Below are 57,043 nucleotides of genomic sequence, written 5' to 3' on the forward strand. Positions count from 1 at the left end.
ACGTTACGTCTATTAATTGCATTGCAAGATAAAGTACGCCCACAATCTAAAAGGGTGATTGCACAATTAGCGAAACTCGGTGTAACATCACGGGTAATGTTGACGGGGGATAATACTTATACAGCGAATACAATAGGCAAAGAAGTGGGCATTACAGATGTTTATGCGAACTTAATGCCTCAAGATAAACTGACACATATCGAACAACTTTCATCAATACAGCCCGTTGCAATGGTTGGCGATGGTATCAATGATGCGCCTGCATTGGCTCGTGCAGATGTCGGAATTGCGATGGGCGGCGCGAGCACAGATACAGCGCTTGAAACAGCAGATGTGGCATTGTTGAGCGATGACATGTCAAAATTACCATATGCGATGCGTTTGAGTCGTCTTACAATGCGTACAATTAAATGGAACATTGCGATTGCACTTGGATTGAAAATTATCGCATTATTATTAGTTATTCCAGGTTGGCTTACATTGTGGATTGCCATTATGTCTGATATGGGTGCAACCATTTTAGTGACTTTGAATGCGATGCGTTTATTATACGTTAAAGATGCAATGTAGCATTGACAACAATTATCAGCACGTTAAAATAAACAAGTGAGTAGAAGTAGTTGATGATTAAGGCATGAACAATGTCACGATTGAAGGGGCTGAGCCCTTAATAGAAAAGAGAAAAATGTTGTGCAGGGCAGTTGACTAGAGGTGGGGACATCATCATTTTGTGTAAGAGGTAAGCAATAAACGCTGTGCGACCTCTAGCGCTCTTCAATTAAAAAAGAAAAGTTGCTGAGCCTTGCACTTAAAACACAATATTCAAATGCTGAGTGCTTAATGGAATTAGTGATGACTGTGGCTTATCTTGCCTGTGTCGATAATAGAGAGGACGTATAATATGAGGATTTTATTTATAGGAGATATTGTGGGGAAGATAGGGCGACAGGCGATTGCTGAACACTTATTGAACCTCAAACAACACTATCGCCCTACAGTAACTATTGTGAATGCAGAAAATGCAGCACATGGTAAGGGGATAACAGAAAAAATCTATAAGGAACTTTTACGTGAAGGTGTTGACTTTATGACGATGGGCAACCATACGTATGGTCAACGTCAAATATATGATTTTATAGATGATGCGACGCGTATGATCAGACCTGCGAACTTTCCTGATGAAGCACCAGGTATAGGTATGCGCATTATTCAGCTAAATGATAAAAAGCTAGCAGTCATTAATTTACAAGGTCGAGCGTTTATGCAAGATATTGATGATCCTTTCAAAAAGGCAGATCAGCTTATCGCAGAAGCTCGAACAGAAACAGACTATATATTCGTTGATTTTCATGCTGAAACAACGTCAGAAAAAAATGCGATGGGCTGGTATTTAGATGGTCGTGTAGGTGCAGTTGTCGGCACACACACACACATTCAAACGTCAGATGAGCGCATTTTATCCAAAGGAACAGCCTATATTACAGATGTTGGTATGACTGGCTATTACGATGGTATACTTGGTATTAATCGTGATGAAGTGATTGAACGTTTTATTACGAGTTTGCCACAAAGACATGTTGTACCTGATGAAGGACGTAGTGTTTTATCAGGAGTGTTTGTAGAGTTGCGACCAGACGGTACTGCAAAGCATATTGAACGTATTTTAATTAATGAGGATCATCCAGCAAAATTTTATTAACTGTGCGTATCGTCCATTAGTATGATTTTTTATAAAACCCACTATTTAGTTGCGCATATAGTGGGTTATTTTGATATGATAAATAATGAAGTTAAACGTGTAGGAGGCTAATTGAATGAAATCTCAAATATCGTGGAAAGTGGGCGGACAGCAAGGTGAAGGGATTGAATCTACCGGCGAAATCTTTGCGACAGCTATGAATCGTAAAGGCTATTATTTGTACGGCTATCGTCACTTTTCTAGCCGCATTAAAGGCGGACATACGAACAACAAAATTCGGGTGTCAACAACACCTGTACATGCGATTAGTGATGATTTAGATATATTAGTAGCATTTGATCAAGAAACGATTGAATTAAATCACCAAGAAATGCGAGAAGATAGCGTGATTTTAGCTGATAGCAAAGCAAAGCCTGAAAAGCCAGAAGATTGTAAGGCACAGTTAATTGTAATGCCGTTTACAGCGGTGGCCAAGGAATTGGGCACAACGTTGATGAAAAACATGGTAGCAATTGGTGCGACTGCGGCATTGATGTCATTAGATAAGACACCATTTGAAGATTTGATTACCAATATGTTTGAGAAAAAAGGTGACAAAGTTGTTGACTTAAACATTCAAGCATTACACGAAGGTTACCGCTTAATGCAGGATGAACTTTCAAATATTAAGGGTGACTTTGATTTGGTGGAAAGTGATAGTGTGCCGCATCTATATATGATTGGGAATGATGCGATTGGTCTGGGCGCGATTGCAGGTGGCTCACGTTTTATGGCTGCTTATCCAATTACACCAGCATCTGAAATTATGGAATATATGATTGAACATTTACCAGAAGTTGGTGGTGCTGTGATTCAAACTGAAGATGAAATCGCTGCAGCCACAATGGCTATCGGTGCAAATTATGGTGGTGTTAGAGCATTCACAGCCTCTGCAGGTCCAGGATTATCGTTAATGATGGAAGCAATTGGTTTGTCGGGTATGACTGAAACGCCACTAGTGATTATGAATACACAACGTGGGGGGCCATCGACGGGATTACCAACGAAGCAAGAACAATCGGACTTAATGCAAATGATTTATGGTACACATGGCGATATTCCTAAGATTGTTTTAGCACCAACAGATGCAGAAGATGCCTTTTACCTTGCAGTAGAAGCTTTCAACTTAGCTGAAATATATCAATGCCCTGTTATTTTATTGAGTGACTTACAATTGTCACTTGGAAAACAAACGGTGAAACAATTAGATTATAGTAAGATTGAGATCAATCGTGGCGCAACCATTTTAGAAGAGATTGTGCGTGATCCTGAAGACAAAGATTATTACAGACGTTATGCCGTAACTGAATCAGGTATATCGCCTAGACCGATTCCAGGCGTCAAAGGTGGTATTCATCATGTGACGGGTGTAGAACATAATGAACAAGGGAAACCGAGTGAAGCTGCACAAAATCGTCAAGATCAAATGGATAAACGCATGCGCAAAATAGAGAATTTACACATTGAGAAACCTGTTGAAGGTACGTTGAAGCATGAGCAGGCAGATATTTTATACCTTGGCTTTATTTCGACAAAAGGTGCTATTCAAGAAGGTACTGACCGTTTGGAAGCAGAGGGGCACAAAGTCGAACATTTACAAATTCGTCAATTGCATCCATTTCCAACTGATATCATCCAAGAAGCAGTGGATCGTGCACATAAAGTAGTTGTCGTTGAACATAACTATCAAGGGCAACTAGCAAATATCATTAAAATGAATGTGAATTTAGGCGATAAATTAGTGAATCAAACAAAATATGACGGTACACCATTTTTACCGTATGAGATTGAGAAGAAAGGTATCGACCTTTTAAATTCACAAAAGGAGAGACTCTAAGTGGCAACTTTTAAAGATTTTAGAAATAATGTCAAACCTAACTGGTGTCCAGGATGCGGTGACTTTTCAGTTCAAGCAGCGATTCAAAAAGCAGCAGCTAATGTTGGTTTAGAACCGGATGAAGTGGCATTGATTACCGGAATCGGTTGTTCTGGACGTCTTTCAGGATATGTCAATTCATATGGCGTTCACTCTATTCATGGACGTGCATTACCATTGGCACAAGGGGTTAAAATGGCGAATCGTGATTTGACTGTGATTGCTTCTGGTGGTGACGGTGATGGTTATGCGATAGGTATGGGTCATACAATCCATGCATTACGCCGAAACATGAACATTACGTATATTGTTATGGATAACCAAATTTACGGTCTGACGAAAGGACAAACATCACCTTCATCGGCACCTGGATTCGTGACGAAAACAACACCAAAAGGGAACATCGAACAAAACGTTGCACCGCTTGAATTGGCGTTGTCTTCAGGCGCAACGTTTGTCGCACAAGGTTTTTCAAGCGATATTAAAGCATTGACAAAAATGATAGAAGATGCGATTAACCACGACGGCTTCTCATTTGTGAATGTGTTCTCACCTTGTGTCACATACAATAAAATTAATACGTATGATTGGTTTAAAGAACACCTTACTGATTTGAGCGACATTGAAGATTACGATACTTCTGATAAACAACGTGCTATTCAAACAGTTGTTGAACATAATTCTTTGGTTAAAGGTATCGTTTACCAAGATACAGAAACACCATCATATGAATCACAAATCGAATCGTTTGGTGAAACACCATTAGCCTATCAAGATATTAAGTTAACACCGTCGCAATTTGAATCATTAACAAAACAATTTGTATAGAACAGACAAACAGAGCTGGAGTCCCTTTGGAGTAGGAGGGCTTCAGCTTTATTTATAGAAAAATTTGGTGTTTATAATAACTGTGGAAATAGGTCATAAAACATGTGTTGGACAGTGTTGAGATTTATGCCAAGCGTGTGAAGTATAAAGTGAAAAAGGCATGAATGGGGAAGACATTTCGCTATCTTTTGTTAAATGATTTTGGTTGTGTATGTGATAAAAATGATATTGAAATGCAAAGGTATGACAAATTGCACTTTGTGTTTTTTTCTAATATAATGAAGAGATGATATAAGGCAGAAAGGGTTTTGCATGTGAATGAAGAACAAAGAAAAGCTGGAACGTTAGATGTGCTGGCGAATCGTAAAGATAAAGCGGAAGAAAAAGATTATAGTAAATACTTCGACCACGTTTATCAACCGCCGAGTCTGAAGGAAGCGAAAAAGCGTGGTAAGGAAGAAACAGTGTATAATCGTGACTTCCAAATCGATGAAAAATATCGCGGTATGGGTAAAGGGCGTACGTTCCTAATCAAAACGTATGGTTGTCAGATGAATGCGCATGATACAGAAGTCATGGCAGGGATTTTGACAGCGCTGGGCTACACTCCGACGGAAGATGTTAATGTTGCAGATGTTATTTTATTGAATACGTGTGCGATTCGTGAAAACGCGGAAAACAAAGTATTCGGTGAAATTGGTAACTTGAAGCATATCAAACAAGAGCGTCCAGATTGTTTAATCGGCGTGTGTGGTTGTATGTCACAAGAAGAATCAGTTGTAAATAAAATTTTGAAATCGTACCAAAATGTCGATATGATTTTTGGAACGCATAACATTCACCGTTTACCACAAATTTTGGAGGAAGCATACCTTTCTAAAGCAATGGTCGTTGAAGTATGGTCTAAAGAAGGCGATGTGATTGAGAACTTGCCGAAAGTCCGTGAAGGTCGCATCAAAGCATGGGTGAACATTATGTATGGCTGTGACAAGTTCTGCACATACTGTATCGTACCATTTACGCGTGGGAAAGAACGTAGTCGTCGTCCGCAAGATATTATCGATGAAGTGCGCGACTTAGCACGTCAAGGCTATCAAGAGATTACGTTGCTCGGTCAGAATGTTAACTCATACGGGAAAGATTTAGACGATATCGAATACGGTCTTGGCGATTTATTAGAAGATATTGCGAAGATTGACATTCCACGTGTGCGTTTTACTACGAGCCATCCATGGGACTTCACAGACCGCATGATTGAAGTGATTGCACAAGGTGGTAATATCATGCCACATATTCATTTACCGGTTCAATCAGGTAATGATCAAGTTCTTAAAATTATGGGACGTAAATATACGCGCGCAAGTTATTTAGATCTTGTGGATCGTATTAAAAAAGCGATACCTAATGTTGCACTGACAACGGATATTATCGTTGGTTATCCAAATGAAACGGAAGCACAATTTGAAGAGACGTTGTCATTATATGAAGAAGTTGGTTTTGAACATGCATATACGTATCTATACTCTCAACGTGATGGCACGCCAGCTGCGAAGATGAAAGACAATGTACCGATAGAAGTGAAAAAAGCACGTCTACAACGATTAAACCAATTGGTAGGTACATTCTCGGCAGCTGCGTTGAAAGCATATGATGGCAAGACAGTTAAAGTATTATGCGAAGGTGCGAGTAAGAAAGATGAGGAAGTGTTAGCGGGATACACAGAACGCAACAAGCTCGTTAACTTCCGTGCACCTAAATCTATGATTGGGAAAATTGTCGATGTTAAAATTGTTGAAGCGAAACAATATTCGTTAAACGGTGAATTTGTAGGCGTGAGTGATGCAACGTTGGTGAGTCAATAATGACAACCAAAGATGATGTATTGCAAAAGGCGCGCGAATTGCAACAAGCGATTCAAGGCTTAGAAGTAATCCGCTACTATCAACGCGTTGAACAACAAATTCATCAAAATGAGCATATTGCACAACATATGGCTAATTTGAAGCAACAACAAAAGCAATCCGTGAACTTTCAAAACTATCAAAAGCTTGTTGCTTATCAGCATTCTGAGGAGACTATACAAGCGATTCAAGACGAAATAGATGATTTTCCAATTGTTGCTGAGTTTCGTCAAGCACAGCATGAGGCAAATGATACGATTCAATACATTATTGAAACTTTATCAGAGGGTATTGCTATACCGCAGATAGAGATACCAAATAACGGAAATGCACTGCGCAACGATTTTTAGAAGTGCTCGGATTGATGACTCACAGGGTTACAACAGTGTGTTATGTAACATCAGAAACTGCTTAAAAGAAAAGGGGTTGGACAATGAATAATAAGAAGTTGACATTAACAGCGCTTTTCATTGCATTGAATGTCGTATTAAGTACGGTAGTTGTTATACCAATTGGTCCTATTAAGGTTGCACCTATACAACATTTTATGAATGTTTTGAGTGCTGTTTTACTCGGACCATGGTATGGACTCGCGCAAGCATTCTTGTCGTCTTCTATTCGTCTTTTATTAGGTACTGGCACGCCTTTTGCATTTCCAGGCAGTATGATTGGTGTCTTATTAGCAAGTTTCTTCTATTACGTTAATCGTCATTTATTTGTTACGGCGATTGGTGAAGTGATTGGAACAGGCATTATAGGTAGTTTAGTATGTATCCCACTAGCTTGGCTCTTACATATGGATGATTTTTTGATTAAACCATTGATGCTTGCATTTATTGTTTCAAGTATGGTAGGTGCCGGTGTGAGTTACGCATTGCTCATCGTGTTAAAAAAGCGTGGGCTGCTGACGAAGTTACAAAATTATACTAAGCATAAGTCAAAATGACAGATAGGCTAGGCGAATCGAAAGTTGCGTATCGTCTAGCCTTTATACATATATTTGAAGATAAAAATAGAGATTTAAAGGATTGTGATAATAAATGTCAAAAGTTACTCCGATGATGAAACAGTATCTCTCAATAAAGTCTCAACATCAAGATGCATTACTGTTTTTTAGATTAGGTGATTTTTATGAATTATTTTATGATGATGCTGTAACCGCTGCACGTGTGCTTGAGATTACTTTGACTAAGCGTGATGCTAAAAAAGCAATTCCGATGGCGGGAGTACCGTTTCATTCTGCTGACGGCTATATCGAAACATTAATACAGAATGGTTATAAAGTGGCAATTTGTGAACAAATGGAAGATCCTCGACAAGTCAAAGGAATGGTTAAACGTGAAGTCGTTCGTGTCGTTACGCCGGGTACAATGATGGATCAAGGCGGTATGGACGATTCGCAAAACAATTATATTTTAAGCTTTGTACATAATGACGACTATGCATTAAGTTATTGTGATATTTCTACGGGCGAATTAAAAGTCACACATTTTGAAGACGAAAGCACGTTGATCAATGAAGTGACGACGATAAAACCGAATGAAATCGTAGTTAGGGAGCCTTTATCAGATCAATTAAAACGTCAATTTAGTGTGATTACCGAGACGATTACGGTGCGTGAAGCAATATCTGATACGCAATATGACGTCAATTCATTGGAACATCCTTTGATGGCACAAGCCGTTCAAATATTGCTGGATTATATTTATGATACGCAAAAACGAGATATGTCACATATTGAATCAGCCGTGACGTATCGAGCACTTGATTATATGAAAATGGACTATTATGCAAAACGCAATCTCGAATTAACAGAGAGTATTCGTTTAAAATCCAAAAAAGGAACCTTATTATGGTTGATGGATAAGACAAAAACACCTATGGGCGCAAGACGTCTTAAGCAGTGGATTGATCGCCCGCTTATTCAAAAATCAGAAATTGTAAAACGCCACGAAGCAGTTACGCAATTTTTGAATTATTTTATAGAGAGAGACACGTTGAGAGAATACTTAACAGAAGTATATGATATTGAGCGTCTTGTTGGGCGTGTGAGTTTTGGTAATGTCAATGCCAAAGACCTTGTGCAGCTCAAACATTCCATTGCACAAATTCCAGCAATAAAAGCATTGCTTCAATCCATTGATCATGAAGCCATTACGCATTTTAATGCTTTAGAACCCTTAGAAGATTTGCTCTCTATTCTTGAACAAAGCTTAGTCAATGAACCGCCTTTATCAGTTAAAGAAGGAGGCTTGTTTAAAACAGGCTATAATGAAACGCTAGATCAATATTTAGATGCATCTCGAAATGGAAAACAATGGTTGGCAGAATTACAAGCTAGAGAACGTGAACGAACAGGCATCAAATCACTCAAAATTAGTTTTAACAAAGTATTTGGTTATTATATCGAGATTACACGTGCGAACTTAACTGATTTTGATCCTGTGGCATATGGTTATGAACGCAAACAAACGTTATCGAATGCTGAGCGATTTATTACAGATGAGTTGAAAGAAAAAGAAAGCATTATATTAGGGGCGCAAGATAAAGCCATCGAACTAGAGTACCAATTGTTCACAGAGTTGCGTCAATATGTCAAACAATTTACTGAACGCTTGCAACAACAAGCCAAAATTATTTCAGAACTCGATTGTTTACAAAGTTTTGCTGAAATTGCGCAACAATACAATTATGTACGCCCAGTCTTTAGTGAAGATAAAACGCTATCGTTAGTCGATGCGCGTCATCCGGTTGTTGAACGTGTGATAGATTATAATGATTACGTACCGAATGATTGTCAACTAGATGATGAGACTTATATTTATTTAATCACTGGGCCTAATATGTCAGGGAAATCAACGTATATGCGGCAAGTGGCTATTATAAGCATTATGGCGCAAATGGGGGCTTTTGTACCTTGTAAGTCTGCGCAGTTGCCAATTTTTGATCAGATTTTCACACGTATCGGTGCGGCGGATGATCTTGTATCTGGTAAAAGTACATTTATGGTTGAAATGTTAGAAGCACAAAAAGCACTGCGCTATGCGACTGCAGATAGTTTGATTATATTTGATGAGATTGGTCGTGGCACATCGACATATGATGGGTTGGCTTTAGCGCAAGCGATGATAGAGTATGTTGCGGAAACATCTCAAGCTAAGACGTTGTTCTCAACGCATTATCATGAGTTAACAGAATTAGATCAATCATTGCCGTGTTTGAAGAATGTTCACGTAGCAGCTAATGAATACAAAGGTGAACTTATATTTTTATACAAAGTTAAAGAGGGCGCCGTAGCAAATAGTTATGGGATTCAAGTTGCACAATTAGCAAACTTGCCAGAAGCTGTCATCGCACGTGCTAAAGTTATTCTTAAAGCGTTCGAATCACATGACAAGCCAACAGCAATAACAGCAACAAACTTAGAACAAGTGGATACTGAGCCAAAACAAGAAACTGAAATAGTGACATCAAAAGCGGAACATGCAACTAAGCCTGAACAGACGATGTTTGAGCAGTCAACTTTTGATTTATTTGGCTCAGTAGAACAAAGTGAGATTGAACAAGAGATTAAGCACTTAAATATCTCTCAAATGACGCCGTTAGATGCCCTTGTGAAATTAAGTGAACTGCAAAAACGATTGAATTAGAAGGTGATATGATGGGCAAGATTAAAGCATTGCAAACATCACTTGCCAATAAAATTGCGGCGGGTGAAGTAGTTGAACGACCTAGTTCAGTGGTTAAAGAGTTGCTAGAGAATAGTATTGATGCTGGTGCAACTGAAATTAATGTAGAAGTTCAAGAAGCAGGTGTCGCATCTATACGTGTAGTGGACAATGGTTCGGGGATTGAAGCGGATGACTTATCTCTGGTCTTTCATCGACATGCAACCAGCAAACTATACGATGATGATGACTTGTTCCATATTCGTACGCTTGGCTTCCGTGGAGAGGCATTGGCGAGTATTGCATCTGTTGCCAAAGTAACGCTACAAACGTCAACGGATGGTATTGATGGTTATGAAGTGTATGCAGAAGAAGGCGCTATTTTGTCACAGAAACCGGCAAAAGCACGTCAAGGAACGGATATTTCAGTTACAAATCTATTTTATAATACACCAGCACGTCTGAAATATATTAAGAGTTTATACACTGAACTAGGCAAAGTAACAGATATTATGAACCGAATGGCGATGAGTCATCCAGAGATTCGTATGTCGCTTATTAGTGATGGTAAAAAGATTTTACAAACGAATGGCTCAGGGCGTACGAATGAAGTGATGGCAGAAATATACGGTATGAAAGTGGCGCGTGATTTGTTACATATCACGGGCGAAACGAGTGATTATGAAATCGATGGCTATATTGCCAAACCAGAACATTCTCGCAGTAACCGTCATTATATTTCACTCTTTATTAATGGGCGTTATATCAAAAATTTTGTTCTGAATAAAGCTGTTGTAGAAGGCTATCATACTTTGCTGACAATTGGTCGTTACCCAATCGTCTATCTCAATATTAAGATGGATCCGATTTTAGTGGATGTAAATGTTCATCCAACAAAATTAGAAGTGCGTTTGTCAAAAGAAGATCAACTTTATACATTAATTGTTGAAAAAATACGAGAAGCTTTTCAAGATAAGGTGCTTATTCCGAAAAATGATTTGGATAAACATCAACCTAAAAAAGTATTGAAACAATTTGAGCAACAAAAGATGGCTTTTGAAGAACGTCAACAAGCATCGTCTACAACAGATGACAGAGAATATAAATCTGATGACAAAGCGCAACAAACGCCAATTGTCAATGAAACATCAAACACATATACACCAGTGTCTCAAACAGAACCGACACCCGTTGATGATGTACAACATACAGTATCATCACAGAATGCAGAAGCTTCAGATGACTATGAGCAGTATGCACAAGCACAACGCGAAGTTTTAATTGATATGACAACATCGGAAGCGCTAGAAGATGAAACGCCACAATCAGTTAATGAGTCTACTGTTCAAGATGCACCACGGGTACCTTATATGGAAATTGTTGGGCAATTTCATGGCACCTATATCGTTGCACAAAACGACACAGGAATGTTTTTAATTGATCAACATGCTGCCCAAGAACGCATTAAATATGAATATTTTCGTGATAAAATTGGTGAAGTGACGAATGAAAATCAAAACTTATTAATTCCATTGACTTTTAACTTCTCAAAAGATGAACAATTGATTATTGAACAATCACGTCATGAATTAGAGAAAGTCGGTATCTTTTTAGAACCTTTTGGCGGCTATGATTACATTGTCAATAGTTATCCAATATGGTTTCCGCAAGAAGAAGTGGAAGAGATTATTAAGGATCTCATCGAATATGTTTTGGAACACAAAACGGCGAATATCGCTAAGTTTCGTGAAGAGGCAGCGATAATGATGAGTTGTAAAAAGTCGATTAAGGCGAATCATTATTTGACAAAAAACGATATGGCTCAGCTGATAGATCAATTAAGAGAAATGCAAGATCCATTTACTTGTCCACATGGGCGACCTATTATTATAAACTTTACAAATTATGAATTAGAACGATTATTTAAACGTATCCAATAATTGTTAATGAAAGGAATAGCATAAGTGAAACCGCATATTTTACCAGCTATAAGATCTATGAAAGACCTAGAAAAATTGGCTCAAACGGATTATCAAACGTGCGTTTTATTAGATACACATATCGGTCATTTAAAAGGTATCATGCAGTTTATGCAACAACACCAATTACAGCCATATGTGCATATTGATCTAATAAAAGGGATGAGTCATGATGAGTTTGCTTGTGAATATATCATTCAAACGTATCGACCAAGAGGGATTGTCTCAACTAAGATGAAAGTTATTAAGAAAGCGAAAGCATTAGGTGTCGCAACAATATTTCGTGTGTTTATTATCGACAGTCATGCGCTGGAGCGAAGCATTGACCTTATTCAGCGACTTGAACCCGACTATGTCGAAGTTTTGCCTGGTATCGCTGATAAAGTAATTCGACAAATTCAACAACAGACTGGCGCACGCGTTATTGCAGGTGGTCTGATCAGTACTGAAGAAGAAGTACAACGTGCAGTTCAAAGTGGCGCAACGCAGATTACGACGAGCAATCGTAATTTGTGGTAATGCACAATAGGAGAGATGGCTTTACTATTAGTATTGTAGCTATTAGTAAAGCCATTTTTTTGGCTGTTCATCATAAGAAAAATCAACCTAAAAAATAAATTTCAAAAAAATATCAAATATAGTTTGACAGCGCTTTCACATCCCTGTATTATAAATATCAAGTTAATATTAGAAAAGAGACTAAGAGATTTCTGCGTTCGTATTATGTCGATTGGTGTAGTGCGTGTTGTAGTTGTCTCTTTTTTGCTAGGGAGGATCAAGCATGAATATTTATTTAGCAGAATTTTTTGGGACAGCCCTTTTACTTTTGATGGGTGGCGGAGTTGTCGCTAATGTTGTATTGAAAAAGTCAAAAGGTGAAGCAGCTGACTGGATTGTTATTGCTATCGGTTGGGGACTTGCAGTTACACTTGGTGTATATGCAGTTGGACAATTCTCAGGTGCACATTTGAATCCAGCAGTTACAATTGCTTTTGCGATGACAGGTGATTTTCCATGGTCACAAGTGCCAGGTTATATTATCGCACAAATGTTAGGTGCATTTGCAGGTGCAGTATTGACATGGTTGACATACTTGCCACATTGGCGTGCTACAGATGATCAAGGTGCGAAGTTAGGTGTGTTCTCAACAGCACCTGGTATTCGTAACTATATGGCAAACTTCTTAACGGAGATTATTGGAACAGCTGTTTTGATAGCAAGTTTACTATTTATCGGTGCAAACAAGTTTACGGATGGCTTAAACCCATTGATTGTGGGTGCATTGATTGTTGCAATTGGTGTAAGTCTAGGTGGTTCTACAGGCTATGCGATTAATCCAGCCCGTGACTTAGGCCCACGTATTGCACATGCATTATTGCCAATTCATAAAAAAGGAAATAGTGACTGGTCATATGCAATCGTACCAGTGCTTGGTCCAATTGTAGGTGGTATGCTTGGTGCAGTCATCTATCGTCTCGTATTTAAAGGCGTTGTGGATGTATGGACAGTTGTCACAGTCGTACTTGTAGCATGTACATTAGTGCTCGGTCAAATCATGAACAAAAAATCTTCAAGAGATGACATTGCAAAAATTTAACATTAGAATAAAAAATAAATACGAATGCGTTTGGGAGGCATTATATTATGGGAAAATATATTTTAGCAATTGACCAAGGAACAACAAGCTCAAGAGCCATTTTATTTGATAATCAAGGAGAAATTCGTGGTATCTCACAACGAGAATTCAAACAATACTTTCCGAAGTCTGGTTGGGTAGAACACGATGCAAATGAAATATGGACATCTGTCATTTCTGTAATGGCAGCCGTATTGAATGAAAATAATATCTCTCCAACTGAAGTAGCAGGTATCGGTATTACCAATCAACGTGAAACGACAGTTGTATGGGATAAACACACAGGACGCCCAATCTATCATGCGATTGTATGGCAATCACGTCAAACACAACATATTTGTGACCAATTGAAAAAAGATGGCCATGAGGCAACATTCCGTCAAAAAACTGGTTTGTTGTTAGATCCATACTTTTCAGGTACTAAGGTTAAATGGCTTCTTGATGAAGTTGATGGCGCACGTGAAAAAGCAGAGAATGGCGATTTATTATTTGGTACAATCGACTCATGGCTTGTTTGGAAATTATCAGGTGGTCAAGCACATGTTACAGATTACACAAATGCGAGTCGTACGTTAATGTACAATATTCATGAACTCAAATGGGATGATGAATTACTTGAACTACTGGATGTCCCTAAAAATATGTTGCCGGAAGTACGTCCATCAAGTGAAATCTACTGTGAAACGAAAGATTATCACTTCTTCGGTCAAAATGTGCCGATTGCAGGTATTGCCGGTGACCAACAAGCTGCATTGTTTGGCCAAGCATGTTTTGAACGTGGTGACGTTAAAAACACTTATGGTACAGGTGGTTTTATGTTGATGAACACAGGTGAAAAAGCTGTTATTTCGGATCACGGTTTATTAACAACTATCGCATATGGTATTGATGGAAAGGTTCATTATGCCCTAGAAGGTTCGATTTTTGTTGCAGGTTCTGCAATTCAATGGTTGCGTGACGGTCTGCGCATGATACAATCTGCACCGCAATCAGAAGATTATGCCACACGTGTTGATGGTAGTGGCGGTGTGTACGTCGTTCCTGCGTTCGTAGGTCTTGGAACACCTTATTGGGATTCGGAAGCACGTGGTGCAATCTTTGGACTTACACGTGGTACAAAGAAAGAGCACTTTATCCGTGCAACATTAGAATCACTTTGTTATCAAACACGAGATGTTATCGAAGCAATGGCACAAGATTCTGGCATGGATGTTAATAGTTTGCGCGTTGATGGTGGTGCAGTAAAGAATAACTTCTTAATGCAATTCCAAGCAGATCTATTAAATATTGAAGTTGAGCGTCCAGAAGTAAATGAAACAACAGCATTAGGTGCGGCGTATCTCGCAGGTATTGCGACAGGATTCTGGGAAGACCAATCGCATGTAAGCAATCACTGGAAGCTGGAAAAATCATTCGAACCAGAAATGTCTGAAGAGAAGCGTAATCATTTGTATAAAGGCTGGAAAAAAGCTGTAGAAGCTACACAAGTTTTTAAGTTAGACGAAGTAGAGTAACTATGCTATACTAAAATCAAGTTAATAGAAGCACGCGAGAGCAGGAGAGATTTTCGTACAACTTTGATAGTTTGTAGGAGGAGTCTCTCCTTTTTTAGTACAAATAGGAGGTAATTAGTATGGGTTTATCAACATTAAAGCGTCATTCGGTTAAAGAAAATATGAAACAGGGTACTTATGACTTAGTCGTTATAGGTGGAGGTATTACAGGGGCAGGTATCGCACTAGATGCATCAGCACGTGGCATGAAAGTGGCTCTTGTTGAAATGCAAGACTTTGCGCAAGGCACAAGCTCTCGTTCAACAAAATTAGTCCATGGTGGTTTACGCTACTTGAAACAATTCCAAATAGGTGTAGTTGCTGAAACAGGTAAGGAACGCGCCATTGTATATGAAAATGGACCACACGTTACAACACCAGAACGCATGTTATTACCAATGCATAAAGGCGGTACATTTGGTAAATTCTCAACATCTATCGGTTTGGCTGTATATGACTTTTTAGCAGGTGTTAAAAAGTCAGAACGCAAAACAATGTTGAACAAACAACAAACAATGGATAAAGAGCCATTAGTCAAACAACAAGGTCTTAAAGGTGGCGGATCATATGTTGAATATCGTACGGACGATGCACGTTTAACAATTGAAGTAATGAAAAAAGCTGCAGAACAAGGTGCGGACATTATCAACTATGCTAAAGTGACGAACTTCTTGTATGACGATAAACAACAAGTTAAAGGTGTAAGTGTCATTGACCGTTTAGAAAATGATACGTTCGATATCCATGCGAAAAAAGTCGTCAATGCAACAGGACCATGGGTGGATGAAGTACGTCGAGCTGATTACTCTAAAAACAATAAACAATTGCGCCTAACAAAAGGGGTTCATGTGGTTATCGATCAATCTAAGTTCCCATTACAACAAGCAGTGTATTTTGATACAGAAAATGATGGTCGTATGATTTTTGCGATTCCACGTGACGGCAAAGCATATGTTGGTACAACTGATACATTTTATGATAATGACAAGGCGACGCCACTCGTGAACCAAGAAGATCGTGACTATTTAATTGATGCGATTAATTACATGTTCCCAACAGTGAATGTGTCAGATAGTGACATCGAATCTACATGGGCAGGTATCCGTCCGCTTATTTTAGAAGAAGGTAAGGATCCATCAGAAATTTCACGTAAAGATGAAGTTTGGGAAGGAAAATCTGGTTTATTAACAATCGCAGGCGGTAAATTAACAGGCTATCGTCATATGGCAGAAGATATTATGAACTTAGTTGAAAAACGCTTGAAACAAGAGTATGGTGATAAATTTAAAGCGGTTAATACAAAACAAATCACAATCTCTGGTGGAGACGTGGGTGGCAGTGCTAACTTTGAAAACTTTGTTGCTCAAAAAGTAGAAGAAGCACGTAAATTCAATTTAGATTCACAACTTGCTGAATTCTTTGCACGTCGATATGGTTCTAATGTTGATAAGATCTTTGAAATTGCACAAGCAGCCAAACATCAAAACACTGGTTTACCATTGCAAGTTTATGTTGAACTTGTTTACGGTGTGCAACATGAGCTTGTCGTAAAACCAACAGATTTCTTTGTGCGCCGTACGGGTGATATTTACTTCAATATCGATGCGGTAATGCGTCATAAAGATGCTGTGATTGAAGTGCTAGCAGACTTGGTTGGCTACGATGCACATACAAAAGCACAATACAAAGCTGAACTTGAACAGGCGATTGACGAAGCACGTTTTGGTCAACATCAACCTGCAGAAGCATAGAGCATTTATTAAATGATTGTCATATATAAACCATTGATCTGGCTGATTGTCAGGTTGATGGTTTTTATATATTGTAGCGACATATCAAATGCACAAGATGTTGAATGATTGAAACAATAAAGGTAGAAAGCACCTAAACATTACTAAATTGCTGTTTCAGCTCATCACCTTTATATAGTGTATATGGTAAAGTAAAGATAAGAGATACAGATGAAAGGTGGAAGGTTATGATGGTTAAGTACGAAGCAATGAAAATGACAATGACAGATGGTACGAGACTCGAAACAAAAGTAAATCATGCGAATAGAGAAGCGATCGGTATTGTTCATATTTTTCATGGTATGGCGGAACATATGGATCGTTATGAGCCACTAGTTGATAAACTTAACGATTATGGTTACCATGTAATTCGACACAACCATCGTGGTCATGGCAAAGATATTAATAGTATGCGAGGTCATTTTGATGCTATTGACCAAGTTGTGACAGATGCCTATGAAATATTATCGACATTGCGCAAAGATTTTAGCCATGACCTGCCATGTATCATTATCGGTCACTCAATGGGATCTATCATTGCACGTCAATTTGCACAAACTTATCCAAAAGCATTGCAAGGTCTTATATTAAGTGGCACGGGCTATTTTCCAAAATGGCAAGGTTATCCGTCAGTGGCTGCCTTGAAAGTAATTACCCTTTTATTCGGACGGAAAAAGTGTCTAGATTGGGTGAATCATTTGGTAACTGGACGCTTCAACAAGCAGTTCAAGCCACAGCGGACACCGAGCGATTGGATTAGTTCAAATCGTATAGAAGTCGATAAGTACATCAAAGATACATATTCAGGCTTTAACGTATCGAATCAACTTGTTTATAGTGTGACACATAGCATGATGAAAACAGGAGAACTTAAAAATATTCGACGCATGAATCCACATGTTCCAGTGTTATTACTGTCTGGCAAGGATGACCCATTTGGCGAGAATGGAAAAGGTATCCATCGCCTTGCCCGTCAAATGAAAAAAGCAGGCATTAAGCATGTGACTGTTCAAACGTATCCTCATAAACGGCATGAAGTGTTGTTTGATAAAGACTATGAGCGTGTATGGAAAGACATGTTAGGCTGGATGCGTCGTCAAATGATATAAAAAACAAAAGTGAGGGGAACGTATGAGTAACAAAAAGCCCTTTTTAGTTGTGATTGTTGGACCAACTGCAAGTGGTAAGACCGCATTGAGTATAGAGTTAGCCAAAGCCATTGATGGAGAAGTAATTAGTGGTGATTCAATGCAAGTCTATAGAGGGATGAATATCGGTACAGCAAAAATAACAGAGACAGAGATGGAAGGCATCCCACATCATCTTATAGACATATTAGATCCAGACGAGTCATTTTCATCGTATGATTTTCAACAACGTGTCAAACCATTAATAGAAGACATTACAGCGCGTGGAAAAGTACCGATTATCGCTGGTGGCACAGGCTTATATATTCAATCAGTAATATATGATTACCGTTTTGATGATGAAGCGATATCTCCAGAACGTGCGCAACAAGTTCAGGAACAAATGAACATGCTTAAAACATATACAAATGAAGAATTACATGATTATCTTGGTACATTTGATCCAGAATCACAACAAGCCATTCATCCGAATAATCGTCAAAGAGTTGAACGTGCCATTGTCTACTACTTAAAAACAAAAAAAGTTATGAGTAAACGTAAGAAAAGTACCCAGTTGACAGAAAATTATGATACATTAATAGCAGGGATAGAAATGTCGCGCGAAATATTATATCAAAGGATAAATAATCGCGTTGATATCATGTTGTCTCAAGGTTTATTGGATGAAGTGCAAGAACTTATTGAACAGGGGTATGTATCGTGTCAAAGCATGCAAGCTATCGGGTATAAGGAAATGATCCCTGTTATTACAGATGGTATGGATGTAGATGTTGCAACAGAATTATTGAAGCAGCACTCACGTAATTATGCTAAAAGACAGATGACCTGGTTCAAAAATAAATTAAATGTTCATTGGTTAGATAGAGAGAAGATGTCACTTACTTCAATGTTATCTGAGCTCACAACCCAAATAAATAAAAGGAGAAACGAAAATGGTTGAGAAAAGAAACATTCAAGATGAGTACCTTGAAACTTTAAAAAATGAGAAGAAAGAGTTTACGGTCTTTTTGACAAATGGATTTCAATTACGCGGTACATTATATGATTATGATAAATATATGATTGATTTCTTCTCGCAAGAACGACACCATCTAATCTATAAACATGCTATTAGTACGTTTGTAGAGGGAACACAATAGGTTTGAGATGTCCGTAGTGTAAAAAAGAATTTGACAAGTAGAAATCACTATTATAGATGTGTAAGGTTAAGCACACTTGAAGGTGATAAGATATGCTTGTTGGGGGATGTGCACAGTTTACTATTTGGATACACTGTCACAGACACTACTGATTTATTAAGCGAAAATGTATGATTAAACCATATTCGAAAAGCGCCATACTGATATTTAATCGGTATGGTGCTTTTTTGAAGTGACTAATAATGAAAGCAGTATTTTTTATCTGAAACGATGTATCGCTTCAGACGAAAAATAATATTGCTTGATAACATATTTTACAATAATTGTTCAATGGCATCTTTTATTTTTTCAGGTGGTTTTTGTGGAGAATAACGATGAACAATATTGCCATTACGATCCACTAAAAATTTAGTGAAGTTCCATTTAATATTCTCACTAAATAAACCAGATTGATGTGATTTCAAATATTTGAATAGTGGATGGGCATCTTCGCCGTTTACATCAATTTTTTCATGCATTGGGAAAGTCACACCATAGTTCAATTTACAATTCGTTTCAGCTTCTTGACCTGAACCTGGTTCTTGCTTGCCAAATTGATTGCAAGGGAAACCTAGTACCGTAAAACCTTGATTATGGTATGCTTCATAAAGTGCTTGTAAACCACCGAATTGTGATGTAAAACCACATTCACTCGCAGTATTTACAATGAGCAATACGTCGCCTTTATATTGTGCAAGTGGATATGTTAGGCCATCTGTCTTTGTAACTTCGATATCATATAAATGCATATGAACCACTCCTTTACTAATAATATAGCACATTCATGTGTAATAGTCTTAGCGCTTACACTATGTTACAATAAAGCATACGACGCAAAAAGAACGAATGGTGATAGAATGCAAAAGCAACAACCTTATTTAACACAAAAAGAATGTGAAAAGGCAGTATTAGTCGGTGTAGATCTTTATCGTTCTGACTATGACTTTGAACATACGATGTCTGAACTTGAGGCACTTGCTCATACATGTGAATTGATAGTCAAAGGAACGTTTTCACAACGAAAAAATGAGTTGGATCAACGCTTTTACGTGGGGAAAGGTAAACTGCAAGAGATAGAAGATTTTGTTACGTTTCACGAGATTGATGTGTTAGTAACAAATGATGAGTTAACGACAGCTCAATCCAAAAACTTGAATGATAAGTTAGGAATTAAGATTATTGACCGTACGCAATTAATCTTAGAAATCTTTGCGTTGAGGGCGAAAAGTAGAGAAGGTCAATTGCAGGTTGAATATGCACAACTGGATTATTTACTACCGCGTCTGATGGGGCATGGTAAAAGTCTCTCTCGCCTAGGTGGAGGGATTGGAACACGTGGACCAGGGGAGACGAAACTGGAAACCGATCGCCGACATATTCGTACGCGTATGACAGAAATTAAACGTAAATTAATGGAAGTTTCTGCACATCGAGAAAGATATCGTCAAAAGAGGATGCGCTATGATGTGTTTCAGATAGCTTTGGTTGGTTATACAAATGCAGGTAAATCATCATGGTTCAATACCTTAACTGATGCAGGAACTTATGAAAAAGATCAACTCTTTGCAACGTTAGATCCTAAAACACGTCAACTCATATTGAATGAAGGATTTGAAGTTGTGATTTCAGATACAGTTGGGTTTATTCAAAAATTGCCTACTACGTTGATTGAAGCATTTAAATCAACGCTAGAAGAAGCAAAGCAGGCAGACTTATTGTTACATGTTGTTGATACGAGTCATAAAGATTATCGGACACAGTATGATACTGTCAATACATTGATTAAAACCTTAGAAATGGACAATATTCCACAAATTGTAGTGTTTAACAAGCGAGACTTGCATAGCGGCGAAATGCCCGTGACACCTAAGCCAATGGTCTTTGTGTCAGCCAAAGAGAAAGGTGATATCGAAAAGGTTAAAAAGCTGCTTATCGCACAAATGAAGCAACAGATGATTTATTACAGAACAGAAGTGCCGAGTGTCGAAGCAGATAGATTGTATGAATTGAAACAGCATACTTTGGTGACACGCCTAGATTTTGACGAGGCGACTGAACAATATATTGTTGAAGGATACAAAAAACATAGAAAGTAGCGGAAACATGAACGATTTAACAGAAATAATTGAACAAGTAGAACAAACAATCGCACCTTTTTTTAAAGAAATAGAAAAACGTGCTTATGAAAATCAAGCGAAAGTATTGGATGCATTCCATAAAGTAAAGGTTTCTGAATCTGACTTACAAGGGACAACAGGTTATGGTTATGACGACTTTGGAAGAGATCATTTGGAAGCGGTTTATGCTGAGACATTCAAAGCAGAAGATGCACTGGTTAGACCTCAGATTATTTCAGGAACGCATGCCATAACTATCGCGTTACAAAGCTTATTGAAGCCGGGCGATGAGCTTATGTATATCACTGGTAGTCCATATGACACATTATTAGAAGTAATCGGTGTGAATGGCACAGGTATTGAAAGTTTGAAAGAATATGGTGTTAACTATCGAGAAGTATCGTTAAAAGCTGGAGCCATCGATATTGACAACGTTATAGCAGCAATAAATAATAAGACGAAAGTGATTGCGATTCAACGTTCAAAAGGATACGATCAACGTCCATCTATAACAATTGATGAGATCGAACAAGCCATACAGCGCATCAAAGCAGTACATCCGGAAATCATTGTCTTTGTCGATAATTGTTATGGGGAATTTGTTGAAACACGAGAGCCTATAGAAGTAGGTGCGGATGTTATCGCAGGTTCATTAATTAAAAATCCGGGTGGTGGTCTGGCAAAGATTGGTGGCTACATTGCTGGACGTAAAGACTTGATTGAACGTTGTGGTTATCGTCTAACCGCACCTGGTATCGGGAAGGAAGCGGGCGCCTCTTTAAGTGCTTTGCATGAGATGTATCAAGGCTTCTTCCTGAGTCCACATGTAGTGAGTCAGAGTTTGAAAGGGGCATTATTTACGAGTTTGTTACTGGAAAAATGTCATATGCAAACGACACCGAGCTATGATGCAATGCGCACAGACTTGATTCAAACGGTATCATTTGATAATGCTGAACAAATGGTCAAATTTTGCCAAAGCATTCAACACGCATCACCAATTAATGCGCATTTTAGTCCTGAACCGAGCTATATGCCTGGATATGAAGACGATGTAATTATGGCAGCAGGTACATTTGTACAAGGCGCGTCAATTGAGCTTTCAGCAGATGGCCCAATTCGTGCCCCATATGAAGTCTATGTACAAGGTGGCTTGACGTATGAACATGTTAAAATAGCTGTAACACGTGCAGTAGAGGATATGATTAATGAAGGATTGATTAAGCTATAAGGACATAAAAACACCCCCATCTTTTTACGGAGAGGGGGTGTTTATGTTGGAGAATTACAGAGTACTAAAACACAAATATGCAGTAAATGGCAATCAAAACGTATCACTTATACCAAAAATTACAGAGTACTAAAACCACTGATAGCCATAATATCCATCCACATCGGTATCACTTATACCAAAAATTACAGAGTACTAAAACCTCTAGCAACATTATATAACAAGATTTTTGATTTTGCACCAAACAATAAATGCTAAATCACAGTTTTAATCAGTTATCATTTTTCTTTGTAGCCATAAAAACAATGAGAGGCTATTGCAAATAGAAAGTGGTTTGAAAGCATCAGCAGCTCAGTATTTTGATAACTATTTGTTTTGTCTCTGTTGCTAATTGAAACCGAGTAGGTAGAAAAAGGGATGATACTACCTTAATATCAGCATTATTTCAAAATACTCAATATCTTTTTATTCGACACGAGTGTAATTGCATAAAAAAGAATTATCATAGTCGTTTTATATTGGGAATTAAGTACTGATATGCTAATTTCATAATGCTTGTATAATGATTATCAAGTATTAGCTTTTTTAAAGTTATATGTCAGGTTTTCTGACATATTTTTGAAATGAATAAAATTATGTGCTAATGTAAGGACAAGTTCAATTATTCAAGGAGATGCGTAGATGAGCAATGATACAATTCGGCGTAATATGCCAGTATTTCCGATGAGTGTTGTTAGTAAGTTAACGGAATTATCACCTAGACAGATTCGTTACTATGAGACACATGAACTAATTAAACCCTTTCGTACTGAAGGCAAGAAACGCTTATTTTCTTTAAATGATTTAGAGACACTACTTTCTATCAAGCATTTATTAGAAAAGGGCTTCAATATGAAAGGTATTAAACAAATTATGTTAGTAGAAGAAAGCAGTACATTAAATGATGAAGAAGAGCGTTTAAGAAAACAAATGATTGTGGATACAATGCAGAAACCACAACGAGAATCTATCCCACTCAATCGTGGAGACTTATCGCGCTTTTTTAAATAATTCATACTGGGGGATTTAATGCAATGTTAGAGCAAAAGTTTACTAAGGATGATATTAGAAAGTTTGCTGAGGATCAAGATGTTCGTTATTTACGTTTGCAATTTACGGACATTTTAGGAACAATTAAGAACGTTGAAGTACCTATAAGTCAACTTGAAAAAGTTTTAGACAATGAAATGATGTTTGATGGTTCATCAATTGAAGGATTTGTTCGTATTGAAGAGTCAGATATGTACTTACATCCAGATTTAGACACATGGGTAATTTTTCCTTGGACAGCAGGTAAAGGCAAAGTTGCACGCTTAATTTGTGACGTATATACAACTGATGGCGAGCCATTTTCTGGTGACCCACGAAGCAACTTAAAACGTGTCTTAAAGGAAATGGAGGCATTAGGTTTTACAAGCTTTAACTTAGGACCTGAACCAGAATTCTTCTTGTTTAAATTAGATGAAAAAGGCGAACCAACGATGGAATTGAATGACCATGGTGGCTACTTCGATTTAGCACCAACAGACTTAGGTGAAAATTGTCGTCGTGATATTGTACTTGAACTTGAGGATATGGGCTTTGACATTGAAGCATCTCACCATGAAGTTGCACCAGGTCAACATGAAATCGACTTTAAATATGCAGATGCCATCACAGCATGTGATAACATCCAAACTTTCAAACTCGTAGTTAAAACGATTGCGCGTAAGCATAATCTCCATGCGACGTTTATGCCAAAACCTTTATTCGGTGTGAACGGTAGTGGTATGCACTTTAACGTCTCATTATTCAAAGGTAAAGAAAATGCCTTTTATGATGAAAATAGCGATATGCAGTTAACGAAAGATGCGTATCACTTTATTGCTGGTTGTATGAAAAATGCACGTGGGTACACAGCAGTTTGTAATCCATTAGTTAACTCATACAAACGTTTAGTGCCTGGTTATGAAGCACCAAGTTATATTGCATGGAGTGGCAAAAACCGTTCTCCGCTTGTTCGTGTTCCTACTTCACGTGGCTTGTCAACACGTATTGAGATTCGATCAGTAGACCCAGCTGCGAATCCTTACATGGCACTTGCGGTTATTTTACAAGCTGGTTTAGATGGTATTAAGAATAAATTAGAAGTACCAAAGCCAGTGAACCAAAATATTTATGAAATGACACGTGAAGAACGTGAGGCTGTAGGCATTCAAGACTTACCATCAACACTTTACACGGCATTAAAAGCAATGCGTGAAAATGAAGTTGTAAAAGATGCACTTGGCGAACACATTTATAATCAATTTATTAATTCAAAATCAATTGAGTGGGATTATTACCGTACGCAGGTTTCTAAATGGGAAATCGAGCAATACATGAAACAATATTAATCATTAGAACCCTTGAGGCTATTGGTCTTGAGGGTTTTTGTAGTTTAACATTTTTGCACCCACCATATCTAAAAATATTTTTTGGGTGCGAAATGGGTGCAAAGGTATTAAAAAATTTTTCTTTCATTAATAAATTTCTCAAAATCATCTTTGGCTTTTTGATTCATTTGTTCGGTAACGTGACTGTATACTTGCTCTGTCACAGCCATTGTTTTATGTCCTAGACGCTCTTGAATAACTTTCATTGGGACGTCACTTTCTAGCAACAGCGTTGCATGTGTATGTCTTAATTTGTGAATGCTCAATGCGTTTTCTTTACCAAGTAGCTTGCCGGTTATTTGTTTCATAGTATTATGAGTAGTGCTTCTTGGAATAGGGTTACCGACTTCATTACAAAACATAAAGTCATATTCAGAATTATATATATCTTCATTTACTATGCGATTAGCATTCTGCAGATATTTAAGTTTTGTAAGTTCTTTAGCTAAATCATCAGTTATATAGATGATTCTATTTTCTTTGTTTTTGGTTGGGTTCCATTTTTTATTCTTTTGATCGTATGATTTTGTGATAGATAAGGTTTTATCTTTGCTATTGTAATCTGACCACAAAAGGGCGTTGGCTTCACCAACACGAATACCAGTCTCTATCATGGTTCTGAACATATAGTATTGATGAATGTCTCGTTTTTTAACCATTTCTAAAAAAGGCTTGATTTTATCTTTAGGTAAATATTGTGCTTTTTGTGGCTCCTTTAAATCTTTATGTTTTAACTCCACACCATCGCATGGATTGAAATGAATGAGCCTATCGTATACAGCACGTTGCAAGGCACGTTTTAAAAATGAATGTGACTTTTTTATAGTTGATTTACTATATCCCTTATCAATTAAGTCGTTAATAAATTGTTGGTGTTTTGATGGTGTGATCGATTTGATTGAAATGTTCCCATAAAATTTTAGTAAACGCTTTTTTGAAAACTTTTCAATCTCAATTGTGCTGTCACTCAACTTGTCATTTCGCCATGTTTCTACATAATAATTCAACCAGTCATTCAGCAAGTAATCTTTAGTTTCTCGCATGCCTTTGTTCATTGAATTTTCAACTTCGATTGCAGCACGTTTTGCTTCTGCTTTTGTATTAAAACCAGACTTAGATATAGAACGTCTAATACCTTTATCGTCTTTATAAAATATGCGGTATCGCCATTTTTTACCTCTTTTTTCAAGTTGCATGATATTCCACTTCCTTTTAAGAACGTATGTTCTGTTTGTTTGTAAAAAATATATAGGGTAGGCGGGCTACCCAGTATATTTAGTTGAATTAAACTAAAATATGATTTACAATGACATTAAGATAACTTGAGAAGGATTAGCTCTGGGTCCCCGAATGGGGGTAGGCGTAAGCTGAGAATTCCTATGACCCTGGGGTTATCTTTTTTTGTTGCTAAAATTTAGATAGTTCTGTTTGCATTTCTTCTTCGGTCATTAATCCAGCATCAACCCATGATTGATATCTTTGAGCCATTTGTTCTTTTTCAGAAATACCATTTTGTATCGCTAAAGAACTTTCGTAAGCTGCTTGAGCAGACCCTTCAGTAACAACACCTTGAGGAATTACCCCATTAGCAACAGCGCTGTTGTATGCTTGAATTTTTTGTTCTTCAGTATAATTGCCGTTAAGAATTTGGTTTAGAGTTTGATTGTCAGTAACGTTAGATACATTCGGCTCATTAGACTGAGCATTGGATAACGTTTGTTCGTTAGTAATTTCTGAAGTAGCTTGATTTTCAGTAGCATTTTGATTATCATTTATTTTTTGAACAGTTTGTTTTTCTGTGTTTACTTTTTTCTTTTCAGTTTTGTCTTTTGTCTTTGACTCTTTTTTAGGTTCTTCTTTCTTCTCTTTTTCATCATTACCACACGCACTTAATACTAAAGCGCTAGCTAATGCAAAGCCTAATAGTTTTTTCATATCCCACACACTCCTATACATTTTTATATATTGTTAACGGCTCGAATCTTATTAGATAATCACCGTGTTTAACCTCTAAACCATGTTTTCTTTTATAATGTTCTAAGCTGTCTTTCACAAAAATTATTGTAACTTCAAAAAAGTCTGCTAGTTCATGAATATTTGAAACTCCGAATTCAAAAGCCTCGATTAAACCCTGTAATGTTACGATATTTTCAAAGGCATAACGTCTGGCTTTTAATTCATATTTAACATTAGAAATATCAGACTGATCAACAATGTTCCCATATGTATATTTGTGATGACCGACTTCTTCTATAAGTGTTTCATATTTTAGTGAAGTTGGTAAATCTCTATCTATTAAAATCACACCATTGTCATAGAAACCTTTGAATTTTCCAGGAAGATTAAAGGTATCATTGATGTCTAATTGGTCATAATGTATTAAAGCCTCTTCGTATTTCCCCATAGAATCATTCCTTTATCTGTCTCTTGATTTTCTAACCATGTCGGCATATTCTCTAATTTTTGCTAATTCTTCTTCTGTATAATCACCGTCTAGGTGAGCAGCAAGTGTATCTTGTTGTGGCTCTTCTTTATCACTTAAGTCTGATATTCCGCTTAATTCATCTAAAGTCACGTTAAAATAATGTGCTAATGCAGAAGCATGAGTAACAGAAGGAGAAGTTAAGCCTTTTTCCCATCTATCGATTGAGGCTTTTGAAAACTTAACTTCGTATTTACTATTAAGTTGGTTTGTTAATTCAACTAAAGATAAGTTTTTATTTTTACGTAAAGTTATAAGGTTTTGGCTGAAATTAGACATTTATCACAGCTCCTTGTTTGTAATTTACAAACTTATTATATAAGTTTGTTCTCATTTATGCAACGTTTAACACAAACTTTTTCTCAAAAATAAGAAAATATTTGTTGACATCTCAAAAATGAGAATGTAGAATAAGTTCTGTAATCTCATAAATGAGACGCAAGGAGGTGCTCAAATGAGTAAAGAACGACATGTAAAATTGAGATTGCTACTTGAAGAGAGAGGTTTGAAACATCAAGAAGTGGCTCAGATGGTGGGCATGAAACCTTCTAAGTTTAGTCAAAAAATTAACAGAAATAAAAGTGACTTTACTTTAAAGGAAGCAAGTTTGATTTGTAACGTTTTAGACATTTCAATGGACGAATATTTTTTTGTACAAGATGTCTCAAAAATGAGAAACGAAGTGCAAGTTTAAAGGAGGAAAATTAATGAACGGAATGCAATCATTGCAAGTTATTGAGCAAAACAATGAGTTCTATGTAGACAGTCGCGAAGTAGCAGAGATGGTAGGTAAGCGACATGCTGATTTAGTAAGAAGTATTGAAAGTTATTTAGAGATTTTAGGTCAAAACGCAAAATTGCGTTCTGATGATTTCTTCATAGAAAGCTCTTACCAAGCAGGAACAGGAAAGCAATATAAACACTATTTACTCACAAGAAAAGGCTGTGACATTGTAGCAAACAAAATGACTGGTTCGAAAGGTGTTTTATTTACAGCAACTTATGTAGACGCATTTCACGAAATGCAGGAACACATAAAAAAACAAGCGCAAATTAACACACCTACAACGCAATTAGAAGCGATTAAAATGTTCGTTCAAATTCAAGAAGAACAACAAGCTTTCAATAAGCGTATCGAAAATGAAGTGACTGGTATCCGTCATATCGTAGGAATCGAAACCAAGAACTGGCGAAACGATACAAACAATATCTTATCTGCAATTGCTAAACATCTAGGTGGTAGAGATATGCATCAAAAAGTAAGAGCAGAAGCATACAAAGGGCTCGAAGAAAAAGGGCGTTGCAATTTAAAAATTCGAATGCAGAACAGAAAAGGCAAAATGTTAGCAAATGGCGCTACTAAAACACAGATTAATAAGCTTTCGAAATTAGATGTTATTAACGATGACCCGAGATTAATCGAAATTTACATTTCGGTAATCAAAAATATGGCAATCAAATACGGGGTAGATATTACTCAATTTGAACTTTAGGAGGAACAAAATGAACTCTAGCGAGAAATTAGCAATTATTCAACAAATTTTAGGTGAAGTGTCTTATGAGATAAGCACGGCTCTAGAAACAGATGAATCTTCCAAATTTGAAAAGGAGATTGAATATAACGGTAAAGATTACACGATAGAACTAACAAGAGAAAGTTACCTAGAAGACACTTTGATTAGCATCAGTAAGCGTCTTGAAAATATAAATTTCGGACACTTTTAAGGAGGTTCAGAGAATGAACATTCAAGAAGCCACAAAGTTGGCAACAAGTAATCTTGTAACTATGACGCGTAAAAAATGGAAAGAAAGTCATCAAGCTGAAGTATTTCCAACAAACGATAGTTTTTTACAATGTGTGCTTTCGGGGAAAAATGGAAAGACTCTCTCCAGGTATTGGCAACCTTCAGCTGACGACTTAATGGCTAATGATTGGGAAGTTATAGTTCCAATTAAAGACTAGGAATAAATGAAGAAATTTTAGAAATGCTATCAATTATACTCTTTAAATCGTTTTTAAATTTATTTTCAAAATAAACGATTGTCATATCGGAGATGCTTACCTGATAAAGAGTGTTGTCGGCAAAAAAGCCATTAAGGAAACCAGCTTTTTTAAGACTCTTTAAGTCATTTTCAACATCTTCGAAATGTAAGTATTGAAAGTATTTCAAATGTATATCTTCAGCATCATCAAAGTTATTACAATGTAATTTGACACTTCCTGATTTAACACACTCTAAGTAGTCTTTATAGAGTACAGATAAAATATATTGTTGATCTTTAGTGAGCATTTCAAAGTTATTTGAAATAAGGTTCATACTCAATCACCTCCTTAAAGGTGATTATATCAGAAAGGAGTGAGTCATATGTTGAACGTACAAATTGATGACAAATTTATCAACGACTTAGTTGACAAAAAAGTTGATGAGATTTTAAAGGTTTACAAGCGCACGTTGGTTGCGGTTGATATGAAGGATTTAGTAGAAATGACAAGACTTAGCGAATCAACATTAACTCAGAAAAAAATAATTTATGAACCTGAAATGGTCGCTGTGACACGGCGCATTGGTACAAGAGTACTCTATAAATATCCAGAAGTACGAGAAGCATTGTCGATTGTTATGGATCGATTAGGAGGTGGTTAAAGTGAAAGTACTAATACCCTGCCTACTCACATTCTCAGTAGCACTCATACTGACAACCGTACTAGCTTTTAGCGGAGTGTACTTCACGACGTTATTGTGGTGGGTGTTGGTTGCGGAGTTAGTGACGTATTTTGGAACTTGCTACGTGTTAAAAGAACTTAAAAAATTGGAGGAATAAAAAATGAACAGAGAAGAATTTCAAGAAAAGGTATTCAAAATAAACAAAGAATTAGAGACGTTACTCACTGAATTTAACGAAGAAAATGGAGAAGCGCCTATGATTATCTTTGCTGCTGGTATTGAAGATGACTACGAAGCCTTTCATTGTGCGTCTGTGGTTTATGGATCGCCTGTAGGTCTTAGCTTACTGTTATCAGATGTAAATGGAGAATTAACAGAAGCTGTAGCGAAAAATATTGACTGACCACTAGCTGCAACTAGCAATCAGTCAAACAATTAAAAAATTAACTAAGGTAAGTATAACACAAAAATTAGGAGTGATTACATGGCAATTTTAGAAGAATTATTGGAAGAGGTTAAGCGCCTCAACAAGAATTTAAAAGCATTAAACACAGAGTTAGATACCGTTGACTCATCTGAAAAGAAAGAAGAGGTAAAAGAAAAGCCTATTGAAAAGGCACCAGCTAAAGCAAAAACTCAAGAAGAACCTACATCCGAATACACGAAAGACTATGTGCTTTCACTTGGCAAAGAATTCCTTAAAAAAGCAGATAACAGTGACAAGTCTGCGTTTAAGGATAAGCTGTCTGAACTCAATGCGTCTAAGCTTTCTACTGTGGAAGCCGAACACTACCCAGACGTCGTGGAGTTTATGAAAGCGAGACTAGAAGCATGAAGCTAGATCACACGAATAGGACTCATGCTAAATTGAGCGCAAGTGGTGCTAAGCAGTGGCTTAACTGCCCGCCTAGTATTAAAGCTAGTGAGGGCATTGGCGATAGAACTTCAAAATTTGCCGAAGAAGGTACGTTCGCGCATGAATTAAGTGAACTGTACTTTAGTAATAAGTACGAAGACTTATCGGATTTTGGATTCAATAAGGCTTTTAAAGCTTGTCAATCCAATGAATACTACAGTGAGGAGCTTCGTGAGTATGTTGAAGAGTACGTTGATTTTGTAGAAGAACGGTACAACGACGCTTTAGCTAGAGATTCAAACGTCGTAACGATGTTCGAGACACGTCTAGATCTAAGTAGTTACGTACCGGAGTCTTTCGGTACTGGGGACGTGATTATCTTTTCAGGCGGAGTGCTTGAGATTATAGATCTTAAGTACGGAAAAGGTGTGGAAGTGTCTGCTATCGAGAATCCACAACTTAGACTTTACGGTCTAGGGGCTTATGAATTGATTAGTTTATTAGAAGACGTACACACGATTCGTATGACGATAGTCCAACCTAGATTGGATAACTTCTCAACAGAAGAATTATCTATTGATGAGTTGATAACGTGGGGCACAGATTATGTTCAGCCTAAAGCTAAATTAGCTTTCAATGGAGATGGAGAATTTAAGGCTGGAGAGCATTGTAGGTTCTGTAAGGTCAGACATACTTGCAGAACAAGAGCGATGTCAATGCTTGATACACCAGATACACCTGCTCACTTATTAAGTGACAGTGAGATAGCTGAGCTGCTTTATAAGATTCCGGACATCAAAAAGTGGGCAGACGATTTAGAATCGTACGCATTAGACCAAATGGTAAACAACGACAAAGCTTATGACGGTTGGAAATTGGTTGAAGGGCGTTCAAGACGAGTTATGACCGATACAAATGCAATTCAAAACATTCTAGAAAAAGAAGGCTATGAAGCAGAACGCATCACAAAAACTGAATTGTTAAGCTTAACAGCCTTAGAAAAACAAGTAGGCAAGAAAGCATTTAACGATTTAGTTGGTGCTTATATAGATAAGCCGAGAGGTAAGTTAACTCTCGCTAAAGAATCAGATAAGAGACCAGCTATCAAGTTAAGTGCAGAAGATGATTTTGACAAAATTTAAAAACAAGGACGGTAATTAATTATGAAAGCTAAACAAAATGGAACTAAAGTGATCACAGGAAAAGTAAGAGCGTCATACGCGCATATCTTTGAACCGCATTCAATGCAGGAAGGTCAAGAACCTAAATATTCAGTTAGCTTAATTATCCCTAAATCGGACACAAGTACGATTAAGGCAATTGAAAAAGCGATTGAAGAAGCAAAAGAACAAGGTGAGATTTCCAAGTTTAATGGAAAGATTCCTGCAAAATTAAAATTACCTCTACGTGATGGAGACACAGAACGTGAAGATGATGAAGTGTATAAAGACGCCTACTTTATCAATGTGTCAAGCAAACAAGCACCAGGTATCATCGACCAAAATAAAATCCGTTTAACGGATCCCGGAGCGGTAGTAAGTGGGGACTACATTCGAGCGTCAATCAATCTGTTTCCGTTCAATACAAATGGCAATAAAGGTATTGCTGCTGGACTTAACAACATTCAATTAGTTGAAAAAGGAGAGCCTTTGGGCGGTGCAAGCAGTGCAGAAGATGATTTTGATGAATTAGACACTGATGATGACGATTTACTGTAATTAACTGAGGGGCATTAAGCCCCTTAACTTTAAAATAAGTGAAGTGATAAGAAATTGAGATACATGAGTATTGACATCGAGACATATAGTAGTACGGATCTATCAAAAAGTGGCGTATATAAGTACATTGAAGCTGAGGATTTTGAGATTTTAATTCTTGCATACTCAATAGATGGCGGGACAGTCAGTGTCATTGACATGACAACGTTAGATAAAGAGCCTTATCATGCTGATTTTGAAACTTTCAAAATTGCATTGTTTGACCCTGATATTAAAAAATATGCGTTCAATGCGAACTTTGAAAGAGTGTGTTTGGCTAAGCATTTTAATAGAGAAATGCCACCTAATGAATGGACGTGCACAATGGTAAATGCTACACGTATAGGCTTGCCTGCATCTTTGGAAAAAGTTGGTCAAGTTTTAAATCTACAAAACCAAAAAGATACTGCAGGTAAGAACCTAATAAAGTACTTTTCAGTACCGTGTAAACCCACCAAAGCCAATGGTGGGAGAAATCGTAACTTGCCACAACATGCGCCGGATAAATGGCAACAATTTATGGATTACTGTATCCGCGATGTTGAGGTTGAGATGACGATTGCTGAAAAGATTAAAGATTTTCCGGTGCCTAAACTAGAACAGGCTTATTGGTCACTCGACCAACGTATTAATGATAGAGGCATTAAGCTATCAAAAGCTTTAATGTTAGGTGCTAATGAACTCGATAGACAGAGTAAAGATGAACTGTTTAAAAAAGCAATTCAAATTACAGGTTTAGAGAACCCTAATAGCCCAACACAACTGCTCGAATGGTTGAATGATGAACAAGGTTTGGACATTCCTAATCTTCAAAAGAAAACCGTTCAAGACTATTTAGAAATTGCGACAGGCAAGGCTAAGCAGATGCTAGAAATTCGATTACAAATGTCTAAGACAAGTGTTAAAAAATACAACAAAATGCATGACATGATGTGTAGTGACGAGCGTGTAAGAGGTTTATTCCAATTTTATGGTGCAGGTACAGGAAGATGGGCTGGACGTGGTGTTCAGTTACAAAACCTTACTAAGCACTATATTAGTGATACTGAATTAGAAATTGCACGCGAACTTATTAAAGACCAAGCATTCGACGATTTAGATCTGTTGCTTGATGTGCACCCTCAAGACTTATTAAGTCAATTAGTCAGAACAACTTTTACAGCTGAAGCGGGTTTTGAGTTAGCAGTCAGTGACTTCTCTGCGATTGAGGCTAGAGTGATTGCTTGGTACGCGAAAGAACAATGGCGTTTAGATGTGTTTAATACACACGGCAAAATTTATGAAGCTTCTGCGTCTCAAATGTTTGGTGTACCAGTTGAGTCGATTACTAAAGGAGACCCTTTAAGACAAAAAGGCAAAGTTTCTGAATTGGCTTTAGGATATCAAGGTGGACCCGGGGCGTTAAAAGCAATGGGTGCTTTAGAAATGGGCATTGAAGAAAGTGAGTTACAAGGCTTAGTAGATAGTTGGCGAAACGCTAACCCTAATATCGTTGACTTTTGGAAAGCTTGCCAAGACGCAGCGATTAACACAGTTAGATCACGCAAGACTCATCATACACATGGACTTAGATTCTACATGAAGAAAGGCTTTTTAATGATTGAATTGCCTAGCGGTCGCTCTCTTGCATACCCAAAAGCTCAATTAAGCGAGAATGAATGGGGCGGGGTAGTCGTTCAATACAGGGGGTTGAACACTAATCGTAAATGGTCAGTCCTTAAAACATACGGTGGTAAGCTAGTCGAGAATATTGTACAAGCAACGGCTAGGGATTTACTAGCAATCTCAATGCTAAGAATTGAGAAAGCGGGCTACAAAATTGTTGGACATGTGCATGATGAAGTAATTGTTGAAGTGCCTAAAAATAGTGATAGCTTGAGAGAAATTGAAATGCTAATGAGTAAGCCGGTTAAATGGGCGGAAGGTTTAAATCTTAATAGTGATGGATTCACGTCTCCGTTTTACATGAAAGATTAGGAGGGAGGTTTCCTATGAGTGCTAAAGAAAGGTTTTACGACACTAAGTGGCTTTTCGAGAACCACTTTAAAGATGATGAAACGAAAGACATGTTAATACGCGATGCCCTTGATTATATTGAGGGGTTAGAAGCGCAAGTAAGAGATTTAGAAATCACTATTGAAGCTATGGATGAGGAGGTGTGAACGTGTTAGACAAAGCTAAACAAGTACAAAAAATCAAATATGATCGTGACATCCAATACGCTTTCGCAAGTAGCAGGCTGGCAACGAATTGGACAAATCACAACATGGCTTGGTCTGACTTTATGCAAAAACTTGCTCGAACGGTTAGGACGAAAGAATCGCTATCAGACTACAACAAGATGTCTAAGACAGAACAATCTGATGTTAAAGACGTTGGGGGTTTTGTAGGGGGCTATTTAAAAGAAGGTAAGCGACGTGCTGGTAAAGTGATGAACCGTTCTATGCTTACGCTCGACCTTGATTATGCAGCACAAGATATGGTGGATATACTATCAATGTTTTATGATTTTGCGTACTGCGTATATTCTACGCATAAGCATAGGGACGTAAGTCCAAGATTACGCTTAGTGATACCTCTGAAGCGTAACGTAAATGCTGATGAGTATGAAGCAGTCGGTCGCAAAGTAGCGGACATGGTTGGTATGGATTATTTTGATGACACAACTTATCAACCACACCGTTTAATGTATTGGCCGTCAACAAGTGCGGACGCTGAATTCTTCTTCACTTATGAAGATTTGCCACTGTTAGATCCAGATAAGATATTAAATGAATATCTTGATTGGACAGATACGCTTGAGTGGCCAACGTCATCAAGAGAAGAAAGTAAAACTAAACGCTTGGCGGATAAGCAAGGTAACCCAGAAGATAAACCGGGTATCGTAGGAGCTTTCTGTCGGGCTTACACCATAGAAGAAGCGATTGAGACCTTCATTTCAGACTTGTATGATTCTCATTCTGCTGATAGATACACATATCATGGTGGTTCAACTGCTGGCGGTTTAGTGTTATACGAGAATGGCAAGTTTGCCTACTCACACCATAACACAGACCCTGTGAGTGGTTTATTAGTGAATAGTTTTGATCTAATACGTATTCACTTATATGGTGCTCAAGATGAAGAGGCTAAAGCTGACACACCAGTTAATAGGCTCCCAAGTTATAAAGCTATGCAACAAAAGGCGCAGACAGACGATAAGGTTAAAAAACAGTTAATCAACGATAGAATGGCGACGGCTGTTGAAGATTTTGAAATGATTGATACTGATGAATCTGATTGGGAAGAGACTTTGGAAATAACGTCAAAAGGGACGTTCAAAGCGAGTATTCCTAATATTGAAATCATTTTACGTAATGACCCTAATGTTAAAGGCAAGATAGCTTTCAATGAATTTACTAAACAAATTGAATGTCTAGGAAAGGTGCCCTGGAAAACTAGCAATAAGACGAGACAATGGCAAGATGGCGATGACAGTAGCTTACGCAGCTACATTGAAAAGATTTACGACATCCACCATTCAGGTAAAACTAAAGACGCTATTGTCAGTGTTGCGTTGCAAAACGCTTACCATCCAGTGCGTGACTATTTAAGCACTTTATCTTGGGACGGGATACCACGTCTAGAGCGCTTGTTCGTTAAGTATTTAGGTGTTGAGGATTCAGAAGTGAATAGAGTGGCTACACGTAAAGCCTTAACTGCAGGTGTAGCACGTGTAATGGAACCTGGTTGTAAGTTTGACTACATGCTTACGTTGTATGGTCCACAAGGAGTTGGGAAGTCCGCCATATTGAAAAAGCTTGGCGGTGCGTGGTTTTCAGATAGCTTAGTTTCTGTAACAGGAAAGGAAGCTTATGAAGCGCTTCAAGGTGTTTGGTTAATGGAAATGGCTGAACTTGCAGCTACGCGTAAAGCAGAAGTAGAGGCAATTAAACACTTTATATCGAAACAAATCGACCGCTTCCGTGTCGCATATGGTCATTATATAGAAGATTTTCCAAGACAATGCATTTTTATAGGAACGACGAACAAAGTAGATTTTTTGAGAGATGAAACAGGTGGGCGTCGGTTCTGGCCAATGACAGTTAATCCTGAAAGAGTCGAAGCTAATTGGTCTAAATTAACCCAAAACGATATAGATCAAATATGGGCAGAGGCTAAGCATTATTATGAAAAAGGCGAAGAACTCTTTTTAAATCCTGAACTGGAAAAACAGATGCGCGAAATTCAAAGTAGCCATACTGAAGATTCACCTTATGTAGGTATTATTGATGAGTTCTTGAAAACTAAAATACCTAGTAATTGGAACGATTTAAGAATTTTTGATCGACGTCGTTTCTATCAAGGAGACGTAGACATGCTACCAATTGGAGAAGTAGATTACGTTGAACGTGATAAAGTGTGCGCTCTTGAGATATTTGTTGAGTGCTTTGGAAAAGATAAGGGCGATAGTCGACAAATGATGGAAGTTAAAAAGATTAATAACGCAATTAGGCAGTTAAGCGATTGGCAAGACTACGAAGGTAATAAGCAAGGCAAATTAAGGTTTGGAAAAGATTACGGTTTACAGAAAGCCTACGTTAAAAAAGAAAAGGATTATGAATTATTATAAAGAAATATTAATTATTATTCGTAATTAGGTGTTACTGCAATGTTATTCGAAGTGTTACTTCTGTAGATTTGGAGTAACAGTAAAAGTGTTAAATTTCTCTAAGAGTGTTACTGATGTTACTGTGTAAATTTACAAATGTAACACCTTGAGTAACACCTCTATCCTGTGGTGCTCTAAGTCTAAAAGGTAAGTGTTACTACTGTTACCTTAAATTTACTTAATATATTAATAATTAAAGATAGGGAGTATATAAGCAATGTAGCAACCCCTAACAGCTTATTAGTATGGAAAAATAAATTTTTGAGTAACACCAGTAACACCTCTATAAATTTTGTATACATTATGCAGGTGAGTGAATGAGAGAAGTTAAGGTAGAAAACTACTTAGCAAAAGAAGTTAAAAAGCAAAACGGTCTATGCTTAAAGTGGGTGTCTCCTGGAACAAGAGGCGTGCCTGACCGGATTGTGATTATGCCTAAAGGGCAGATATATTTTGTAGAACTGAAACAAGTAGAAGGAAAGATAAGCCCTCTACAAAAATATTTTCATAAGCAGCTAGAAATCAGAGACCACAACGTTTACGTTTTATGGTCGAAAAAGCAAGTAGATGAATTTATGGAAGAGGTGTTAAAAGACTAATGGAGTTTAAACCCCATGACTATCAAAAATATTCAATTGACAAATTGATAGAGAATAAAAGATTTGGTCTGTTTTTAGATATGGGTTTAGGTAAAACAGTTTCAACTTTAACCGCTTTTAGCCTTTTAAAGTTATTGGATACTAACAAGATGCTAGTGATAGCACCGCTGAATGTCGCGAAAGATACATGGGCGGATGAAATAAATAAATGGGATCATTTAAAACATTTAAAGGTGTCTAAAATTTTAGGCACTCCCAAGCAAAGGATTGCAGCACTTAATGCTGAAGCAGACATTTATGTGACCAACAAAGAAAATACTAAGTGGCTATGCAATCAATATAAAAAAGAATGGCCGTTTGACATGGTTGTTGTAGATGAGTTATCAACTTTTAAAAATCCATCAAGCCAAAGGTTTAAAGCTTTAAAAAAGAAACTGCCTTTAATCAACCGCTTTGTCGGTTTAACAGGAACTCCAAGTCCAAATAGCCTTTTAGATTTATGGGCACAGGTCTATTTGATTGATTCTGGCGAACGTCTAGACAAGTCTTTCACAAGATTTAGAAAGAGGTTTTTTGTACCTACTCATCAAGTGAGTGATCATGTGTTTAATTGGGACTTACGTGCTGGTGCAGAAGCTGAAATCTATAAGTTGATTGAAGATGTCTGTTTAAGTATGAAAGCACAAGATTATTTGAAAATGCCTGAACGTGTTGATACACAACAAGTTGTGACTTTAAAGCCTAAAGAGAGACGTTTATACAATGAACTTGAAAGACTTTACATTTTAGAGTCGGAAGAAGAAGGTACTGTTGTAGCTCAAAACGGTGCGTCGTTAAGTCAAAAACTATTACAGCTTTCTAATGGTGCAGTGTATACGGATGACGAAGAAGTCAGACACATTCATGACAGAAAGCTAGATAAGCTGGAAGAAATTATTGAAGAAGCTCAAGGACAACCGATTCTGCTGTTTTACAACTTTAAACATGATAAAGACAGAATAGTTAAACGTTTTGATGATGTCGTGACCTTAGATGATAAAGATTACAAATCTAAATGGAATGACGGAAAAGCAAAAATTCTTTTAGCACACCCTGCAAGTGCAGGACACGGTCTTAACCTACAACAAGGCGGACACATTATCGTTTGGTTTGGTCTGACATGGTCGCTTGAGCTTTATCAACAAGCGAATGCAAGGTTGTACCGTCAAGGTCAAAAGCATACTACAATAGTTCATCATATTATGACAGACGACACAATAGACCAGAGAGTGTTTAAAGTTTTGCAAAATAAAAAGCTAGGTCAAGAAGATTTGATGAGAGCAGTCAGAGCGAGAATAGAAGAAGTCAGAAATAAGGAGGGATAACAATGCTTGAGTTGCCTGAAATACACAATGACAGGACTAAAAAGATTGATTATAAAGGACAAACGGTATCTATCGCACAAATTGCTGAAGCAAGTGGTTTTTCGAAAAATACTGTTCGTAAAAAATTGAAACAAGGCGTCGATATTAAAGAAATTATAACCGACACCTATCACAAGAGACTGAAGCTCACCAAAGAGCAGATAAAGAAAAAAGATCGTAAAGCCCTGACGCTTTCAACTATTGAGGAGCGTTTAGCAAACGGCTGGAGTATCGACTTAGCATTGGAGTTGAGCAGTCAGTACGTAGGATCAGTAGACAATATAGTGTTCAAGTCTAAGATTAGAGGCATTGACATTGAAATACCTTATGAAAAAATCTTAGAGCTTGAGATTAAAGGCATAACAACAAGCGTGATAGGTTTACGTGTTTCAAAAGGTATGACACTTGAGGAAGCAATGGCTAAACCTGTAGTTAAAGACATAGATCCATGTGAAGAAACACTAACCGTAAACTGTGAAGAGATAGACGAAATCAATAAAAGAGCTAGCGAAGCAGGTGCACAAAGCTACAGAGAAGAGAGACTACGTAAGTCTAAGCCTCACCTTCAAACAGTACCACAGAAACATAAATTGAGTGATTACGGTAGGTATCTGATGAGCAGACCAGGCATAGCAAGAGTGAAAACAGATTTGTACGGCAATGTTCAGTTTATTTAGAGGAGTGATTAGAATGGAGAAGTTAAAAAAAGGAGACAGGGTGAAAGTAACTTTTGAAAATGGTTTTTTGCTAGGTAAAGTAGTGAATTTGTATCCTGATAAATTTCTCATGAGTGACGATTTAGTAGGCATTACAGCATACGTTCCCTACAAATTAAAATGGGAAAAAATACCGTCTAGTAAAGAGGTTGAAAGCACCGTCGTAAAACCAAAGCATTATATCTTTTCGGATGGAACAGAAGCAAAAACATTTATCAATAAAATTGCAGAACGATATAAGCAAGGCTCAGTTGCTTATCATGTAGGGAATTGTGCCAAATATATCATTAGAGCACCTTTTAAAAATGGTTTAGAAGATTTGAAAAAGGCTCAAGAATCTTTAGGTTTAGCAATAGAATGTTGGTGCGCCAAAGATGAGTAAATACGGACTGCTAAACAGCTATCGTTTGTATAAATCAGATGGAAGTAAATTTTGTTTGGTTATTCCAACCGAAGCCTATTTTAGTGTACTTGGTTATGGTCCGTACTACAAAAAATTTGACGGTGTGTACAAGTGGAGCGAGTTCGAAGTGTTTAAAAAAGAGCACGATGTATACACGAGCGAAGAATTGAGTAAGCAAAAATATGAATAATGAAACATGCACACGTGAACTTAGCGATACTGTAAAACAGCGTTATCGCATTAACACTGTTGGTAAGTCGCCGACAGAATTGCAAAAAGAACTTGAGGCAAAAGGTGTTAACGGCTTTGTAGTAAAAGTACATCACAACAAAGTCAGTATGCTGGTTAATCGTGCTGACGTTAAAAAGAATAGGGAGTGGAACTAATATGCCAAAATTTGAAACACGTTTTTTAGAATCCCCGTACTTAATTTTTGAGCACGAATGGCTGGATGGGGAGAGATATGAGTTCAGAACAGAATCTCCATATATATTAAGTGTTATTCGCAATAGTTACTCTTATGGTGGTGAGCAAGGTTTATTTGAATTAGCTACAGTATTGTCGAATAACTGTGTGTGTGAGCCAATAGGATACCTAAGTGTCCGTGAAGTACTAGAAATTGTAGAATATGAAAATTGTAAAGACGATGAGATTGAAATAATTCGTGAATGGAAAAAGCCAGAAGATATTAACAGAGTCGAACAGAGAGTGCGATTTATACGAAACAAGGCGAAGGAGCTGAACAAAGATGCTACTGAAATTTAGAGTTTGGAATGAAAAGCAAAAGAAAATGTTTAATTATAAGGACATTTTGGAGGTCTACCCTAACAGAAGAGAACTGTTAGTATCAGAACCGTTTATCAATATGGATAAGTCGAGTTTCGGATTGAAATTGTATCGACTTACGTTTGACGAAGTTGACATTATGGCGGCGACAGGGGTTTTTGATGAAAATGATGTAGAAGTTTATGAGGGTGACATAGTGCGATTTAGATATCGTTACGACAAAAGAATTAGTGATGATGGTGTCATAATATGGATGTCAGATAAAGCATGTTTTGGTATTGAATTACTTTATACACATGAGAAATACGAATTACATCAAATTATGAAAGATCATTGTTTAGAATCGCTTTGTAACATATGTGAACATCCACATTTGTTAAAGGAGGACGAGTAACATGGCCAAAATATTAGATGCATGTTGTGGCAGCCGCATGTTCTGGTTTGACAAAAATCATAAATCAACTGTTTTTATGGATAATCGAGAATTTGAAGATGTGCTGTGTGACGGCAGAAAGTTAGAAGTAAAGCCGGATATTGTAGGAGATTTCCGAAACATCCCATTTGATGATGAAAGTTTTTATATGGTCGTGTTTGATCCACCGCATTTGAAAAGCGTTGGAGAAAATTCGTGGCTGGCCAAAAAGTACGGAAAGCTAGAAAATACATGGCCAACTGATATAGCGCAAGGCTTTAATGAGTGTATGCGCGTATTAAAGCCTAATGGCACATTGATTTTCAAGTGGAATGAAGAACAAGTCAAATTGTCAGAAATACTAAAGAATATTAATTACCGGCCATTAATTGGAAACAAACGAAGTAAAACACACTGGTTGGTTTTTATGAAAGGAGAATAATGATGGCCAAAATCAAAGTAAAGAAAAAAGTTAGACTTGAAGAGTTGCTCAAAAAGATAAGATCTCATGAAATTGAAACAAAACATTATCTAGGCTGGTGCGGAACGGATGTGTATCCTGGAGATCTCATAGAAGACTTTGAAATTGCCGACTTTGTTCCTGAAGATACTTTTGAGATTGAAATTGATCAAGAAATTGATGAGGATACTGAGCTGAAAGGTTTAGTTGAAAAAATAAAAAATTGTGTGGGAGATGTGAAGTATGTAAATTGGGAATCACCACAATCCGTTAATAGCTGCATAAAATTTTCAAAAGCTTTGGGAGCGATATCTTTAGCTTTCTATATTGAACAAGACAACAATGAATTGAAGCTCATTTGGAAAGAAGGTGAGTTTGTTGAGTAAAGATTACAAACGCCGAATTGCAGATTTATGCGCAGAACGTGTCAAGTTAGATAGTGAGAATAGTAGATTGCTCAAAACAGTCGCAAAGCTATCTGACGAGCGAGATCGGTTTAAACGAGAAAGAGACGAATTGATTGACGATATTGCTAAAGTGCGAGAGCAACGTGATGAATACAAAAACAAGCTTGAGTATGCAGTCGACTTATTTGTACGGCACATCAAAAAAAGATTTGAGCTAACCAACAATACTAGCTATATAAATATACAGCACAAGCTAAACAAAATTTTAGAGAGTGAAAAGGAGAATGAGAAATGAAAACTTTTAAAATCTTAGTGTCAATTTTATTAGCAAATACAATTTTAAAAGCGTTTAAACAATTAGCTTTAGCACACAAAACGACAGACTACCTGATTAGTACAATGAAAGATGAAAAGGATTTTAAACCAATACAAGAAGCGTGTAAATCTGTTGGAATGACAAAAATTGAAATGCTTCACTTAATGCAAATAATATCTTCAAAAACGGAAGGGGTCTATGATAATGACAAATAAAATAACAGTTGAGCAATTACAAGAATTACTTCTAATTCAAAAAGAATTCGATGACAGAATACCAACGCTGAATTTAGAAGATAGTAAAATCGCCTACATTGTTGAATTTTTTGAGTGGTTCAATACACTTGAGACTTTCAAAAACTGGAAGAAAAATCCAGGTAAACCACTAGAAGTGCAGTTAGATGAGCTGGCAGATATGTTAGCGTTCGGTTTGAGTATAGCGAATCAGAGCGATGTGAGACTTAAGTCTTTAAAAGACGTTATAGATTTAAGTATCTCTAAAGATATAGTTATTGACAAATCAAAATTACTGAACATGTTTTTGGATCCAGAAATTTGCCTTTTTATTCTTGAAGAACATCAAAGAGGATCTGATGAAGAAGAGTGGCTTTACCTTCTTTGCTCATCATTACCGATTGATATCGCCTATCGATTATACTCAATTGACCAACTCATCAATGCGTACAAAAAGAAGATGGAGCGTAATCATGCAAGACAAGACGGGACAGCAGACGTTGAAAAAGGATACGTCTAAGAAAGACATATTAGAGAAAATAAAAGAGGTGTTGAAAAGATGAATCATAAAATTACTTATTCAAATAGTATGTATGACTTGTATTTGTATTTACGTGTTAAAGAATTTGTTGAGCAACTATATCGATTCTTTAAGTACGTATATCAAGTTGTTAGAAAAGCGGTGTTGAAAAATGAGCATTAAAAGAATGCTAAAGACAGCAGAATTACTAATAACAATAATCCTGTTTGTTATGTCGGTATATGAACTGTACATTCGTTTAACAGCTAACGATGAAGTGGATGAGCTGTTTAGTTCGTTAGATCAGATTGATTTAAATGGTATTAGGGCGGAGGTGAGTGAGTAGTGGCGCATGGATTAGGAATGCTTGGCATTATAGTAACATCAACTTTAGCTATACTGTTAATAAATTTGAATACAAACAGAAGAAGTTTAATACATTCTGGGATAGTGATTTTATTGGTAGCAACATTAGTTATCGGCAGCTTAACTGATAACGAACATTTTGCAGTAACAATGCTAATTCTCTTTGCTTATACGGAGATATTTAATTTGAAACGAGAATTAGAACGTAATAAACGTGTAGGCATAAAGGCGCATAGAAAGATTAATAGATTGATTGATACGCTTAAAAGAGGTGACAAGTATGTTTAAAGTTATTTTTAGAAGAGCAGACAGAGTAATCATCGTAATACCGATAACTAAGCAAGTAGGACCTTCACTGGAGCAACAGGCAGAGTTTATTGAGTATTTAGAATCACAACATAAAGCTTACAATATTGTTAAGTATCCACCGAATACAGAAGTAGAGTTTATAAACTAAGTGGAGGTATAAGATGAAGTTAGGTAAAGCAGATATTCCTAAACTTGAAGAGTATTGGATTAATTATAATAATGTCAAAGGTCAATTGGCGTATAGAAGATACGAACTACTGTATCAACCGCAAGACAAGAATATCGGGGGCGGTAAACCTAACTTGCCAAGAAGTCCAGTAGAAAATGAAGTGATTAAACTACATGATGACAACAAGTATCGTAATCTGTCAGCGATAGTGTCAGCTATTGAAGATGTCTACAACAAGGCAACGGCTGAGCAGAAATTTATTATTGAGCATAGATACTGGGAGAGAGACCTTACAGTTTATGAATGGGTAGACATTGCTCATGAACTTACAAAGCAACGTGATGATGATAAGATTATCAGCAGAGATGCAGTACTTAGATTACGTAATAAAATTATGAGAGATACAGCTAAACGTATTGGATGGGTTAGCTTTGACTAAGCGCACTTCTGACATACTGTAAGTGCGGTTGTAATCTATGTATTATGTTAGTATACATTATTACCCAATGTATCTTTTAAATCCGTGCATTTCAAACTCCAGTTAGACATCGTACATTAGTTTGTGCGGTGTCTTTTTAATGCGTATGAAAGGAGTAGGAGTGGAATGATAGCCGCTTCATATTGCTATGACTAAGCATAACAATGTATATAAGAATGGACGATACACATATGAACATGATTGGTTCTATCGATCTAAGGCATGGAGAAAGGTTCGTGAGATTGCTTTAGATAGAGATAACTATTTATGTCAAAAATGTTTAGAAGGTGGAAAGATAAGTGATGCTAAGATTGTTCATCACATTATTTATTTAGATCACGATTTTGATAAAGCACTGGATTTAGATAACTTAGTATCTGTTTGTCAAAAATGCCATAACCAAATACATGCAAATGATTCGAACGATGACGAAAATAAAAACACAAAGGTTCGTATTTTGAAAGTGTGAAGTGACAGGATGCGAAAGATACCCCCCCTACCATCATTGGTATATAAACATTTTATTGGGAGCGGTGCGGGTCCATTCGTTTGCAATCACGAACCATTTTCATGAAAGGGGGGTAAATCCTATGAAGATAACAAAAAAACAATTGATTAGCTATGTGGATGATTATCAAAAGTCAGACGATCTGTTGATAAATCTTTATATCGACACTTACGAATTTTATTGCAGGTTACGAGACGAATTGAAAAAGTCAGATTTAATGATTGAACACACCAACAAAGCGGGCGCAAGTAATACTGTTAAAAATCCGTTAAGTATCGAACTAACAAAAACTGTACAGGTTCTTAATAACTTGCTTAGATCTCTCGGACTTACTGCTGCACAACGTGAAAAAGTAGTTCAACAGGATGATGGTTTTGGTGACTATTAAAATTTTAAATGAGCCGTCGCCTAAATTGTTAACAACATGGTATGCAGAACAAGTTGTTCAAGGGAAAATGATAGCAAGTAAGTATGTAACGAAAGAGTGTGAAAGACACTTAAAATACTTGGAAAATGGTGGTAAGTGGGTTTTTGATGAAGAATTAGCACATAGACCTATCAGATTTATAGAGAAATTTTGTAAACCTTCCAAAGGTGATTTTCAAAATTTAGTACTACAACCTTGGCAACATTTTATAATAGGAAGCCTGTTTGGTTGGGTGCATAAAGAAACTCGAATTAGGCGTTTTAAAGAAGCTTTAATTTTTATGGGGCGTAAAAATGGTAAAACGACGATGATTTCAGGAGTTTCTAACTATGGAGTGTCACAAGATGGCGAAAATGGTGCGGAAGTTCATTTGTTAGCTAATGTAATGCGACAGGCTAGAATATTATTTGATGAATCAAAAGCAATGATCCAATCTAGCCCTAAACTTCAAGCAAACTTTAGGACTTTGAGGGATGAAATTCGTTATGATAAAACATTTTCGAAGATAATGCCACAAGCATCCGATAGCGAGAAGTTAGATGGCTTAAACACTCATATGGGTGTATTTGATGAAATCCATGAATTTAAAGATTATAAGTTAATAAATGTCATTAAAAACTCTCGAGCTGCACGGAAACAACCCTTGTTAATATATATTACTACTGCTGGAACTGTTCTCGATGGTCCCTTAATCAGCATGGTTGAAGCAGGAAGAGATGTACTAGACGGTGCAGTTGAAGATGAACGTACATTTTACTTTTTAGCCTCTTTAGATGATTCGGATGATATAAATGATTCTAGAAATTGGGTTAAAGCAAATCCAAATCTAGGAGTATCAATTAATTTAGAGGAAATGAAAGAAGAATGGGAAAAAGCAAAGCGAGTACCTGCGGAACGAAGTGATTTCGTCACAAAACGATTTAATATTTTTGTTAATAATGATGAAATGGGTTTTATCGATTACGACACTTTGAAAAAGAATAACGATGTGATTTCTCTTGACGAATTAATAGGTAAGCCATGTACGATTGGATATGATTTATCGGAAACAGAAGACTTCACTGCTGCAGTTGCAACGTTTGCTTTAAACGATGGTAGGATAGCAGTACTTTCACATTCGTGGATACCTAAACACAAGGTAGACCTTTCGAATGAACGAATACCATATAGAGAGTGGGAAGAAGATGGTTATTTAACCATTCAAGACAAACCATATATTGATCATCAAGATGTTTTTGATTGGATTGTACAAATTAACCAACATCACCCAGTAGAGAAAATATGTTATGACCGTGCTAATGCTTATAAATTAAATCAAGAATTAAAAAATCATGGGTTTACAACAGAAGAAACAAGGCAAGGCTCACTGACATTAAGTCCTGCGTTAAAAGATTTAAAAGAAATGTTTTTAGATGGAAAAGTCGTGTTCAATAATAATCCGTTAATGAAGTGGTATATCAACAATGTTCACTTGAAAAAAGACCGAAACGGTAACTGGTTGCCATCCAAACAAGGAAGGTACCGTAAAATTGATGGATTTGCTGCATTACTAAACACGTACACTGATATTATGCATAAAATCGTAAATGACACTTCGAAAAACAGTATCGAATTTATTAGTATCAAAGATTTAAGAAGTTAGGAGGTGGTTAAAATAGCAAATAATCTTTTTGAACGTATTAAGCAGAAGCTTGTAGGAAATTGGGTAGACAATACAGTCAATAACATGTATGACTTTACGCCTTGGCGCAATAAAAGTTTTTGGGGCGTTATTAATAACAGTTTAGAAACGAATGAAACCATATTTTCAGCGATAACAAAGCTTTCTAATTCCTTAGCAAGCATGCCTATCAAATTATATGAGAATTATGAAGTGATAAACACAGAAGTATCAGATTTGATAACAGTATCCCCGAATAATTCTTTGAGTAGTTTTGATTTTATAAATCAAATTGAAACTGTTCGTAACGAAAAAGGCAATGCTTATGTTTTGATTGAGAGAGATGTTTATTCTCAACCTAAAAAGCTGTTCTTACTTAACCCAGATGTGGTCGAAATGGCAATAGAAAACAATTCAAATGAGTTGTATTTTGTTGTACATGCTACATCAGGAAAGCATTTATATGTGCATAATACCGATATGCTTCATTTTAAACATATCGTTGCGTCTAATATGGTAAAAGGTATTAGTCCTATCGATGTACTTAAAAATACGATGGATTTCGACAGAGCATTACGTTCGTTCAATTTAAAAGAAATGGACAAGCCTGACTCATTCATTTTGACTTATGGAAGTAACATCGATAAAGAGAAACGCAAAGATGTTATTACCGATTTCAAAGCATTTTATCAAGAAAATGGTGGTATTTTATTCAGAGAACCCGGTGTTGAAATCGAACAACTCCCTAGAAAATATGTTTCAGAAGATATTGTGGCATCTGAAAATTTAACTAGAGAGCGTGTTGCAAACGTCTTCCAAATACCTTCTATATTTTTGAATGTAGATGCAAAAGCAACCTTTAGTAAAAATGAAGAATTAAATAGATTTTTCTTGCAACATACTTTATTACCCATTATTAAGCAATATGAAGAAGAATTTAACCGCAAATTACTAACACTGACCGACCGAAAGAAAGGTCGTTATTTTAAATTTAACGTTAAATCTTATCTTCGTGCGGATAGTGCAACGCAGGCTGAAGTGTACTTCAAAGCGTTACGAAGCGGCTATTACACAATCAATGAGATTCGTGAGTGGGAAGATCTACCGCCAGTTGAAAATGGAGATAAGCCGTTGATCAGTGGCGATTTATATCCTATCGATATACCTTTAGAAATGCGTAAATCTTTGAAAGGTGGTGATACAGATGAAAAGCAATCAAACGTACTTCCAAATGAACAAGAAAGTAAACAGTAAAGGCGAAATCTATATTTATGGCGATATTGTGAGTTATGAATGGGGAGATAGAGATGTCAGTGCTGTTAAGTTTAAAGAGTCATTAGACGCTTTGGGCGATGTTAGTGAAATTGATGTTCATATTAACTCTGCTGGTGGCAACGTTTTTGAAGGGCATGCAATCTATAATATGCTACGTATGCACAAAGCAAAAGTAAATATTTATGTTGATGCGTTAGCTGCATCGATTGCAAGTGTGATCGCCATGAGCGGTGACACTATTTTTATGCACAAAAATAGTTTGTTAATGATTCATAATTCATGGATTTACACAATGGGTAACGCCAAAGAATTAAGAGAAACTGCAGATTTATTAGACAAAACAGACAAAGCAAGCAATGTAGCTTATTTAGATAAAGCACAAAATTTATCTGAAGAAGCATTGAATGAAATGCTTGAAGCTGAAACTTGGTTAACTGCAGATGAAGCATTAAAAATGGGCTTTATTGACGAAGTACTAGGTGCCAATGAGGTAGCTGCAAGTATTTCTAAAGAACAATATAAACTCTTTAAACATGTACCTAAATCAATTGAGCAAGATGTTGACAAGATTACAAACATTGAAGGTTTAGAGAGAACTACAACGGTTGAAACACCTAAAGAAACTATGTCACAAGAAGAAAAAGAAATGCGCAATCAAATTAAAAAAAGTTGTGAAAGTTTGAAAATCATGATGAATATTTAGGAGGAATGTTAAATGACAACATTATATGAATTAAAGCAATCATTGGGAATGATTGGTCAACAATTAAAAAGCAAAAATGATGAATTGAGTCAAAAAGCGACAGATCCAAATGTAAGTATGGATGATATTAAGCAGTTAGAAAAAGAGCGCACTAGTTTACAAGAACGCTACAATATCGTTGAACATCAGGTGAATGAAGTAGAAGAAAAGGAAAAAGCAAAAGTTCAAGGTAATAGTAGTGCTTACCAAACATTAAGCAAAGATGAACAATTGATTAAAGCTAAAGCGGAATTCTATCGTCACGCTTTACTACCAAATGAATTTGCAAAGCCTTCAACAGAAGCGCAACGTTTATTGCATGCGTTGCCGACAGGTAATGATTCAGGTGGCGATAAATTACTACCAAAAACATTATCAAAAGAAATTGTATCTGAACCATTTGCTAAAAACCAATTACGTGAAAAAGCACGTTTAACAAATATTAAAGGATTAGAGATTCCTCGCATTTCATTCACTTTAGACGACGATGACTTTATAACTGACGAAGAAACTGCGAAAGAATTAAAACTTAAAGGTGATACTGTTAAGTTTGGTACAAACAAATTTAAGGTATTCTCTGCGATTTCTGATACAGTTATTCACGGTTCAGACGTAGACTTAGTTAACTGGGTTGAAAATGCATTACAATCTGGTTTAGCGGCGAAAGAACGTAAAGATGCGTTTGCTACTTCTCCAGCTTCTGGTTTAGAGCATATGTCATTCTATAATGGCAAAGTGAAAGAAATCGAAGGAGCGGATGTTTATGACGCAGTTGTAAATGCTCTAGCTGATTTGCACGAAGATTATCGTGAAAATGCTACTATTTACATGAGATACTCTGATTATGTAAAAGTTGTTAAAACATTATCAAATGGTACAACAAACTTCTTTGATGCACCTGCTGAAAAAGTATTCGGAAAACCTGTCGTATTTACAGATGCAGCTGTAAAACCAATTGTTGGTGATTTTAATTACTTTGGCATTAACTACGATGGTACGACTTATGATACTGACAAAGATGTTAAGAAGGGTGAATATTTATTCGTGTTAACAGCTTGGTATGATCAACAACGTATTTTAGATAGTGCGTTCCGTATTGCTAAAGTTACTCCCAGCTAAACCCCCAAAAATCGAACGGAATGAAGAAAACTTAGAAGTTTCTAATAGCAATGAAGAAGTATTAGACGTTCCTGAGGTGTAGGGGGCTATCGTATGGATTTACAGACAATTAAGCAATGGTTATATATCGATCATGATTTAGATGATGAATTGATTGAAACTTTGATTGCATCAGCAAAGTCTGAATTAGAATTGAGTGGTGTCCCTCTTTATTCAGAAAGAGAAAAAGAGTACCCACTTTACTGTATAGCGATTAGATACATTATTGCACGTGATTTTGAAACACGAGGCTATATTGAAAACAATTCTTATAACAAGGAATTTAACGACAAAGCATTGCAAAGTATGATTTTAAAATTAAAAAACTGGTAAGGAGGTGTTGTCTTGAAATTTAATGAGTTTAATGACCAAGTTGAATTTTTTAGTAACCAGGCTAATGGTCCCGAAGCATTTGATGAAGGCGTTTCATCTTTTTATAAGGCAAGATGTTTAGTATATGACCCGACAGAAAAAGATTATCGACTGGGTAATTTAGATTTAGCTAACAAAGTTGTAACTGTTGTTTTAAGACAACCTCCTAAATCCATAAATATTCATACCGCTAATTTTTTAGAATTGAGAACAGGTATATACAAAAATCAACGTTTTAATATTAAGCATGTAAGTATGACATTTAATAATTACATGAAGATTGTAGGTGAAGTGGCATGGTTGTAAAAATAGGCAAAGGTATTAAGAAGTCGGGCGTGTTTTTTGATGAGAAAGCCGTATTAAATCATATAGAGAAAAAAGTTGGCGTACGTAAATTGCGTAAAATATATGATTTAGCTTTGGAAGAAGCAGGAAAAGTTGTGTTAGACGCAGTAAAATCTAATATACGCCACTTTAGATATACGGGCGCAGAATACGGAGAGGTGAAGTTGTCTAAGCCTGCATGGGAAGGTGGAAAAAGAACGATTTATGTTTATTGGGAAGGTCCACATGACCGTTATAAAATCGTGCATTTGAATGAAAAAGGATATCATTCAGTGAACGGTAAATTTATCAAACCTGAAGGTATAGGTGCTATTGATAGGGCAATGCGTTCAGCTAAAGAATCATTTTTCAAAAAAATTCAAGAAGAATTGGAAAAGCACATATGATTGATATTTTAACTCACGTATACAATTTGCTGAAAGCGGATGAAAGACTTAGTCAAAAAGTCAGTTCTAACGATATTAAATTCAATAAAACACCTGATGCTCAAAACTTGTTACAACCTACAATTATTATTGATGATTATGACGATCCGACGCCTGAAACCCATGCTGACGGCGATAGAATTGCGTATAATTATGCTTTTCAGATTGATGTGTATGTTAATGTGTCTAAAAAATATAATGCGAGAATATTACGAAATGAAATTTCAAATTTAATTAGTGAAATTTTATGGAATGCTGACAAAATTAAATTGGTTGCAAACTTAGGAAATGATTTTAATAGTCAATTTAGCTTATATCGCTCTACAAGGCGGTATGAAGCTATTTTTTATAATGATGAATATTAGGAGGAATTATAATGGTAAAATATGCAAAAACACCAAAAGCGTACATTAATATTAAGGATTTAGGTTTTGCTTTATTAAAGCAAGATGATCCTGATGGTACAATTAAATATGAAAAAATCACACAAACACGTGGACTTCAAGAAATTTCAGTAGAAACTGGCGGAGAGGTTCAAAATGCATATGCTGATGGTAGTATTATTGAATCAGGTAACACTGACGGAGAAGGTAAAATCGGCATGACAATGCATGCTTTTCCGAAAGAAATTCGTGAATTGATTTTTAATGAAATTTACGATGAAAAAGGTGTGTATTCGGAAGAACAAGGTAAACAGAACAACTACGTTGCGGTATGGTTTAAGCGTGAGCGTCGAGATGGCACTTTCCAACGTGTCGGATTAACAAAAGTTATGTTCTCTGATCCACAAATTGAAGGTAAAACTGCAGAAGAAAACTGGGAGTTCAGTTCAGAAGAATCGGAAGGTGTTGCAATGCATCGAATTGCTGATGGTAAGCGTAAAATTATGTTTGATTCATCTTTAGACGGTGCAGATGAAAATGAATTCTTCAAACGGTTATTAGGTAATGAAAATGGTCTGCAACAAGCAGATGAAGTATCAAGTGAATTATAAAATGAACATTTAAGGCGACTTTAAACGGTCGCCTATTTTTGTATGACACAAAAATAACTCTCGTTAAAAAGGAGTGACCATATGGCAAAGTTTAAAGTTTTAAAATCTAGCAAGGATAAAAAGACACAAGAACTATTTAAACAAGGTGAAACAATCAACAAAACGATTAAGTACATTAATGAACATGAAAGAAAGTTACAAGAAGCGGGCTATGAGTTACCGTTTTTTGAAAGATTAGATAAACAAGGAGAGTAATTAAAATGTCTAACAAATTAAAACGTAATTACATTCAATTAGTAGAAAATCCGAACGCAGAAGAGATTAAATTAGAAACATTCTTGACACCTCATTTTATCCCTTTAGATGTGCTTTATGGTGCTATTGACATTATGTCGGAACTGGAACAAGTTGAAATGGGCGAAAAAGAAATGTCATTCAAAGAGCAACTTGATAAGTTAATTGATATTGTTGTGAAGATTTATGGTAAGCAATTAACGAAGAAAGATATTAAAACGCGTCTGCATGCACCTGATGCATTAGATACTTTGCGTAGGCAAGTAGAATTTATTGCTAACGGTCAGCAAGATGAAGAAACAAAAAAGTTTATTCAGAGCATCAGTTAAAACAGCTTAAAGATGAAGATTTGACGTATCAAGGTATGTTGAAAAATTTAGATATTGTTATAAGGGATTTGATAAAGGAAGGAAAAGACATCAATGACGTGTTAAAAATGCCATTCTATTATGTACTTCAAATTCTTGATGAAAGACATACTAATAAAGTCATATCTGATACAAAAGCTGATGCAATATTGAGTGGATTATAAGGAGCTTATAGCTCCTTTATTTTCTGTGAAAGGAGGTTAATAAATGGCTAATAACGTCAGAGGTTTTTCTATTTTAATGAACATGGAAGATATAGGTGTTAAAAGAACGTTAAGTCAAATCAAGTCTCAATTTAGAACGTTGAGTACAGAAATGAAGCGATCTTCCAATGATTTTGCACACGCTGACAAATCTATGCTTAGTTTAAAACAGCGTTCTAAAGAATTGTCTAAAGGTATTCAAGTCACAGAAAATTCGATGAAAGACATTGAGTCGCAATTAAAGAAGATGTCTAAAGAAGAGCAACAGACAAGCGTACACGCAGAGCGTTTACGTACAGAATACAGTAAGCAACATAGGGCGTTGAACATGTATAAACGTCAGTTGGTTCAAACAGATAAAGAGTTGCGTAGATTTAGCGGAAGCACAAAATATACTGTTTTCTCTATGGAAAAGGTAAATGATGTGTTAGGCACGATGCGTAGACAATTGAATGTTGCGAATATGACTTTTGAAAAGGGCGAGAAATCGACTAAAAGCTATAATAATTATTTAAAACAGTTGAATCTAGTCATTGAAAAGCATAAGCGAACAATCCAAAGCCTAGAAGCTAGATACAGATTGGTTTCAAAGCAACAAGGTGCTACGTCAAAAGCTGCTTTGGAGTTAAAAGAGAAGATTCTTCAAGAAAAGCAATCATTAAGCATTTTAGAAAGTCAGTACAAAAAGACGACTGCTGAATCAAAACGTTTTTTGATGGAACAAAGCACGATGACAAAATCAATGAGTCAAATTCGTGAGCAGATAAAGTCGGTAACGAATGCTTTGAAAATCAGTGCTTCTAAATTTAGGTTAAGTGGGCAAACTGCACAAGCCTATAAAGCACACATATCTGAATTAAATAATGGCATGAAGCAACAGCAACTGATTGTACAAAGTTTAAGTAGACAATATGACTATGCTAAAAGGCAGTATGGATCTACAAGTAATGAAGCGCAAGAATTGAACTTAAAATTGACAGAAGAACGTGTGAAGTTAAAAGAGTTAAGCAGTCAGTTGAAAGACACAACTAATGCGCATAACCGTTTAGAGATGGAACAAAAACAAGGCGTTTCTACAATGTCTGAAATACGTGCTAAAATGCAAAGTTTTAATGATGTTCTGTCTTTATCACGTAGTAACTTATCACATGCAGGTGAAAGCGTTAGAGCCTATAAAGCGCATTTATCCACGTTAAATACGAATATGTCTCAACAAAAAACGGTATTGCATGAATTAAAAATGCAATATGATTTTGTTGCACAGGCGCAAAGCAAAAATAGCAATGAAGCACGAGAACTAGCAAGTGCTATTGCACAACAAAAGATTAAGATGAATGAACTTGAGTCTGAAATTAAGCAGACGTCGATAGAGTATAAAAAACTTTTTGCTGAACAGCAGAGGGCACAAAGACTAAGTGCTACTGCATTTGGTCGTGGCATCCAATCTGTAAATAAATATAATGACTCAATTCGTAACATTAGCGGTACGATGCATTCCGTTGGTTCAAGTGCTTTGATTTATATGACATTACCGACCATCGCAGCTATGGGTGGTGCGATTAAGGCATCTATTGATTGGGAGCAGGCATTAGCGGGTGTAGCTAAAACAACCAATTTATCTGGACGAGAATTGAACAAGATGAGCAAAGAAATTACTGATATGAGTAATAAATTGCCATTCGCTTCAACAGAAGTTGCTGCAGTTGCTGAAAGCGCTGGACAACTAGGTGTAGCTAAAAAAGATATAACTGCTTTCACGAAAACGATGCTTGATTTAGGCGTGGCAACAAATCTTACATCAGAAGAGGCTGCAACAGAGTTTGCGAGGTTTGCTAACGCTGCAAAAATGCCTATTAAAGACGTCGATCGTTTAGGTAGTACAGTAACGGCGCTAGGTAACTCTACAGCTACAACAGAAAAAGAAATTGTTGAAATGGCTCAACGATTGGCAGGTGCTGGACATCAAGCAGGTTTAAGCGCTGATCAAATTGTGAGTATTGCGGCAGCTATGTCATCTGTTGGTATTGAGGCAGAAGCTGGCGGAACAGCAATGACGCAAATCTTCAACAAAATGACGCGTGCGGTTGCAGATGGTGGTGACACATTAGATAGCTTTGCTAGAACATCTGGTGTGTCTGCAGAACAATTTGCGCAAGTTTGGGAAAACAATCCGTCCAAAGCTTTATCAATGTTTGTTAAAGGGTTGTCTAAAACAGAAGGTGGCGCAAAAGGTGTCTTAAAAGCACTCGATGATGTAGGCATCAAAGGTATTCGTGAAGCAGATACAATTCGCCGTATGGCTAACAATCATAAAGTACTTGATGAAGCTTTAAAAACAGGTGCTGAGGGTTGGAAAAAGAATACAGCGCTAACTGATGAAGCCAGTATTCGTTATGAAACAATGGGTTCTAAGTTAAAAGTGTTAAAAAATACATTTATTAACTTCTTAAGAACTATTGGTGATGCTTTTGCGCCATTGATTATCAAAGTATCAGATGCATTTACGTCATTGTTTACTCATCTTCAAAACACAAGCAGTGTTACTAAGATTGCTATTACAGTGTTTGCGCTAATGACTGCAGCTATACCTCCACTGCTGATCGGTGCAGGTTTATTGGGAGGAGCAATCACAAACATAGCAAAAGCTGTTATGGTGTTGAATGGTACAAAAGGCGGAGCTGCCTTTTTTAATTTATTCAATGGTGGTATTAAGTCAGCATTGCCTAGGATAGGACAACTAATCACTAAAATACCAATGATTGGCGGAGCGGTTACAGCTTTATCAGGACCAATCGGTTGGGCTATTGCAGCAATTGTAGCTATTGGAGCCGCTTTCGTTGTTGCATATAAAAAAGTAGATTGGTTTAGAGATGGAATAGATGGTCTGATAGACGTTATTAAAGTCTTCGGAGGCAAAATTCTATCAGGACTGACGAATACAGTGAAAGGCTCTATCAAATATTTCAAAGATTGGCGCGATAGTTTACCTAAAGATGATTTATTGAAAAAGAGCGCTGTCGCACTAGACTTGTATAAATCTGGATTCAAAAAAATTATGAAGGTGCTTGCTTCTGCTAAAGATAAAGCTACAGATGTTAGCGACGCTTTAGGTTCAGGTGTTTCAAAAAGTACTAAAAAAGCACTAGAAGGTTTTGTAAAGTACTCTGAAGACTCAGATAAAATCTTA

The 57,043-nt window shown here is 36.7% G+C and carries 71 protein-coding genes (2 of these 71 running past the window's edge); 65 read left to right on the forward strand and 6 right to left on the reverse strand.

Going from position 1 to position 57,043, the window contains the following annotated elements; all coding sequences use genetic code 11:
- From NXS11_RS05330 to hfq, 16 genes are all read left to right on the forward strand, one after another.
- Positions 1 to 570, forward strand: the final stretch of a protein-coding gene (locus NXS11_RS05330) for a heavy metal translocating P-type ATPase (protein ID WP_259199607.1). 1,581 nt of this gene lie to the left of the window's left edge; only the last 570 of its 2,151 coding nucleotides appear in the window; the start codon falls outside the window, past its left edge; it ends in the stop codon at positions 568 to 570.
- Between the two features lie 331 nt (positions 571 to 901).
- Complete coding sequence (locus tag NXS11_RS05335; protein ID WP_259199608.1) at positions 902 to 1,699, forward strand: TIGR00282 family metallophosphoesterase; 798 nt, start codon at positions 902 to 904, stop codon at positions 1,697 to 1,699.
- 115 nt (positions 1,700 to 1,814) lie between these two features.
- Positions 1,815 to 3,575, forward strand: a complete 1,761-nt coding sequence (locus NXS11_RS05340) for a 2-oxoacid:acceptor oxidoreductase subunit alpha (RefSeq protein WP_259199609.1) — start codon at positions 1,815 to 1,817, stop codon at positions 3,573 to 3,575.
- Positions 3,576 to 4,442 (forward strand): 2-oxoacid:ferredoxin oxidoreductase subunit beta, encoded by an 867-nt coding sequence (locus NXS11_RS05345; RefSeq protein ID WP_259199610.1) that lies wholly within the window; start codon positions 3,576 to 3,578, stop codon positions 4,440 to 4,442.
- A 314-nt stretch (positions 4,443 to 4,756) separates the two neighbouring features.
- Positions 4,757 to 6,304, forward strand: a complete 1,548-nt coding sequence (gene miaB, locus NXS11_RS05350; protein WP_259199612.1) for a tRNA (N6-isopentenyl adenosine(37)-C2)-methylthiotransferase MiaB — start codon at positions 4,757 to 4,759, stop codon at positions 6,302 to 6,304.
- Entirely contained in the window at positions 6,304 to 6,693 is a 390-nt protein-coding gene (locus tag NXS11_RS05355) for a YlbF family regulator (RefSeq protein WP_259199613.1), read from the forward strand. Before miaB ends, NXS11_RS05355 begins: the two co-directional genes overlap by 1 nt.
- 83 nt (positions 6,694 to 6,776) lie before the next feature.
- Entirely contained in the window at positions 6,777 to 7,289 is a 513-nt protein-coding gene (thiW, locus tag NXS11_RS05360; protein WP_259199614.1) for an energy coupling factor transporter S component ThiW, read from the forward strand.
- Between the two features lie 94 nt (positions 7,290 to 7,383).
- Positions 7,384 to 9,993, forward strand: a complete 2,610-nt coding sequence (gene mutS / locus NXS11_RS05365) for a DNA mismatch repair protein MutS (protein WP_259199615.1) — start codon at positions 7,384 to 7,386, stop codon at positions 9,991 to 9,993.
- An 11-nt stretch (positions 9,994 to 10,004) separates the two neighbouring features.
- Positions 10,005 to 11,951 (forward strand): DNA mismatch repair endonuclease MutL, encoded by a 1,947-nt coding sequence (mutL, locus tag NXS11_RS05370; RefSeq protein WP_259199616.1) that lies wholly within the window; start codon positions 10,005 to 10,007, stop codon positions 11,949 to 11,951.
- A gap of 24 nt (positions 11,952 to 11,975) precedes the next feature.
- Entirely contained in the window at positions 11,976 to 12,509 is a 534-nt protein-coding gene (locus NXS11_RS05375; protein WP_259199617.1) for a glycerol-3-phosphate responsive antiterminator, read from the forward strand.
- Between the two features lie 262 nt (positions 12,510 to 12,771).
- Positions 12,772 to 13,587: an MIP/aquaporin family protein gene (locus NXS11_RS05380; protein ID WP_259199618.1), complete on the forward strand. Its 816-nt coding sequence runs from the start codon at positions 12,772 to 12,774 to the stop codon at positions 13,585 to 13,587.
- A 47-nt stretch (positions 13,588 to 13,634) separates the two neighbouring features.
- Complete coding sequence (gene glpK / locus NXS11_RS05385) at positions 13,635 to 15,140, forward strand: glycerol kinase GlpK (protein ID WP_259199619.1); 1,506 nt, start codon at positions 13,635 to 13,637, stop codon at positions 15,138 to 15,140.
- Positions 15,141 to 15,259: 119 nt separating this feature from the next.
- Entirely contained in the window at positions 15,260 to 16,930 is a 1,671-nt protein-coding gene (locus NXS11_RS05390) for a glycerol-3-phosphate dehydrogenase/oxidase (RefSeq protein WP_259199620.1), read from the forward strand.
- Between the two features lie 230 nt (positions 16,931 to 17,160).
- On the forward strand, positions 17,161 to 18,078 hold the full coding sequence (locus NXS11_RS05395; protein ID WP_259199621.1) for an alpha/beta fold hydrolase: 918 nt from the start codon (positions 17,161 to 17,163) through the stop codon (positions 18,076 to 18,078).
- 22 nt (positions 18,079 to 18,100) lie between these two features.
- On the forward strand, positions 18,101 to 19,057 hold the full coding sequence (miaA, locus tag NXS11_RS05400; RefSeq protein ID WP_259199622.1) for a tRNA (adenosine(37)-N6)-dimethylallyltransferase MiaA: 957 nt from the start codon (positions 18,101 to 18,103) through the stop codon (positions 19,055 to 19,057).
- On the forward strand, positions 19,050 to 19,256 hold the full coding sequence (hfq, locus tag NXS11_RS05405) for an RNA chaperone Hfq (protein WP_259199624.1): 207 nt from the start codon (positions 19,050 to 19,052) through the stop codon (positions 19,254 to 19,256). Before miaA ends, hfq begins: the two co-directional genes overlap by 8 nt.
- Before the next feature lie 314 nt (positions 19,257 to 19,570).
- Here hfq and NXS11_RS05410 read toward each other — a convergent pair whose 3' ends face one another.
- Positions 19,571 to 20,044, reverse strand: coding sequence for a glutathione peroxidase (locus tag NXS11_RS05410; RefSeq protein WP_259199626.1), 474 nt, complete (start codon positions 20,042 to 20,044; stop codon positions 19,571 to 19,573).
- 108 nt (positions 20,045 to 20,152) lie between these two features.
- On the opposite strand from NXS11_RS05410, the gene hflX reads away from it, so the two are divergent.
- The 4 genes from hflX to glnA all read left to right on the forward strand — a co-directional run bounded on the left by hflX (position 20,153) and on the right by glnA (position 25,057).
- Entirely contained in the window at positions 20,153 to 21,391 is a 1,239-nt protein-coding gene (hflX, locus tag NXS11_RS05415) for a GTPase HflX (protein WP_259199628.1), read from the forward strand.
- A 7-nt stretch (positions 21,392 to 21,398) separates the two neighbouring features.
- Positions 21,399 to 22,643, forward strand: a complete 1,245-nt coding sequence (locus NXS11_RS05420) for a methionine gamma-lyase family protein (RefSeq protein WP_259199630.1) — start codon at positions 21,399 to 21,401, stop codon at positions 22,641 to 22,643.
- 681 nt (positions 22,644 to 23,324) lie between these two features.
- The gene (locus tag NXS11_RS05425) at positions 23,325 to 23,693 is read left to right on the forward strand and encodes a MerR family transcriptional regulator (RefSeq protein WP_259199631.1); all 369 of its coding nucleotides are present in this window, start codon (positions 23,325 to 23,327) and stop codon (positions 23,691 to 23,693) included.
- Between the two features lie 23 nt (positions 23,694 to 23,716).
- Complete coding sequence (glnA, locus tag NXS11_RS05430; protein ID WP_259199632.1) at positions 23,717 to 25,057, forward strand: type I glutamate--ammonia ligase; 1,341 nt, start codon at positions 23,717 to 23,719, stop codon at positions 25,055 to 25,057.
- Between the two features lie 107 nt (positions 25,058 to 25,164).
- On the opposite strand, the gene NXS11_RS05435 is transcribed toward glnA, so the two are convergent.
- From NXS11_RS05435 to NXS11_RS05450, 4 genes are all read right to left on the reverse strand, one after another.
- On the reverse strand, positions 25,165 to 26,292 hold the full coding sequence (locus NXS11_RS05435) for a site-specific integrase (RefSeq protein ID WP_259199633.1): 1,128 nt from the start codon (positions 26,290 to 26,292) through the stop codon (positions 25,165 to 25,167).
- 211 nt (positions 26,293 to 26,503) lie between these two features.
- A complete protein-coding gene (locus tag NXS11_RS05440) occupies positions 26,504 to 27,031 on the reverse strand; it encodes a hypothetical protein (RefSeq protein ID WP_259199634.1) in 528 nt (175 codons plus the stop codon).
- Positions 27,032 to 27,044: 13 nt separating this feature from the next.
- Positions 27,045 to 27,500 carry an ImmA/IrrE family metallo-endopeptidase gene (locus NXS11_RS05445; RefSeq protein WP_259199635.1) on the reverse strand — a complete coding sequence of 152 codons (456 nt, stop codon included), beginning with the start codon at positions 27,498 to 27,500 and terminating at the stop codon, positions 27,045 to 27,047.
- A 12-nt stretch (positions 27,501 to 27,512) separates the two neighbouring features.
- A complete protein-coding gene (locus tag NXS11_RS05450; RefSeq protein ID WP_259199637.1) occupies positions 27,513 to 27,857 on the reverse strand; it encodes a helix-turn-helix domain-containing protein in 345 nt (114 codons plus the stop codon).
- A gap of 175 nt (positions 27,858 to 28,032) precedes the next feature.
- Between NXS11_RS05450 and NXS11_RS05455 the strand changes: the two genes are divergently transcribed.
- From NXS11_RS05455 to NXS11_RS05470, 4 genes are read left to right on the forward strand one after another with little or no spacing between them, the layout of a single operon-like run.
- Entirely contained in the window at positions 28,033 to 28,272 is a 240-nt protein-coding gene (locus tag NXS11_RS05455) for a helix-turn-helix domain-containing protein (RefSeq protein WP_259199639.1), read from the forward strand.
- Between the two features lie 22 nt (positions 28,273 to 28,294).
- The gene (locus tag NXS11_RS05460; protein WP_259199716.1) at positions 28,295 to 29,071 is read left to right on the forward strand and encodes a Rha family transcriptional regulator; all 777 of its coding nucleotides are present in this window, start codon (positions 28,295 to 28,297) and stop codon (positions 29,069 to 29,071) included.
- A 10-nt stretch (positions 29,072 to 29,081) separates the two neighbouring features.
- Positions 29,082 to 29,303 (forward strand): hypothetical protein, encoded by a 222-nt coding sequence (locus NXS11_RS05465; RefSeq protein ID WP_259199640.1) that lies wholly within the window; start codon positions 29,082 to 29,084, stop codon positions 29,301 to 29,303.
- 13 nt (positions 29,304 to 29,316) lie between these two features.
- On the forward strand, positions 29,317 to 29,541 hold the full coding sequence (locus NXS11_RS05470) for a Thoeris anti-defense Tad2 family protein (protein WP_259199642.1): 225 nt from the start codon (positions 29,317 to 29,319) through the stop codon (positions 29,539 to 29,541).
- Here NXS11_RS05470 and NXS11_RS05475 read toward each other — a convergent pair.
- Entirely contained in the window at positions 29,531 to 29,896 is a 366-nt protein-coding gene (locus NXS11_RS05475) for a hypothetical protein (RefSeq protein WP_259199643.1), read from the reverse strand. The genes NXS11_RS05470 and NXS11_RS05475 overlap by 11 nt on opposite strands.
- Positions 29,897 to 29,944: 48 nt before the next feature.
- On the opposite strand from NXS11_RS05475, the gene NXS11_RS05480 reads away from it, so the two are divergent.
- The 41 genes from NXS11_RS05480 to NXS11_RS05680 form a co-directional block, all read left to right on the forward strand.
- Positions 29,945 to 30,223, forward strand: coding sequence for a hypothetical protein (locus NXS11_RS05480; protein WP_259199644.1), 279 nt, complete (start codon positions 29,945 to 29,947; stop codon positions 30,221 to 30,223).
- A 1-nt stretch (position 30,224) separates the two neighbouring features.
- Positions 30,225 to 30,401, forward strand: a complete 177-nt coding sequence (locus NXS11_RS05485; protein WP_259199645.1) for a hypothetical protein — start codon at positions 30,225 to 30,227, stop codon at positions 30,399 to 30,401.
- Between the two features lie 3 nt (positions 30,402 to 30,404).
- Positions 30,405 to 30,647 carry a hypothetical protein gene (locus NXS11_RS05490; RefSeq protein ID WP_259199647.1) on the forward strand — a complete coding sequence of 81 codons (243 nt, stop codon included), beginning with the start codon at positions 30,405 to 30,407 and terminating at the stop codon, positions 30,645 to 30,647.
- Positions 30,648 to 30,728: 81 nt separating this feature from the next.
- Positions 30,729 to 31,079, forward strand: coding sequence for a hypothetical protein (locus tag NXS11_RS05495; RefSeq protein ID WP_259199648.1), 351 nt, complete (start codon positions 30,729 to 30,731; stop codon positions 31,077 to 31,079).
- Positions 31,076 to 32,242 (forward strand): DUF2800 domain-containing protein, encoded by a 1,167-nt coding sequence (locus NXS11_RS05500; protein ID WP_259199650.1) that lies wholly within the window; start codon positions 31,076 to 31,078, stop codon positions 32,240 to 32,242. The genes NXS11_RS05495 and NXS11_RS05500 overlap by 4 nt, the downstream gene beginning before the upstream one ends.
- 21 nt (positions 32,243 to 32,263) lie before the next feature.
- Positions 32,264 to 32,818 (forward strand): DUF2815 family protein, encoded by a 555-nt coding sequence (locus tag NXS11_RS05505; RefSeq protein WP_259199652.1) that lies wholly within the window; start codon positions 32,264 to 32,266, stop codon positions 32,816 to 32,818.
- A 63-nt stretch (positions 32,819 to 32,881) separates the two neighbouring features.
- Positions 32,882 to 34,834, forward strand: coding sequence for a DNA polymerase (locus tag NXS11_RS05510; RefSeq protein WP_259199655.1), 1,953 nt, complete (start codon positions 32,882 to 32,884; stop codon positions 34,832 to 34,834).
- Between the two features lie 14 nt (positions 34,835 to 34,848).
- Positions 34,849 to 35,019 carry a basic helix-loop-helix domain-containing protein gene (locus tag NXS11_RS05515; RefSeq protein WP_259199656.1) on the forward strand — a complete coding sequence of 57 codons (171 nt, stop codon included), beginning with the start codon at positions 34,849 to 34,851 and terminating at the stop codon, positions 35,017 to 35,019.
- A 2-nt stretch (positions 35,020 to 35,021) separates the two neighbouring features.
- Positions 35,022 to 37,469: a virulence-associated E family protein gene (locus tag NXS11_RS05520; RefSeq protein WP_259199657.1), complete on the forward strand. Its 2,448-nt coding sequence runs from the start codon at positions 35,022 to 35,024 to the stop codon at positions 37,467 to 37,469.
- Between the two features lie 356 nt (positions 37,470 to 37,825).
- Positions 37,826 to 38,107, forward strand: coding sequence for a PDDEXK family nuclease (locus NXS11_RS05525; RefSeq protein WP_259199659.1), 282 nt, complete (start codon positions 37,826 to 37,828; stop codon positions 38,105 to 38,107).
- Entirely contained in the window at positions 38,107 to 39,471 is a 1,365-nt protein-coding gene (locus NXS11_RS05530) for a DEAD/DEAH box helicase (protein WP_259199660.1), read from the forward strand. Before NXS11_RS05525 ends, NXS11_RS05530 begins: the two co-directional genes overlap by 1 nt.
- 2 nt (positions 39,472 to 39,473) lie before the next feature.
- On the forward strand, positions 39,474 to 40,187 hold the full coding sequence (locus NXS11_RS05535; RefSeq protein WP_259199662.1) for an SA1788 family PVL leukocidin-associated protein: 714 nt from the start codon (positions 39,474 to 39,476) through the stop codon (positions 40,185 to 40,187).
- Between the two features lie 13 nt (positions 40,188 to 40,200).
- Entirely contained in the window at positions 40,201 to 40,608 is a 408-nt protein-coding gene (locus NXS11_RS05540) for a DUF3310 domain-containing protein (RefSeq protein ID WP_259199663.1), read from the forward strand.
- A complete protein-coding gene (locus tag NXS11_RS05545) occupies positions 40,601 to 40,819 on the forward strand; it encodes a DUF3269 family protein (protein WP_259199665.1) in 219 nt (72 codons plus the stop codon). The genes NXS11_RS05540 and NXS11_RS05545 overlap by 8 nt, the downstream gene beginning before the upstream one ends.
- Complete coding sequence (locus tag NXS11_RS05550) at positions 40,812 to 41,015, forward strand: hypothetical protein (protein ID WP_259199666.1); 204 nt, start codon at positions 40,812 to 40,814, stop codon at positions 41,013 to 41,015. Before NXS11_RS05545 ends, NXS11_RS05550 begins: the two co-directional genes overlap by 8 nt.
- 1 nt (position 41,016) lies before the next feature.
- A complete protein-coding gene (locus tag NXS11_RS05555) occupies positions 41,017 to 41,394 on the forward strand; it encodes a hypothetical protein (protein ID WP_259199667.1) in 378 nt (125 codons plus the stop codon).
- A 25-nt stretch (positions 41,395 to 41,419) separates the two neighbouring features.
- Positions 41,420 to 41,809 (forward strand): YopX family protein, encoded by a 390-nt coding sequence (locus NXS11_RS05560; protein ID WP_259199717.1) that lies wholly within the window; start codon positions 41,420 to 41,422, stop codon positions 41,807 to 41,809.
- A gap of 1 nt (position 41,810) precedes the next feature.
- Positions 41,811 to 42,269 carry a class I SAM-dependent methyltransferase gene (locus NXS11_RS05565; protein ID WP_259199669.1) on the forward strand — a complete coding sequence of 153 codons (459 nt, stop codon included), beginning with the start codon at positions 41,811 to 41,813 and terminating at the stop codon, positions 42,267 to 42,269.
- Positions 42,270 to 42,271: 2 nt separating this feature from the next.
- Positions 42,272 to 42,673 carry a hypothetical protein gene (locus NXS11_RS05570; RefSeq protein ID WP_259199670.1) on the forward strand — a complete coding sequence of 134 codons (402 nt, stop codon included), beginning with the start codon at positions 42,272 to 42,274 and terminating at the stop codon, positions 42,671 to 42,673.
- Positions 42,666 to 42,989, forward strand: coding sequence for a hypothetical protein (locus NXS11_RS05575; protein ID WP_259199671.1), 324 nt, complete (start codon positions 42,666 to 42,668; stop codon positions 42,987 to 42,989). Before NXS11_RS05570 ends, NXS11_RS05575 begins: the two co-directional genes overlap by 8 nt.
- Positions 42,986 to 43,225 carry a hypothetical protein gene (locus tag NXS11_RS05580; protein ID WP_259199672.1) on the forward strand — a complete coding sequence of 80 codons (240 nt, stop codon included), beginning with the start codon at positions 42,986 to 42,988 and terminating at the stop codon, positions 43,223 to 43,225. The genes NXS11_RS05575 and NXS11_RS05580 overlap by 4 nt, the downstream gene beginning before the upstream one ends.
- The gene (locus NXS11_RS05585) at positions 43,215 to 43,763 is read left to right on the forward strand and encodes a dUTPase (protein ID WP_259199673.1); all 549 of its coding nucleotides are present in this window, start codon (positions 43,215 to 43,217) and stop codon (positions 43,761 to 43,763) included. Before NXS11_RS05580 ends, NXS11_RS05585 begins: the two co-directional genes overlap by 11 nt.
- 39 nt (positions 43,764 to 43,802) lie before the next feature.
- Positions 43,803 to 43,946: a hypothetical protein gene (locus NXS11_RS05590; protein ID WP_259199674.1), complete on the forward strand. Its 144-nt coding sequence runs from the start codon at positions 43,803 to 43,805 to the stop codon at positions 43,944 to 43,946.
- 162 nt (positions 43,947 to 44,108) lie between these two features.
- On the forward strand, positions 44,109 to 44,417 hold the full coding sequence (locus NXS11_RS05595; RefSeq protein WP_259199675.1) for a hypothetical protein: 309 nt from the start codon (positions 44,109 to 44,111) through the stop codon (positions 44,415 to 44,417).
- The gene (locus NXS11_RS05600; protein WP_259199677.1) at positions 44,410 to 44,586 is read left to right on the forward strand and encodes a hypothetical protein; all 177 of its coding nucleotides are present in this window, start codon (positions 44,410 to 44,412) and stop codon (positions 44,584 to 44,586) included. The genes NXS11_RS05595 and NXS11_RS05600 overlap by 8 nt, the downstream gene beginning before the upstream one ends.
- 13 nt (positions 44,587 to 44,599) lie before the next feature.
- A complete protein-coding gene (locus NXS11_RS05605; protein ID WP_259199678.1) occupies positions 44,600 to 45,046 on the forward strand; it encodes a DUF722 domain-containing protein in 447 nt (148 codons plus the stop codon).
- A gap of 187 nt (positions 45,047 to 45,233) precedes the next feature.
- Positions 45,234 to 45,554, forward strand: a complete 321-nt coding sequence (locus NXS11_RS05610) for an HNH endonuclease (protein WP_259199681.1) — start codon at positions 45,234 to 45,236, stop codon at positions 45,552 to 45,554.
- Between the two features lie 121 nt (positions 45,555 to 45,675).
- Complete coding sequence (locus tag NXS11_RS05615; protein WP_259199682.1) at positions 45,676 to 45,981, forward strand: P27 family phage terminase small subunit; 306 nt, start codon at positions 45,676 to 45,678, stop codon at positions 45,979 to 45,981.
- Positions 45,971 to 47,662 carry a terminase large subunit gene (locus NXS11_RS05620; RefSeq protein WP_259199683.1) on the forward strand — a complete coding sequence of 564 codons (1,692 nt, stop codon included), beginning with the start codon at positions 45,971 to 45,973 and terminating at the stop codon, positions 47,660 to 47,662. Before NXS11_RS05615 ends, NXS11_RS05620 begins: the two co-directional genes overlap by 11 nt.
- Positions 47,663 to 47,665: 3 nt before the next feature.
- Positions 47,666 to 48,934: a phage portal protein gene (locus NXS11_RS05625; protein ID WP_373319379.1), complete on the forward strand. Its 1,269-nt coding sequence runs from the start codon at positions 47,666 to 47,668 to the stop codon at positions 48,932 to 48,934.
- On the forward strand, positions 48,885 to 49,658 hold the full coding sequence (locus tag NXS11_RS05630; protein ID WP_259199686.1) for a head maturation protease, ClpP-related: 774 nt from the start codon (positions 48,885 to 48,887) through the stop codon (positions 49,656 to 49,658). Before NXS11_RS05625 ends, NXS11_RS05630 begins: the two co-directional genes overlap by 50 nt.
- Positions 49,659 to 49,670: 12 nt before the next feature.
- A complete protein-coding gene (locus tag NXS11_RS05635; RefSeq protein ID WP_259199687.1) occupies positions 49,671 to 50,816 on the forward strand; it encodes a phage major capsid protein in 1,146 nt (381 codons plus the stop codon).
- 93 nt (positions 50,817 to 50,909) lie between these two features.
- Positions 50,910 to 51,188: a head-tail connector protein gene (locus NXS11_RS05640; protein WP_259199688.1), complete on the forward strand. Its 279-nt coding sequence runs from the start codon at positions 50,910 to 50,912 to the stop codon at positions 51,186 to 51,188.
- Between the two features lie 12 nt (positions 51,189 to 51,200).
- Complete coding sequence (locus tag NXS11_RS05645; protein WP_259199689.1) at positions 51,201 to 51,533, forward strand: hypothetical protein; 333 nt, start codon at positions 51,201 to 51,203, stop codon at positions 51,531 to 51,533.
- Positions 51,524 to 51,958, forward strand: coding sequence for a hypothetical protein (locus NXS11_RS05650; RefSeq protein ID WP_259199690.1), 435 nt, complete (start codon positions 51,524 to 51,526; stop codon positions 51,956 to 51,958). Before NXS11_RS05645 ends, NXS11_RS05650 begins: the two co-directional genes overlap by 10 nt.
- Positions 51,955 to 52,362 (forward strand): hypothetical protein, encoded by a 408-nt coding sequence (locus NXS11_RS05655; protein WP_259199691.1) that lies wholly within the window; start codon positions 51,955 to 51,957, stop codon positions 52,360 to 52,362. Before NXS11_RS05650 ends, NXS11_RS05655 begins: the two co-directional genes overlap by 4 nt.
- An 8-nt stretch (positions 52,363 to 52,370) precedes the next feature.
- Positions 52,371 to 52,991 (forward strand): major tail protein, encoded by a 621-nt coding sequence (locus NXS11_RS05660; protein ID WP_259199719.1) that lies wholly within the window; start codon positions 52,371 to 52,373, stop codon positions 52,989 to 52,991.
- 81 nt (positions 52,992 to 53,072) lie between these two features.
- Positions 53,073 to 53,246: a hypothetical protein gene (locus tag NXS11_RS05665; RefSeq protein WP_259199692.1), complete on the forward strand. Its 174-nt coding sequence runs from the start codon at positions 53,073 to 53,075 to the stop codon at positions 53,244 to 53,246.
- A 5-nt stretch (positions 53,247 to 53,251) separates the two neighbouring features.
- The gene (gpG, locus tag NXS11_RS05670) at positions 53,252 to 53,614 is read left to right on the forward strand and encodes a phage tail assembly chaperone G (RefSeq protein ID WP_259199693.1); all 363 of its coding nucleotides are present in this window, start codon (positions 53,252 to 53,254) and stop codon (positions 53,612 to 53,614) included.
- 35 nt (positions 53,615 to 53,649) lie between these two features.
- Entirely contained in the window at positions 53,650 to 53,817 is a 168-nt protein-coding gene (gene gpGT / locus NXS11_RS05675; RefSeq protein ID WP_373319380.1) for a phage tail assembly chaperone GT, read from the forward strand.
- 43 nt (positions 53,818 to 53,860) lie between these two features.
- Positions 53,861 to 57,043: the 5' portion of a phage tail tape measure protein gene (locus NXS11_RS05680; protein WP_259199694.1), read on the forward strand. The gene runs 2,703 nt beyond the window's last position; the window shows 3,183 of its 5,886 coding nt (coding positions 1-3,183); its start codon is at positions 53,861 to 53,863; its stop codon lies off the right edge, out of view.

It is taken from the genome of Staphylococcus americanisciuri, from assembly GCF_024814435.1.
Lineage (GTDB): Bacteria > Bacillota > Bacilli > Staphylococcales > Staphylococcaceae > Staphylococcus > Staphylococcus americanisciuri.

Excerpts from the sequence above, each read along its gene's own strand:
- NXS11_RS05335 (WP_259199608.1), top strand. The coding sequence starts at position 902 with ATGAGGATTTTATTTATAGGAGATATTGTGGGGAAGATAGGGCGACAG.
- NXS11_RS05340 (WP_259199609.1), top strand. The coding sequence starts at position 1,815 with ATGAAATCTCAAATATCGTGGAAAGTGGGCGGACAGCAAGGTGAAGGG.
- NXS11_RS05355 (WP_259199613.1), top strand. The coding sequence starts at position 6,304 with ATGACAACCAAAGATGATGTATTGCAAAAGGCGCGCGAATTGCAACAA.
- thiW (WP_259199614.1), top strand. The coding sequence starts at position 6,777 with ATGAATAATAAGAAGTTGACATTAACAGCGCTTTTCATTGCATTGAAT.
- mutS (WP_259199615.1), top strand. The coding sequence starts at position 7,384 with ATGTCAAAAGTTACTCCGATGATGAAACAGTATCTCTCAATAAAGTCT.
- mutL (WP_259199616.1), top strand. The coding sequence starts at position 10,005 with ATGGGCAAGATTAAAGCATTGCAAACATCACTTGCCAATAAAATTGCG.
- NXS11_RS05380 (WP_259199618.1), top strand. The coding sequence starts at position 12,772 with ATGAATATTTATTTAGCAGAATTTTTTGGGACAGCCCTTTTACTTTTG.
- glpK (WP_259199619.1), top strand. The coding sequence starts at position 13,635 with ATGGGAAAATATATTTTAGCAATTGACCAAGGAACAACAAGCTCAAGA.
- NXS11_RS05390 (WP_259199620.1), top strand. The coding sequence starts at position 15,260 with ATGGGTTTATCAACATTAAAGCGTCATTCGGTTAAAGAAAATATGAAA.
- NXS11_RS05395 (WP_259199621.1), top strand. The coding sequence starts at position 17,161 with ATGGTTAAGTACGAAGCAATGAAAATGACAATGACAGATGGTACGAGA.
- miaA (WP_259199622.1), top strand. The coding sequence starts at position 18,101 with ATGAGTAACAAAAAGCCCTTTTTAGTTGTGATTGTTGGACCAACTGCA.
- hfq (WP_259199624.1), top strand. The coding sequence starts at position 19,050 with ATGGTTGAGAAAAGAAACATTCAAGATGAGTACCTTGAAACTTTAAAA.
- NXS11_RS05410 (WP_259199626.1), bottom strand. The coding sequence starts at position 20,044 with ATGCATTTATATGATATCGAAGTTACAAAGACAGATGGCCTAACATAT.
- hflX (WP_259199628.1), top strand. The coding sequence starts at position 20,153 with ATGCAAAAGCAACAACCTTATTTAACACAAAAAGAATGTGAAAAGGCA.
- NXS11_RS05420 (WP_259199630.1), top strand. The coding sequence starts at position 21,399 with ATGAACGATTTAACAGAAATAATTGAACAAGTAGAACAAACAATCGCA.
- NXS11_RS05425 (WP_259199631.1), top strand. The coding sequence starts at position 23,325 with ATGAGCAATGATACAATTCGGCGTAATATGCCAGTATTTCCGATGAGT.
- glnA (WP_259199632.1), top strand. The coding sequence starts at position 23,717 with ATGTTAGAGCAAAAGTTTACTAAGGATGATATTAGAAAGTTTGCTGAG.
- NXS11_RS05435 (WP_259199633.1), bottom strand. The coding sequence starts at position 26,292 with ATGCAACTTGAAAAAAGAGGTAAAAAATGGCGATACCGCATATTTTAT.
- NXS11_RS05440 (WP_259199634.1), bottom strand. The coding sequence starts at position 27,031 with ATGAAAAAACTATTAGGCTTTGCATTAGCTAGCGCTTTAGTATTAAGT.
- NXS11_RS05445 (WP_259199635.1), bottom strand. The coding sequence starts at position 27,500 with ATGGGGAAATACGAAGAGGCTTTAATACATTATGACCAATTAGACATC.
- NXS11_RS05450 (WP_259199637.1), bottom strand. The coding sequence starts at position 27,857 with ATGTCTAATTTCAGCCAAAACCTTATAACTTTACGTAAAAATAAAAAC.
- NXS11_RS05455 (WP_259199639.1), top strand. The coding sequence starts at position 28,033 with ATGAGTAAAGAACGACATGTAAAATTGAGATTGCTACTTGAAGAGAGA.
- NXS11_RS05460 (WP_259199716.1), top strand. The coding sequence starts at position 28,295 with ATGCAATCATTGCAAGTTATTGAGCAAAACAATGAGTTCTATGTAGAC.
- NXS11_RS05465 (WP_259199640.1), top strand. The coding sequence starts at position 29,082 with ATGAACTCTAGCGAGAAATTAGCAATTATTCAACAAATTTTAGGTGAA.
- NXS11_RS05470 (WP_259199642.1), top strand. The coding sequence starts at position 29,317 with ATGAACATTCAAGAAGCCACAAAGTTGGCAACAAGTAATCTTGTAACT.
- NXS11_RS05475 (WP_259199643.1), bottom strand. The coding sequence starts at position 29,896 with ATGAACCTTATTTCAAATAACTTTGAAATGCTCACTAAAGATCAACAA.
- NXS11_RS05480 (WP_259199644.1), top strand. The coding sequence starts at position 29,945 with ATGTTGAACGTACAAATTGATGACAAATTTATCAACGACTTAGTTGAC.
- NXS11_RS05490 (WP_259199647.1), top strand. The coding sequence starts at position 30,405 with ATGAACAGAGAAGAATTTCAAGAAAAGGTATTCAAAATAAACAAAGAA.
- NXS11_RS05495 (WP_259199648.1), top strand. The coding sequence starts at position 30,729 with ATGGCAATTTTAGAAGAATTATTGGAAGAGGTTAAGCGCCTCAACAAG.
- NXS11_RS05500 (WP_259199650.1), top strand. The coding sequence starts at position 31,076 with ATGAAGCTAGATCACACGAATAGGACTCATGCTAAATTGAGCGCAAGT.
- NXS11_RS05505 (WP_259199652.1), top strand. The coding sequence starts at position 32,264 with ATGAAAGCTAAACAAAATGGAACTAAAGTGATCACAGGAAAAGTAAGA.
- NXS11_RS05510 (WP_259199655.1), top strand. The coding sequence starts at position 32,882 with ATGAGTATTGACATCGAGACATATAGTAGTACGGATCTATCAAAAAGT.
- NXS11_RS05515 (WP_259199656.1), top strand. The coding sequence starts at position 34,849 with ATGAGTGCTAAAGAAAGGTTTTACGACACTAAGTGGCTTTTCGAGAAC.
- NXS11_RS05525 (WP_259199659.1), top strand. The coding sequence starts at position 37,826 with ATGAGAGAAGTTAAGGTAGAAAACTACTTAGCAAAAGAAGTTAAAAAG.
- NXS11_RS05530 (WP_259199660.1), top strand. The coding sequence starts at position 38,107 with ATGGAGTTTAAACCCCATGACTATCAAAAATATTCAATTGACAAATTG.
- NXS11_RS05535 (WP_259199662.1), top strand. The coding sequence starts at position 39,474 with ATGCTTGAGTTGCCTGAAATACACAATGACAGGACTAAAAAGATTGAT.
- NXS11_RS05540 (WP_259199663.1), top strand. The coding sequence starts at position 40,201 with ATGGAGAAGTTAAAAAAAGGAGACAGGGTGAAAGTAACTTTTGAAAAT.
- NXS11_RS05545 (WP_259199665.1), top strand. The coding sequence starts at position 40,601 with ATGAGTAAATACGGACTGCTAAACAGCTATCGTTTGTATAAATCAGAT.
- NXS11_RS05550 (WP_259199666.1), top strand. The coding sequence starts at position 40,812 with ATGAATAATGAAACATGCACACGTGAACTTAGCGATACTGTAAAACAG.
- NXS11_RS05555 (WP_259199667.1), top strand. The coding sequence starts at position 41,017 with ATGCCAAAATTTGAAACACGTTTTTTAGAATCCCCGTACTTAATTTTT.
- NXS11_RS05560 (WP_259199717.1), top strand. The coding sequence starts at position 41,420 with ATGTTTAATTATAAGGACATTTTGGAGGTCTACCCTAACAGAAGAGAA.
- NXS11_RS05565 (WP_259199669.1), top strand. The coding sequence starts at position 41,811 with ATGGCCAAAATATTAGATGCATGTTGTGGCAGCCGCATGTTCTGGTTT.
- NXS11_RS05570 (WP_259199670.1), top strand. The coding sequence starts at position 42,272 with ATGGCCAAAATCAAAGTAAAGAAAAAAGTTAGACTTGAAGAGTTGCTC.
- NXS11_RS05580 (WP_259199672.1), top strand. The coding sequence starts at position 42,986 with ATGAAAACTTTTAAAATCTTAGTGTCAATTTTATTAGCAAATACAATT.
- NXS11_RS05585 (WP_259199673.1), top strand. The coding sequence starts at position 43,215 with ATGACAAATAAAATAACAGTTGAGCAATTACAAGAATTACTTCTAATT.
- NXS11_RS05590 (WP_259199674.1), top strand. The coding sequence starts at position 43,803 with ATGAATCATAAAATTACTTATTCAAATAGTATGTATGACTTGTATTTG.
- NXS11_RS05600 (WP_259199677.1), top strand. The coding sequence starts at position 44,410 with ATGTTTAAAGTTATTTTTAGAAGAGCAGACAGAGTAATCATCGTAATA.
- NXS11_RS05605 (WP_259199678.1), top strand. The coding sequence starts at position 44,600 with ATGAAGTTAGGTAAAGCAGATATTCCTAAACTTGAAGAGTATTGGATT.
- NXS11_RS05610 (WP_259199681.1), top strand. The coding sequence starts at position 45,234 with ATGACTAAGCATAACAATGTATATAAGAATGGACGATACACATATGAA.
- NXS11_RS05615 (WP_259199682.1), top strand. The coding sequence starts at position 45,676 with ATGAAGATAACAAAAAAACAATTGATTAGCTATGTGGATGATTATCAA.
- NXS11_RS05630 (WP_259199686.1), top strand. The coding sequence starts at position 48,885 with ATGAAAAGCAATCAAACGTACTTCCAAATGAACAAGAAAGTAAACAGT.
- NXS11_RS05635 (WP_259199687.1), top strand. The coding sequence starts at position 49,671 with ATGACAACATTATATGAATTAAAGCAATCATTGGGAATGATTGGTCAA.
- NXS11_RS05640 (WP_259199688.1), top strand. The coding sequence starts at position 50,910 with ATGGATTTACAGACAATTAAGCAATGGTTATATATCGATCATGATTTA.
- NXS11_RS05650 (WP_259199690.1), top strand. The coding sequence starts at position 51,524 with ATGGTTGTAAAAATAGGCAAAGGTATTAAGAAGTCGGGCGTGTTTTTT.
- NXS11_RS05655 (WP_259199691.1), top strand. The coding sequence starts at position 51,955 with ATGATTGATATTTTAACTCACGTATACAATTTGCTGAAAGCGGATGAA.
- NXS11_RS05665 (WP_259199692.1), top strand. The coding sequence starts at position 53,073 with ATGGCAAAGTTTAAAGTTTTAAAATCTAGCAAGGATAAAAAGACACAA.
- gpG (WP_259199693.1), top strand. The coding sequence starts at position 53,252 with ATGTCTAACAAATTAAAACGTAATTACATTCAATTAGTAGAAAATCCG.
- gpGT (WP_373319380.1), top strand. The coding sequence starts at position 53,650 with ATGTTGAAAAATTTAGATATTGTTATAAGGGATTTGATAAAGGAAGGA.